The sequence below is a fragment of the Sediminibacterium goheungense genome, from assembly GCF_004361915.1.
In the GTDB taxonomy this organism is placed as follows: domain Bacteria; phylum Bacteroidota; class Bacteroidia; order Chitinophagales; family Chitinophagaceae; genus Sediminibacterium; species Sediminibacterium goheungense.
The window spans coordinates 980,857-1,038,527 of record NZ_SNWP01000010.1; the positions used below are offsets into that span (position 1 = coordinate 980,857).

The following is a 57,671-nucleotide window of genomic DNA, read 5'->3' on the forward strand; positions in this document are numbered from 1 at the left end:
CTCTATCACCGCAGGTGTAAGATTGGGGACGTTGCGGCAGAGGTTAAATTGCCAGGGTTTTTCATTTACTTTAGGTTTAAGCCATTCGTTCTCAGCAGGGTCTACCTAATCAAAAGGGTTCGTCGCAGACGTGTCCCGAGGCACGAGGGGGCTCTGCGGAGAACGAAAAGAAAATGCAGGGATAATAATTAATAAGTAACTTACCTATGCATGAGTGATCGCAGCGTTTTCTACGAGAAACGTCTGCCTGGAACATTTAAAAAAGTAAGCCCTTCTGTGAAGAAAGATTTAGAAACGCTACACTTCCGCAAAAATAAAAAAGCTATTTATGGGAACATCCTGTGGTGGTATTGCCATTAAAACCGATACAACAAAAATTGATCTGTATAAGGTAGTAAAAACCATCTTTGGTAATGAGTTTGAGAAAAGCGAGAGTTATTGTGACTCAAGGACAAATAACTGTGTATACATAGGTAAAACCAGAGATTTCTTGGTTATCATAAATAGTTATCTCATAGACACATTTTTAAAAAAAATAAAAACCAAAGACATCCAGGCATACCTGAAGCTCTTTTTCAACTCCGATTTTATTTTTGCTTTTGAAATCTACGATAGTGGCGATACTTACAGCTACACCCTACTTTATAACGGCACCGTTAAAAGGCAGTTCAAAGCTGTAATTTATGAAACCACAACCGACATTGGTGAACCAGACCCCATCGAACAAAAGTGGAGAAATGGAACCACCATAAAAGAAGACTTAGGCGGTGGTGAATCTCAACTTCTTTACAAACACCCTGTTACAGGTGAGCTGTGTCCAGAGTCAAGTCTACCAAGAACAATTTTGCTTGAATTAATGCAGGAAAAGCTTGGTTTTACCAGTGAAAACATGGATAAAGTGCTTGTGGAAAAGGGTTACTACAAAAAGAATGCAACAACACTTACCGAACAAGCGCCAGACAACAATTTTACAGCAGGGCCAATAAAAATAAGTTGGTGGAAGCAAGGGTAATCATTTAATTCTCCGCAATGTCTTCCCCACAGACGTCTCCCGAGGTACGAGGGGACTCTGCGGCAGTCTCGCAGTAGTTCACTCACTATTAGTTATTAGTTTCGGATATTCATTACCCAATGTGTGGGTCTCGAAGTAAAAGGTACACCCAAGCTGTGCGGGACGCAGAGTAACTCGTGGCCTCGGAGACGCTGCGTAGAACGAATCAATAAAACAGCAAGAGCATTGGGGAAATAAATAATTATATTGAGGATTTCATTTTCCGCAGGGTGTTCCCCGCGACGTCTCCCTCTATCACCGCAGGTTGTCTAGTCCTGAAATAGGTTTACACCTAAAGTAAACCCAAAACAGGATTATATGGAACACAAAGTAGAGATTCGTCAGATGTTTGATGAGTCATTCAAACGAAAAGTTATTGAGGAGTATTTGTCAACAAGACAATCCAAGATGTCAATTCAGTGCAAGTACAATATCCATTTTAAGAGTGCTATTTGTACCTGGATGAAGCGTTTAGGCTACACAGAGAAAGTTGAACAAAAGTGTAACTTAGCTTTAATTCTCCGCAGCGTCTTCCCCGCAGACGTCTCCCGAGGAACGAGGGGACTCTGCGGCAGTCTAGCATTAGTTCGTCTTCAATTAGTTATTAGTTGCGAGTATTCATTACCAAATGTGTAGGTCTCGAAGTAAAAGGTACACCCAAGCTATACAGCATACAGAGTTATGCATGGCTTCGGATGTAATGCGGCAAACTAGCCACTTAAGAATTACTTCATTTCACATGTCTACTTAATTATTATAATTTCATCACTAATATTTTCAATATATAAACTAAGTTAGCAGAATGCGAATAACATTTTTTAAATACAGTTTAATACTGTTGGTATTATTTATATTAGAATGGTGGCTTCTAAATTATTCTCCACTACTACCAGAAAATATTCCCGGCACTACAGTTTCAGTAACCGGTTTTTTGCTGGCAGTAACGATTATCATTATTTTTATAGTAGCACAAAAAGAATTTCTTAAAAAGAATACAAGGGTAGGCGTTTTAAAGTTAACATTATTGTGTTCAGGAATTTGTCTAGTTGCAGAGCTTGTATTTCAATCATTACGACTATTCTTTGTAGTTGACGCTACCGAATACGACTATATTAAATATTTTATACTCGGAACTTTTGGAGTAACATTGTTTTATTCACTTTTAGCTCTAGTGATTGCTTTCATAATAAAAAAAAGAGAGATGCTTTCATAATAAAGTCTTCAGAATTATAAAAACTGACACAAGAGTTTACCAACAACGAGATGATTCAGCAAAAAAGTAAAAAATAAAATGAGATTCTTAAAAAGAATATTTGGAAAACTTATTCCTAAAGAAAATATTTCATTTACAGATACTGAATCTGAACATGCAGTAATTATATATTTTCAATACGGTATTGAAGGACTTGAATCCTTATATGAATTGGAAGACAAACTAGAATATATCATTACCCAAAATAAAGTTGGAGAGTATGATGGTCATGAAATTGCAACTGACTTAAGGGATGGTTTCCTTTACATGTATGGCCCAAATGCCGAACAATTATTCAAGACTGTTGAACCAACATTAATGGAAACCAACTTTCTCAAAGGTGCGACTATTACACTTCGCTTTGGGCCATCAGGAGTTGGGGCAAAAGAAATAGAAATTACACTCTAAGCAAAAATCAAAGTAATGGTAGTGATTCATTCATTCTCCGCGGGGTCTTCCCCGCAAACGTCTCCCGAGGCACGAGGGGACGCTGCGGAGAACGAAAAATATTCTGGCTAGCGCTTTTAGCGTGTCCATAAATTTCGAGTTTCTGTTGATAAGGGCTAAAGCGCTACTGATGATTTTGCATCTAAAGGTGTAATTCTGCTGAACAGCAATCAGGGGCTCGACGAATAAGGCCCAAATTTAGTTCTTAATATTTAACTTTGCCAAATTTGCAAAAAAATACAGCAGTTCGGTGCGAACGAATACAGAATTACCCACCATCGGCTATACCTGTTCGTTGATGCAATTCTAAACCAAACTCACTAGAAGAAATAGAAGACTTTATGACAAACAAAATTATTGCACTCTCTTTTTTATTGATTTTATTCAATTCTTGCACAGTTTCAAAAAATATCAACACCAATCAAACAGATAATTCCTGGAATGCTGAATTTGAAGAATTGAATGGAAATGAAAAGTTGAAATTTAATAAACAACCCAATTCATTGGTTTATCTGAGTTCAAAATTGACTGCAAATAAAGGAAGTTTGAAACTTTTAACCAATCAGGAAGTAATATCAAATACTCGAAAAGTTAACCATACAAAACTTGACCTGAATAATAATTTGAAAATTCAAATTGAAGGAAAAAAAGCAAATGGTTCGTTTGTTGTAAAGTATCCTATCTACGAAAACAAAAATATCAATATTCAATACAATAAGAATATTGAACTTTTAGCGTTGGCTAGTTTTCTGGTCTCTTATGAAGATTTTGCTACAATTCCGGAAGAACAATCTTTTACTATAGAAGGAAAAGATATTAAAGTAAGAGATTTGTATGCACTTAATTTGAAAATTGCTAACGAATTTATATCGTATCGAAATTCAAAAAATTTAGCAGTCATAAAATCCTTTTTTGATAAAAAATTCTACGCTCAATATTCAAATTTTCTCCTGAACATAGATAGTTTCCCAAATGCTACAATAAAGCAAGGAAATAAGTATATACATGAATTTTCTTCAACACAAGAAGCCGAAAACTTTATTAATGCATTTAATAAGTTTTATGTAGAAATCAAGTTTGATGAATTTTTAGAAAAATACAAACCATATTATGAAAAGATGATTGTAGAAGTTACTCAAAATATTCCAAAAGATAATTTTATAACTGAAATGGAGCATTTTTATGGAAAAAAAATAACTCATTATAATTTATATCCCAGTTTAACGCTCGGCTTCAGTCAGGGTTTTGCAGTTGGAGGAGAAAATATGATAGGAAATATTTTTGCTTGTTTTAGCAAACCGGAAAAAATCAGCAACCCGAAAGATCTGGAATTAGGCTTTAATAATGAAAAGTCTCTTCGCACAGTTTGTATTCACGAATTTGGCCACTCATTTATAAATCCGGCAATTGATAAAGTTGACTCAAAAATTATTGATGCTAAAAAACACCTGTTTGAATCAATCAAAGATAAAATGAGCCAACAGGCATACAATGATTGGAAAATTTGTCTTTACGAACATTTTGTAAGAGCGAATGAAGTAATAGTGGCAAGGCTACTAAATGACCAACAAAAAGCTGACGGGATATTGAAGGATAATTATCAAAATCGTTCATTTATATATCTTCCTCAAATTATAGAAAAATTAGAATTTTGGTATTACAACGAATATTTTGACAAAACTTATGAAGAAAAAGTAAGCGAGATCATCCAGCAACTGAAATGAAAAACTGCCACCAACAAGGGATTCTTAAAAGCGGTGTACAAATTCATTCTCCGCAGCGTCTTCCCTGCAAACGTCTCTCGAGGCACGAGGGGACCTCTGCGGCAGTCTCGCATTAGTTCATCCCATATTGGTTGTTAGTTGCGTGCATTCATCACCCAATGGGTTGGTTTCTAAGTAAAAGACGCCCCCAGGCTGTGTAGCATACAGAGTTACGCATGGCTCGGAGGTTATGCGACAGACGAACAAAAACCACCCATTTTTTACCAAAAAATGCAAAACTCTAACTTGTACATTATCAAGGTTTTACCCGCACCAACAACACACCAACAACACAGCAACAACACAGCATAACACTAAATTTGTGTTTTGTAGTGTTTAGGGAGTGTTTTTACCCTGTAGATGTATGGAACCAGAGCAGACCCGAACCCATACTAAATAATTGGTACAGAGATAATTAGAGGTGCTTCTTTTGCGGCAGAGTGCATATGTCTAAAGAAGTTCCACACAGCAGATCCAGGGCAGAGGTTTACATGCAATGCTCTTCATGCTCCACAGCATATTCTCCGCGACGTCTCCCTCTATAACCCCAGGTGAATGATGGGAGATATTCACTCTTTCGGCATCTTTAGAAACAGTATGATTCAGTCAAAAACATTTTAATATTTAATTATCAACATAATCGAATTGCATTAGCTTAGTTATGACTTTTGTCATTTAATGAACGAATTGAAATTTTGAATCCGACATGAAACAAATCTGTTTACTAATATTCATTTTCCTGAGCTCATTTATGTGCTTTTCTCAAAACATTCCTATCCCCTCTCAATATGCTATTATAGATAGTGCTTATGGTGATTTAGATAAAGACGGAGTGGATGAACTTGTTGTAGCTTATAATACCAAAAGTAATGAGGATGAAATTGATGATGGAGTACCTCGTGAGCTTATTATTTATAAAAAAGAAAATGCCAGGTGGATCATCTGGCAAAGGTCTATGCAGGCTTTATACGGTAGCCGCGACGGTGGAATGATGGGAGATCCATTCGGAGAAATTGTAATTAAAAATGGTATCTTAACTATTTCGCATGAAGGTGGTAGCAGTTGGAAATGGGCTCACACAGATAAGTACAGGTATGATGGTAAAGTATTTAAACTAATTGGATATAAAGACTATAGCGGTAAGCCTTGCGAGTATTGGGAAGATATCGATTTCAATTTGAGTACAGGTAAGTTGGTTGTAACAAAAGAATATGAAACCTGTGAAGATGAGGACCAAAAGATTTACAAACAACAAAATGAAGTTTTTTTCAAAAAGGGCATAAATATTACATTACAGAATCGTAATGAGAAAGAGGTCAAAATCATCAGTCCAAAATATCGGCATGAAATCTATATTGCGATCAAACTAGACTAATAAGTTAAAAATCGGCTTTTCTTTACTTCTCCACAGCGTCTTCCCCACAGACGTCTCCCAAGGCACGAGGAAACTCCTCGGCAGTCTCGCATGTGTTTAGTCATGAAATAGGTCTACATATAAAGTAACCCTATTTCATGACTAAACAAATTTCAGAAATTAAAATTAATGAGTAACTTACTTATGAGATAGTTAGAAGTTTCTTTTCATAGAGATATTTATGAAAACTGAAGCTTCGAAATTGAAAAATAACAAGCTTGCAAAAAATTAAAACTGATGCAGCTTTATAAGCTTCTCATTATGCAAATAGATTTTCACTATTAAATTATATTTACACATGAAACTTTTTAAAGCAAGAGAACCGCAAATAGTTCAGGTAAAGGGTCATATTTTATCTTGCCCAGTATGTTCGAATAAATATTTCTGGACAAGAAGGGCACAATTAAATACTTCCGTTGCGTCGTTCTTTGGCCTGGATTGGGCAAACAGAAGCGCTACCTGCTTTGTATGTTCAGAGTGCACTTATATTTATTGGTTTCTGGGATAAACAGTATCATTAAGGTGCGGAGCCCCAGCGTCTTTCATAATGCTGGAGCTAGAAGTTGAATAACATAAATGCGAATAGAATGCGCAAAGAAATCTATATCATTTGTTCGCTACTTATCTCCCTTACTTATAGTTTGGAATCGAAGAGTCAGCAAATTCAATCTGAGAGAAAGTTAATCACAGGCACATGGGTTTCTACAGAGGGGGATTGGACTTTTACTTTTGAAAATGATTCAATATGCAAAGAATTTCTTGTTAAAAAACTACAAGGCAAATATTTATACAAGATAACTTCTGCCAATTCATATTGCGGAAAATTATCTCAGGTTGATGTTAACGATAAAACAATCAGTTATTTACAACTCAACAACGTAGAAACCAAAGAAATTACCTGCTATGAAAATAATGGTGTAAGCAAAACCACTTTAAGCATTACAGAATATATGATGCCCGAAGCTGCACTTTTTAAAAGAAAACTGATTTCAAAGAAAGGTAAATAGAAAGTTTACTATATTTCAATCTCCCCGGGGTCTTCTTTATTTTCCGCATGGTTTTCCTCGCAGACGTCTCCCGAGGTATGAGGGGTCTCTGCGGCAGTCACGCATTAGTTCATTCACTATTAGTTATTAGTTGCAGGCATTGATTAACGAATAGGTGGGTGTCGAAGTAAAAGGCAAACCCAAGCTGTTCAGCTCGCAGCATCTCTAGTTATGCACCTCCTAATGCATCTGGGATAAACTCCAACGAACAGCATAATTAACCGTTCGTATAGTAAATAAGGTAGTTCATAGATGATTCGCCCCAAACTTAACTTAAGTTAATTTTTTTGTGCTTTTACATGATAACCTTTGCAGGGTTATTTATTAAATGGTTATTTCAATGAGTGAAAGCAACGATTGCTTATGATAGAAGGTCAACCTCCAATATTATGACCTTCACACATTTTCTAATTGACTTCTTTTTATTTAATAATTATCTAAGCAAGCATCTAAAACAAGCATGAACCGTATGGCATTTAGAAAAACAATGAAAGTTCTGTTTCTACTTTCATTCTTTACCACAGCAACACAAACATTCGCACAAAAAAAATTCACGATCAGCGGAACCATCACCAGCAAAAACAGTGGAGAATCCATTATTGGTACCAGTATTAAGGTACTGAATACCAATTATGGCACTACCTCCAATGAATATGGCTTCTACAGTCTTTTACTGGCAGCAGATAAGTACCGGATTGTGTACAGTGCCGTTGGCAAAACACCCGATACCTTAGAAATTAACCTCTCGGGTAATATCGAAAAAAACATCAGTCTCTCAGAAGCGAACTACGAGTTAACTGCTGTTACTGTTACCAGCAGCAAAACATCGGGCCGCTCGGTTAGCGGCTCACAAATGGGCATCGAAAAATTATCGGTACAGGAAGCCAGAAACCTGCCGGTGATTTTTGGTGAGAAAGACTTATTAAAAACCATTCAATTGTTACCGGGCATTAAATCTGCCGGCGATGGCAATAGTGGCATTTTTGTAAGAGGTGGCACCACCGACCAGAATCAGGTTATTTTAGACGAGGCCAATATTTATAACGCTTCTCACTTATTTGGCTTCTTCTCTACCTTTAACAGCGATGCCATTAAAGACATTGCTGTTTACAAAGGAGGCATGCCTGCACAATATGGCGGCCGGCTGAGCAGTGTACTCGATGTAAGAATGAATGAAGGCAATAACCAAAATACCAGTGTAAGCGGTAGCCTCGGTCTTATTAGTGCCAAACTCAATATTGAGGGGCCTATTCAGAAAGACAAATCTTCTTTTCTACTCACCGGCAGAAGAACCTATGCAGATGTGTTCCTGAAATTAGACGATGAATACAAGAACAACCAATTGTATTTCTACGACCTGAATGCCAAAATGAACTATGAGCTCGGCAAAAAAGACAAGCTTTTCCTGAGTGGCTATTTTGGTAAAGATGCCCTGGGCTTTAATGATCAGTTCGCCATTAACTGGGGCAATGGTACCGGCACTTTGCGCTGGAACCATCTTTTTAACAGTCGTTTATTCTCCAACACGTCTCTCATTTTCAGTAACTACAATTATGCATTCAGGGTTAAAAACGGCACCAACGATATCAGAATCTTTTCCCAGATCAGAGACTGGAACCTGAAGCAGGATTACCAGTACAGCATTAACCAGCAAAACAATTTTCGCTTCGGCTGGTCGAGCATATACCATATTATACGTCCGGGAGAAATTACGGGTAATGCCACATCCAGCATTAACGATAAAATACAGGATAAAAGATACTCTTTAGAAAACGCTGTATATGCCAGTAATGTATTTAAACCCAATAACAAGTTAACCATAACATTGGGTGCCAGACTGAGTGCCTTTAGTGTACTGGGGGGCGGTAATTTCTATAATATAGATGCGGCAGGTAATATTAAAGACACGCTGAAGTATGCAAGAGGAAAAGTAATTAAAACCTATTATAACCCGGAGCCAAGGGTTTCGGTGGGTTATATGCTGAATAACCATGCATCGCTGAAAGCTGCCTATACCCGCAATGCGCAGTATATGCACCAGATTACCACTTCTACCGGTTCCAACCCATTAGATAAATGGGCCAGCACCAGTAATATCATTCAACCACAAATCAGCAACCAGTACAGCATTGGTTATTACGCCAATATATTACACAATAACTACGAGTTTACCGCCGAAGCCTACTATAAGGATATGGAAAATATTCTCGATTTCAGAAACGGGGCCGATGTGTTTTTAAATGAAACCGTAGAATCGCAATTACTGTTTGGCAAAGGAAGGGCCTATGGTATAGAATTTATGCTGAAGAAAAAGACCGGCAAATTAACCGGATGGATTAGTTATACCCTTAGTAAGACGGAAAGAAAAATCAATGGCATTAATAATAACCAATGGTACAATGCCACGCAGGACAGAACACATGATATTGCCATCGTAGGAATTTACCAGGTAAATAAAAAATGGACGCTGAGCGGCAACTTTGTTTTCTATACGGGCAATGCGGTTACCTTCCCATCGGGCAAGTACCAGGTGAACGGACAAACTGCTTACTACTACAACAGCAGAAATGCCGACAGAATGCCGAACTACCACCGTCTGGATTTCGGTGCCACCATGCAACTCAAGAAAACAAAGAAGTGGACCAAGGAACTCGTCTTCAGTTTATACAATGTATACGGCAGGGAAAATGCCTTTACCATCAATTTCAAGGATAACAAAGACAATCCGAACATTACAGAAATTGTGCAAACCAGTTTATTCCGTTGGGTTCCATCTGTATCCTACAATTTCAAATTTTAACCGATCAATACGAAACAAATGAAAAGAATATATTCAGCTTTATATATCGCATTACTGGCAGCTACAGTAAGCAGTTGCGAAAAAAAGATAGACCTCGATTTAAATACAACAGCTCCCATTATTGTAGTAGATGGACAGGTTACCAATAGTGCAACAGAAGGCAGTGTTGTCAGGCTATCGTATACCAACAAAGTAAAATCAGACAACAGTGTTGTGCCCTTACCCGGTGCCACCGTTACCATTCAGGAAGACAACGGCACCGTATATACTTTACCCGAAGTATCCAATGGCGTGTATAAAAACACAGGTTTGGTAGGCTCCAGCGGTAAAACCTACAACCTGAAAGTGGTAACCAATGGCACTACACTTACTGCCAGTTCTAAAATGCCGGTGATGGTAAACTTTGATTCGCTGGTGGTAGAAGATTTTCCAAATTTTGGTAAAACCGTAAAACTGGTTACACCTTTTTACAACGACCCCAAAGGATATGGCAATAACTATAATTTTTTCCTGTTTAAAAACGGAAGACTGATCAAAGATGCTTTTGCCTATGATGATTTATTTATTGATGGCAAGAAAATCACTTTCCCCCTGGTGTATTCAAGAGAAAGCGATGAGTTTAAGAAAGGCGATAAAGTGGATGTAGTGATGAATTGTATAGACTATGCCAATTATAAATACTGGTTTAGTTTTTCCCAATCATCAACAGGTAGTCCGCTGGCTGTACCGGATAATCCGATCACCAATATTCAGGGTAATGCCATTGGTATTTTCAGTGCGCATACTTATCAGAAAAAGAGTGTGGTGATACCTTAGGGGTTAATCATTGAATATCTTTTACTAAAAAAGGGCTTATCGAAACGGTAAGCTCTTTTTTTGATTGCACTATTTATTAGCTATAAACTGTTCTTTCAAAAACTGAAATTTGGGCAAATTCACCGCAGAGTCTCCGAAGGATGAGGGACTCTGCGACAGTCTCGCATTAGTTCATTGCCTATTAGTTATTAGCTAAGAATATTCATTACCGAATTGATGGGTTCCTAAGTAAATGGTACACCTAAGCTGTGCAGCACGCAGAGTATCTCGTGACCTCGGAGACTCTGCGGAAGATATAATCTTCTTCTTGCCTTTCATCTCAAATCTATATCCTGCAGCTCCATATAGGTAATAACAGGATACACACCTTGTATATTGGTATAATAATATTTTGCAGAGCTGTGTAAATAATCTTCCGGAAATTGCACACCTGTCATTTTAGCTTTACAGGGATTGTTATGTATGTAGTCAATTTTCTGCTTTATAAATGGTATTGAATAACATTCTTTTCGATCGAAAGAGGGTTCAAAAACCTCATGCTTTTTATTTCGCAAGCGTTCGGTTGTATTAACCCAGTCAGCTAGTTGCATTAGTATATCTTCTTTATTTATTTGTTTCAGTCTTTTTACCAATTCATAAGCTATAAATCTTTTACCATTTGCAATAATAGTATTGATTGATTGATCTGTTTTAGAAAAAGCTATCACAGCGTGTACATGATTTGGCATAATTACATAACCTACGATATAATGTCCTTTTGCTTTTAAGTAATCAAACCATTTATATACGGTATCATAGCCTTGAGTGAGACTAAATAATGGCAACCACCTTGTACAGGTAAATGTGATAAAGTACACACCATTTATAGCAGTGATTTTTTTGCGTACAGACATCCAACAAAAGTATAGTACCTCACTACGAACCATTCGGAGCACTTTAGGCTTGTTCACAACAGTTTCGTCCATTGTCGAGGTATTTGTTCCCTGTAGGTCTCCGAGAGGAGAAGAACTCTGCAGCAATCTCGAATTAGTTCATTGTCTATTAGTTATTAGCTAAGAATATTCATTACCGAATTGATGGGTTCCGAAGTAAATGGTACACCTGAGCTGTGCAGCACGCAGAGTCCCTCGTGACCTCGGAGACTCTGCGGAGAACCTCACTATTCACTCACCAGCCAATTACCTATTAGTTGCACCAATTCCCCGCAGACGTCTCCCGAGGCACGAGGGGACTCTGCGGCAGTCTCGCATTAGTTCATTGCCTATTAGTTATTAGCTAAGAATATTCATTACCGAATTGATGGGTTCTGAAGTAAATGGTACACCTAAGCTGTGCAGCACGCAGAGTCCCTCGTGACCTCGGAGACTCTGCGGAGAATAAACTCTGCGGAGAACCTCACTATTCACTCACCAGCCAATTACCTATTAGTTGCACCAATTCCCCGCAGATGTCTCCCGAGGTACGAGGGGACTCTGCGGAAGTCTCGCATTAATTCATTGCCTATTAGTTATTAGCTAAGAATATTCATTACCGAATTGATGGGTTCTGAAGTAAATGGTACACCTAAGCTGTGCAGCACGCAGAGTCCCTCGTGACCTCGGAGACTCTGCGGAGAATAAACTCTGCGGAGAACCTCACTATTCACTCACCAGCCAATTACCTATTAGTTGCACCAATTCCCCGCAGATGTCTCCCGAGGTACGAGGGGACTCTGCGGAAGTCTCGAATTAGTTCATTGTCTATTAGTTATTAGCTAAGAATATTCATTACCGAATTGATGGGTTCCGAAGTAAATGGTACACCTGAGCTGTGCAGCACGCAGAGTCCCTCGTGACCTCGGAGACTCTGCGGAGAACCTCACTATTCACTCACCAGCCAATTACCTATTAGTTGCACCAATTCCCCGCAGACGTCTCCCGAGGCACGAGGGGACTCTGCGGCAGTCTCGCATTAGTTCATTGCCTATCAGTTATTAGCTAAGAATATTCATTACCGAATTGATGGGTTCCGAAGTAAATGGTACACCTGAGCTGTGCAGCACGCAGAGTCCCTCGTGACCTCGGAGACGCTGCGGAGAACCTCACTATTCACTCACCAGCCAATTACCTATTAGTTGCACCAATTCCCCGCAGACGTCTCCCGAGGCACGAGGGGACTCTGCGGAAGTCTCGAATTAGTTCATTGTCTATTAGTTATTAGCTAAGAATATTCATTACCGAATTGATGGGTTCCGAAGTAAATGGTACACCTGAGCTGTGCAGCACGCAGAGTCCCTCGTGACCTCGGAGACTCTGCGGAGAATAAAAAGATACACCTAAGATGTGCTGTCCGCAGAGGCCCTCGTGCCTCGGAGACGCTGCTGTTAACATAATAGGCTTACCACTTGGGTAAGCCTATTATGTTAACAGCATATACGCTACATACTACTGCCTTGGAGCCGGAGCAGCTGCAGGCCTCAACTGATAATCCAATGGCGGCTCAACACCTAATAGATGACGCACAAAATAATCCCAGCGGCGACGCATCATATAGGGGCCATACTGTCCGTATCCATGCGCACTATTCGGAAATAGAATGAGATCGAAACTCTTGTTGGCTTTTTGCAATGCTTCTACTACCAATAAGGTATTATAAGGTGGTACATTATTATCCATCATACCATGCGCCAGCATTAATTTTCCTTTCAGGTTCTTCGCATAGTTCTGGTTGGCCTGTGCCTCATAATCTGAATTTTGTACCAGCCCATTGTAACGCTCGCCCCAGTCGTCTTCATAATTTCTGTTATCATGGTTACCTGATTCAGAAATACCTACTTTGAAAAAATCAGGATAACGGAACATTGCTGCAGCAGTTGCAAAACCACCACCTGAATGTCCCCAGATGCCTACACGGTTCGTATCAATCGGATATCGCTGTGACAGCTGACGTATAGTGGTGATCTGATCAGGCAATGTATTCTCACCCATATTACCATAATTCATATCATGGTAACTTTTGGAACGGTTAGGGTTACTGGTACCTTCTACCATCACTACAATAAAACCCAGCTCTGCCAAAGCCTGGTGATCGCCACGCGATGCCGTAAAGCCCCAGCTACCTACACTGCCACCCTGCGGACCAGGATAGATATAATCGATAACCGGATATTTTTTATTGGGTTCCATTTTGGTAGGTGTAAATGCCAGGCCATAAATATCTGTTTTGCCATCATGTGCTTTTACGGTAAAAGGTATGGGAGGTTTCCATCCGGTAGCTACCAGTCTGGATACATCTGTTTTTTCAAGTGTAGTGATCACTTTACCATTCAGGTCGCACAGCTGTGTAACTGCTGGCACATCGGGCTGTGAATAGGTATCGATGATATAATTACCTGAAGGAGAAAACACAGCCTGATGTGTACCTGCACCCGGTGTAAGCAGGGTGAGGTTTTTGCCATCGAAACCGATTTTATACAATTCAGAAAAATAAGGATTCGACTGATGACCGGTAGAGGTAAAATACAATACACGGTTTTTCTCATCCACTTTCACTACCCTGCTTACTACCCAATTGCCTTTGGTGATCTGGTTTTTCAGTTTACCGGTGGTAGCATCGTATAAATACAGATGCCCCCAGTCGTCGCGTTCTGAGTACCAGATAATTTCGTTGGAGCCGGCCAGGTAGCGCCAGTTGATTTCCCCTCTTCCCGATTCGAATTGTGTGGCCACGGTTTCTTCAAACACTTCACGAACAGCCCCTGTTGCAGCATCTGCAATACGGAGCTTCTCCTGTTTGTGATCGCGTGAAGTGGAAAGAAAAGCAAGTTGTGTAGCATCGGCACTCCAATCTACATCACCCAATGAACCACCACTGGTAATATCATCACCCAGTGATGATCTGTGCGGATCGGGTGCTACCTGTAACTTAATAACTTTTGCAGCATCAATATCTATGATCACACGATGCAGCATGGCAATTTCTTTATCGCCGGGTAAAGGGTATTTCCATGCACGCAAAGTAGGTTTACCTACATTGGTAGTAACCAGGTACATATCGCTCACATTACGCTGATCCTGTTTAAAAGTGGCGATCTTTTTTGAGTCGGGCGACCAGCGAACAATGGCCCTGTCGCTCGATTTCCATCCTGCATTATCGGTAGCATAGCCAAAATCTTTTATGCCGTCGGTGGTGAGTTGTGTTTGTTGATTGGTAGTCAGATCACGCAACCATAAGTTCCAGTCTTTAATAAACACTGCTTTTTTACCATCTGGCGAAATGGCTTCGTTACCGGCACCCGGGCCACGGTTGGCAGCCCCACCCCTTCCCTGAGTTTCTGGTGTAGGGGTTGCACTGTCGTCTGTACCAAGGGTTCCACCCTGCAGATCGTATTTCCACTTTTTGCCGGCTGCAGAAAAAGAAACCGATTTACCATCTGCCGCAAACTGAAGGGTTTGAAAGGGAAGTTTTGTTGCTTCGTATTTATTACCGGTAGCACCTGATAATGCATCGGCCAGTTTCTGGTGATCAAAAGCCGGTGTACGTGTTTTCTTCACCGGGTCTACCAGCATAAACGTGTTTTGCTGCGCTGTGGCAGACAGGTACCAGAACCGATCGTTGGGTAGCCAGTTGGGGCGTACCGTACCGGCATCAATAAAAGGCTCTGTGTGATAACTCATAAACTTTTCTGCCCGTTCATAATCTTTGGCAGTAAGTGCAGCACTTTGCGCATGGGCAGCCATGCTAAAAGCAATGGCGACTGCAGTATATACATACTTTCTCATGTGATAAAAAATGTGGTTGTAGAATATGGAATGAAAATACCAATATAAACCAAATAGCGGTAGCATATTCCATCGTCGGTGAAAAGCGTTTCCGGAGGCTTGAAGATAAAGACCTATGAATAGAACACAGATTCGTATGATTTTAAAGATATATCATGACAGATCCTCATGATCATGAAAATCCTTGTTCCATATTTCCTGTATGTCTCTGCGGCTAATTCATCCATTGAAAATATCAGGGTAACCGTAGATTGATGAATCTATTTTATTGAATACAATCTCTTAGTTCAGGAGAGATAAGCGTATTTTTAAGAAAGGTTTTAGGGCGATAGCTGAAAAATGATACCCATTCAATCTTCTTACAATAACACGATCATGCATTTTACCAAATTAGTACCCAGTGTATTTTATACAGATCTTTCAGACGGAATTAAACTATTTGTAGACTGTTTGCAGTTTACCATTGTACATAAGGATATACACTGTGCGCAACCCTATTGCGTATTGCGAAAAGGAGAGATTGGCCTGATGGTTTTTCAGGATGAACAATTGGCCAGAGAGCATAACCCTGAGCTAAGATTGGTAACAGATAATATTGAGGAAGTGTATACACAAATAGCATCATCACATCCTCATCTTCTCCATCCTAATCTCAATAAAGTTACCCTCAGACCCTGGGGTGCCAGGGAATTTGCCATTACAGATCATCAGTTAGGGATTCGTTTTCAACAATGGTAGGTATAGAATAAAAACTTCATTCAGTTACAATCCACAGTTTGGCACAATCAACCTCTTTTTTGTCGTGATACTACCTCTCATATAGCGTTCTTAAGCAGTAGGTTTGGACACTGAAAATCAATGGCTACTACCACCCTACACAACGTATTACTGATAAGGGGATATAGAAAGCCTGAAATACAGGGCAGATCATTAGAAATATCGCTAAACAAAAAGTACATTAGAAAACCTAAAATAACCAACTATGGCTTGCATTAACCCTTACCTGCATTTTAATGGCAATGCAGAAGAAGCATTTACCTTTTATAAATCTGTTTTTGGGGGCGAATTTGTTACACTCATGCGTTTTGAAGGCGCACCCAACAATGAAAAAGAAGCCGATAAAATTATGCATGTGGCCCTACCCATCGGCAAACACAATGTATTGATGGGAAGCGATACACCTGAACAACTAGGTACGCATAATGAAAGAGAAACCCGCAGTAAAATTTCGATTGGTACTGAAAGCAAAGAAGAAGCTGATCAACTTTTCAACGGGCTCTCACAGGGTGGCGAGGTAGAAATGCCGATAGCCGACAGTCCCTGGGGTTCTTATTTTGGCATGTTCAGGGATAAATTTGGTATAGAATGGATGGTGGATTTTGATCCCAGACATAAGGGGCAACCATAAATACAATTAAACGGCCCATTTGGTAAACCATATGGGCCGTTCATTTTTAATCCCGCTAAAAAACAGAAAATGTATAAACTTATTTTTCTCACCGCTATAGTGATCGGCTTAGGCAGTGCCTGCACAAATCCGAAACAGACAGATAAAGTAGATACTACTAAACAAGATACCATGACAGTAAGCAAGAACCCGATAACACAAAAAATTTCGCCTTACCTATGGGTGGAGAAAGATGCCAAAGCAGTAGCAGATTATTACCTGTCTATTTTTAAAGATGGTAAGTTGAAAGATTTCCGTCGCTTCGATAGCACAGAAAGTGGCAATACTGCAGGCATTGAAACCGCTGTGATTGAAATAGCAGGTATGGAATTTACCATACTGGCTGCGGGACCCTTATTTAAATTTAATGAAGCCGTTTCTTTTGTCATCAATACAAAAGATCAGGCCGAAACAGATTATTACTGGGATGCACTCACGAAAAACGGTGGTGAAGAAGGTTCCTGTGGATGGTGTAAAGATAAATACGGTTTATCATGGCAGGTAGTACCCACTGAATATTTCGACCTCATACACAGTGATGACCCAGCCGTAAGAGAAAAAGCGATGAAGAACACATTGAAGCAGAAAAAACTGATACTGGCTGAATTGAAATGATCGCAGATCGCAGATGTCAGATCTGAGATTTGTTCCTTATATAGTGTATCCTACCCTGAAGATGCTGTGAGGAAAGTAAAGCTAAGCCCAAACAAAGGTATAGACCGGGTACCGACAAGTCACCGACAGGGTAAATAGAGACAAGAGAAATACAGTGAAACATTTCATACACTGATACTGAATACCTTAAGATAAAAAGTATCCATATCAATTGTATTTTAGCGCAATACTGAACAAAAGCATAATGAGCAGGTGATTCAAAAAAATAGTGTAAATTTAGTAGTACGCTGTATAATTACTTAACCACTATCGGAAAATGAAATCCCTGATCTTCCTACTCTTTTGTTTAATATCCTTAAATACGTATTCACAGAGCGCAAAATTTGATGGTCATACCTGGACACCTCCTTATCGTCTACCGATTCCGGATAAATGGACCATTGAGCGGTTTGAGATACCCATTAGTTTTGCGCCTAAGATCGCATATAAAGGCGTAGAGGATATTCGATTTACGCCCGGTTGGAGTAAAGCAGAAAGCGAAGAATACTGGACCTATGCGTTTCTATGGTACCTGGAAGGCAACCCCGAAATAAACTCCGGCACCATCTCTACCAACCTGAATGCATACTATACGGGTCTGATTGAAGTTAATACCGGCAACTCCCGAACTGAAGCAGAAAAGAATATGACTGTAACTACTACATTCAAAAAAACAACTTCTGAATTAAGTGATCTGGCAACCTATACTGGCACTGTTGTCATGATGGATTATATGCAGCGAAAACCGATTACGCTGTACAGTAAAGTGCATATCAGAAAATGCGCCGCCAATAATAAAACCGTAGTATTTCATGAATTATCTCCCAAGCCATTTTCACATAAGAACTGGAAGCTATTAGATCAACTATGGATAGATTTTAGTTGCGAAAACAAGAAAGCTTCGATTCAATAAAATTCAACAAACCTATAATCATTAAGTTATTTGCGAATGAAGTACATGTGCATTTTAGCCTTGCTTTGTATCACAGAGTTAAAAGCACAAATAAATCTCACATTCAATAAACGTTTTGTCGAAAGTGAAGATAAATGGGTGGCTTTTAAGCCAGATAAAGACAGCTCATACCCCTTTGGATTTATTTATATTGATGCGCAAGCGGGTTTGACACTAAATTTTGAAGGCAGTTTTAAAATTTTATCTGACGGAAGGTTTGTAGCTAAAAAATCAGACAATACAAACACAAAAATCAGATTAGAACCCAATAATGTTTTAGTAGCATTTATTCCCGAAAATAAGTTTCAGGAACTTCAGATTTCTTTGATTCCGGATTGGCTTACATACTATAAGACAGATACCAATTCTGTAGAACGTTTATATCGTTGGGGTTATATGTATAATGGCTGGGGGGAATGTGCAAAAGCTTTATCTTTTTTAGAGAAGGCCAAAACAATAAATTCAAAGCATAAAGGCCTTATGGTTGAACTATCTTATTCCTATAACTGCCTGGAACAATACGATAAGGCCGAAATGCTTCTGGATGAAGAAATAAAAATCAATCCGGGAGACTCCTATACCAATAAAGAGTTCATTTATACTCTTACAAAAAATAATAAGATAGCCAAAGCAACAATCCAATTTGAAGCATTACTGACTACAGTCAAAGACAAACAATACCATGCAGAAAACTGCTATAATATTTTACAATACTATTACAAGCAAAAGGACAAAGAAAATTTTGCAAAGTGGTATAAAATACTCCAGCTACAGCCCAATCTAAGTAAGATGATCATACAGTATTCGGATAATATGAAACGAGAACTGGAAAAATAGTATTACTGAAGTAGAAATATTCATTTTGAAAGCTTTTCGAATGTTATTTTTATAGTTTCACCCCTATAATACTATAATCTATTATTGTTTATTACAGTCCAGCTGTGTAAATAAAAAATCTGAGATCTGCGATCTGACATCCAACATTTGCTCCGCAAACGTTTTCGAAAAAAATATCTGCATTTACGTGTGGCTTCGCACCCGGAAAGCTGTTATATTACAGTATAACGCTTATCCACCCAATTGCTTGCCATGTCGTTAACCAAACCCAAACTGAGTTTCTGGCAGATCATAAATATGAATGTGGGCTTCTTTGGTATACAGTACAGCTTCGGTTTACAACAAACCGCAGTGAACCCGCTGTACAGTTTTTTAGATGCCCGGCCGGAAGATCTTCCCTTACTAAATCTTGCAGGCCCTATGACGGGTTTACTCATTCAACCCATCATCGGTGCATTGAGCGATAAAACCTGGCATCCACGCTGGGGACGTCGCAAACCTTATTTTTTAATTGGTGCCATTTTCTGCAGCCTCTGTTTATTTGCCTTCCCCTTTAGCAGGGCACTATGGATGGCTGTAGGTTTATTATGGATACTGGATGCGGCTAATAATACGGCCATGGAACCCTATCGCGCGTTTATTGCCGATAAGTTGCCGGCAAGCCAGCGGGCCATGGGTTTTCTAACGCAGAGTTTTTTTACCGGACTTGGTATCACACTCGCCAATCTTTCTCTCTTCTTTTTTCAGAAAGTAATTACTGGTCAGTCTACTACTTCTACCGGTGAGCCTGGTATTCCCTACTGGGTATATGGTTCCTTCTTTGTAGGTGCCGTTTGCTCGATTGTGTCTGTTGCATGGTCGGTCATCAAAACACTGGAGATACCGCCTACCGAAGCTGAGCTGGCAGCACTGCGGGCTGAGCATAAAGGTTTTCTGACGCCCTTTAAAGAAATATTCAGCTCTATTGTACATATGCCGAAAACCTTATGGCAACTGGGTTTGGTTTACCTCTTTCAATGGTACGCTATGTTCTGTTACTGGCAGTTTATTTCGCATAGCATTGCGCAATCGGTATGGCATACCACCGCAGAAACCAATCAGCATTTATATGAAGAAGCCGTTGGCTGGACAGGTCTGGTAAATGGTTTCTACAATATCATCACCTTCCTCTCTGCTTTCGGACTGGTATGGATGGCGAAAAAATTCGGTGCCAAACAGGTACATATTATCTGTCTGTTGCTCGCTTCTTTATCCTTGTTTATTTTACCCCATATTGAAAACAAATACTATCTCTTTGCTCCCATGATTGGTTTTGGTATTGCCTGGGCCAGTATGATGGGTGTTCCCTATATAATGGTAGTTGGAAGTATACCCAAAGAAAAATATGGTGTATACATGGGCATCATCAATATGATGATTGTGGTACCGATGATTATTCAAACACTATCCTTCGGCTATATCTACAAAACCTTCCTCAACAATAACCCTGCCAATGCCATCACATTCGCCGGTGCATTACTATTGGTAGCAGCATTGGCAACCATGAGAATGCGTGTTGCAAAAAATGAGGAAGAGGTTGAGATGCCGATTGCTAGCGGGCATTGATCATTATTGAATTTGAAAATTTGATCCGCCTAAGGCGGATTGGAAATGCAGGCTGTTTTTATAACAAGTAGTATTTACAAGAATAAATCTACCCACATTCACCATTGACCATTGACCATTGACCATTCACGAAAACTGACTACTCACTACTGACTACTCACTATATGAAAATATTATGCATAGGAGAAGCACTCATTGATATGATCTGCACCGATAAGGGGAGCAGTCTTTCTGATGGGCAGCATTTTTTAAAGAAACCAGGAGGCGCACCTACCAATGTAGCGGCAGCCATTGCAGCATTGGGTGCCGAGGTAGAACTGGCAGCCAAGGTTGGTAACGACCCATTTGGCAAACACCTGATTGAAGTAATGCAGGACTTCGGTGTATCGACCCGCTGGATGCTGCAGGATACTAAAACATTCACCACATTTGCCTTTGTATCACTGATGCTGGATGGTGAACGTGATTTTGTTTTTAACCGTGGGGCCGATGGAGAGTTGAGCAGGGAAGAAACCGATGAAATACCCCTGAATGATGTAGGTATTATTCATTTTGGTTCTGCTACCGGTTTTTTACCCGGTCCCTTACAGGCTGCCTATCAGGGTATGCTGCAGAAAGCATTGTTACAGAATAATATCTTCATCAGCTTTGATCCGAACTACCGTCACCTCTTGTTTCAAAACAATACACAGACTTTTATTGATCAGTCCTGGAACTTTTTACAGTCCTGCCATTTCTTTAAACTGAGCGATGAAGAAGCCATGCTCATAACCGGTGCCCATTCTGTTGCCGATGCTGCAGCTATACTGCTTGAAAAAACAAATGCGGTATTCACCATTACCCTTGGCAAGGAAGGTACTTTACTTGGTTATAAAGGGCAAACCTATACCATTGCCAGTATACCCGTTACACCTGTAGATACCACCGGTGCCGGTGATGCATTTGTAGGGGCGGTACTTTATCAGCTGCACCAGAAAGCCTTAGCAGAGATACAGGCACTCAACATAGAACAATGGCAACAGATTATACACAACGCTAATAAAGCCGGTGCCCGTACCTGCGAGTACATGGGCGCTATGGAAGCATTTAAACACCTGAGCAGCGCAATCTTCGATTGAAAGCACAGCTATGAGCCTTGAGCTCTGAGCTGTGAGCAGGCATTTGATTTATAATTTATTAACCATACTAAAGAGCTCGTGGCTCATCGCTCACAGCTCGAAGCTAAATATGTACCACTACACGCTCCACCAACGAATCACCCGCATCTGTGAGCAGCAGGGTTTATTGCTGAACGGCGATGACCTGGGTTTTTATACAAGGTTATGTGCCAATGCAACGGCTATTGACAGTTTATACCGTTCATTGTATAACCATCATCTGGCATCGGATGCATTGTTTGAGCGATTATTACTTACACTGATACAAGGCCATCAGCAAAGAAATAGAGAATTGCGTAAACGTGATACAGAGAAAGCCGCAAAAGGGCAATGGTTCCTGAGCAATGAAATATGCGGCATGAGTTTATATGTTGACCGCTTCTGCGGTAAGCTGAACGATTTACCTACACGATTACCCTATCTCGAATCGCTTGGTGTAAACTTCCTCCACATCATGCCCATTTTTGAAAGTCCGGCAGGGGAAAGTGATGGTGGTTATGCAGTATCCGATTTCAGAAAAGTAGATACCCGCTTTGGTACCATTGACGACCTGCGAGCAGTACAAAAACTGATGCAGGAAAAAGAGATGTACCTCATGCTCGACATTGTACTCAACCACACTTCTCACCACCATGAATGGGCAGTGAAAGCGAAAAAGGGTGATCCGGTGTACCAGGATTATTTCTACATGTATGATGACCGCACCCTTCCCGATCAGTTTGATGCTACCATGCCCGAAATATTTCCGGAGAGCGCACCGGGTAGTTTTACCTGGAACAAGGAAGCAGGCAAATGGGTAATGACCGTGTTCCATAATTATCAGTGGGATCTGAACTATACCAATCCTGCCGTGCTGGTAGATATGCTGGATAATATTTTATTCTATGCTAACCTAGGTGTTGATATTTTACGGATAGATGCACCCGCATTTATCTGGAAGCAACTGGGTACTACCTGCCAGAACCTACCTGAAGCACATACGATTTTACGATTGATACGTCAGTGTGTGGAAGTAGCTGCACCGGGCATGGCATTACTCGGCGAAGCCATTGTGGCACCCAAGGAAATCATGAAATATTTTGGTACCGATCTGTACACAGCCAAAGAATGCGATGTGGCTTATAATGCCACACAGATGGCCTTACAATGGGATGCGCTGGCCACAGGCGATACCCGTGTTATGCTGGCCGCACAACAGGATCTTTTACAAAAACCTTTTGGCTGTACCTGGATCAGTTATACCCGTTGCCATGACGATATTGGTTTGGGTTATGATGACAGTATGATTACCGCAGCAGGTTTTAATGCCTATGAGCACCGTAAGTTTCTGAAAGAATACTATTCAGGCACACATCCTGCATCAACCGCATCGGGTGCTTTATTCTCCGTAAACCCGAAAACACAGGATGCGCGTATCAGTGGTTCGCTGGCATCGCTCTGCGGATTAGAGAGAGCCATCGCAGCCAATGATGAGCAAGCCATAAATATAGCTATCAGAAAAATATTACTGATGCAGGCGCAAAGTATTTTTCTGGGTGGCATACCCATGTTATTCTATGGTGATGAAGCTGCTTATACCAATGACTACAGCTACCTGAATGATGAGGGCAAAAGTTATGATAACAGGTGGATGCACAGACCCGTAATTGACTGGCAGAAAAATGAAAAAACAAAAGAAGCCGGTACTATTGAACACCGCATCTTCAGTGGCACACAGCGCCTCTTAAAACTCCGCAAACAATTACCTGTTGTAGGCGATTACAAGAACATTCGTTGGATAACGCCTCACAATATTCATGTAGCAGGTTTTATACGATCCATGGACGAGTCACATCTGTATTGTTTATTCAACTTCAGTAATAAAGCGGCTTACCTTACCTGGTATGCTTTTAAGGAGCAGGGCTATGGTATCAGCAACTTGTACGATCACTGGAATGAACAACGCCTAACCGTAGGCTCAGATCATGAATACCTCATCATAGAGCCGTATTCTTTCTGCCTTTTGGAAAGCGGGAGCTATTAGCTTTTAGCCATTAGGTGTTAGCCATTAAAAAAAGGGGGAAGAAAATGCTTCCATTTTCTTCCCCCCACAACATAGCTAATGGCTAAAAGCTAACAGCTAATAGCTCACCCTAATCAGCTCCATCGGTTTGTGCACGTGCAACTGCATAGGCACCTACCTTCTTACCCGTTTCCAATCCTTTTTCACAGTCACTTCTATAATGTATGCCCCCATACATACGTGATACAGAAGCTTCTTTAGCCATTTCATCATAGGCTTTGGCCCTTGATGGTACAATATGACTCAGAATGGTTGCTGCTGCAGCACTAAATGTAGAGTGACCGGAAATATAGGATGGGAAATTGGGTAAGCCGGTAAGGGTTTTGATAGCAGGATTTAACTGCGATGGTCGTGGATTAAAATAGAAATATTTGGTATCCCAACAAACAATCGCCGCATCCATCAAAGACATATTCAGTAATGCCATATTTCTTGCCCAACGCACTTCACTGAATTTCTGTTGAATGAAATCTGCATCGGCAATAGCACCCCAGTGACCCGGAGGTGTAGCAGTTGCAACACCATCGGCCCAGAAATGGGTGATGCGAATACGCTCTGCATTGGTATTGTTCACAAGATCTAATATCTCTGCTGTTTCTTTTTTCATCTGCTCACTGGAAGTAGATGGTGGCGGGCCCGGACGCAGTGTTGGTGTTACCGTTTCATCAAACAGGAAGGGTCTTACTTTTCCAAACAATGGTAACATGGGTGGACGCTTGGGTGTTTCCAGACTGATCCATGGTATTTCGCCGCGTGCAATGGTTTGTGTTTCGAATAGGGCCCAGTCAGTAGCATTACCTGCTGCCGCACCTGCCCTGTCGGCCCTGCCGCGTGTAATGAATTTTTGTGCCACCAATCTACCCAAAGCCTCACCTGCTTCAATATCGCTTCTGGTAGCAGTACCTGCCATCAGTTTTGATAACATCTGTTCCTCTGCTTTTTTCTGTATAAAGGCAATCTCACCAGGGAAAAATAATTTCATCATCTCCGCCGTTACACCTGCCAGTACTGCATCTTCAGATGGATAAGAAGGGAGGTCTGACTGTGGTAATTTAGGTTTTATATTGGCATCTGTTTTATAAGGTGCCGGTCTGTTATAGAGTTTCTTATAATGCCAGGCCGCAACCAATGCATCATATTGTGCAGCACTGATATAGGCATAGGCCCTTGCTGCATAAGGCGGGTTCGCAAAAGGAAACAAAGGATAGGCAAATGGATTATTGGCACTCGGAAATGGATAGGTACCATCAGCATTCTGATAAGGAGGTAAATTATATTTCGCTACCAGTTCACGCATGAGTTCATTCCATCTCAGTACACCTCCCGCACCCCAGTATTTAATAGCCGCTTCCTGGTCGGCAGTAAGATCGCGCTGGTATCCTTTTACTTCGTTGAGCTCAGCAATATAACCTACAGAACTAACGGCCGCAGGTGCTGCTACCGGAAACTCTGTAGGTCCGGTTAATAAAATAGGTTTCCAGATGCCAGCATCAATATCTGTTTTGGTAGGTGCCAGCATGGGCGCATCATCAGTGGCATTCGGAACATGTTTGGAGCAAGACATCTGCACCAATACAAGGGCTGCCAATACACATATGGTAAGTATTTTCTTCATGGCTTTATTTTTTATCGTTGGTGGATGTTTTTTCTTTTTTCTTTTTGGGTGAGAAGTCCATGATATAAAATGCACCACCACCAATGGTAGATGCCTGCCCCATGTTTCTTCCGCTTAAAGTAATATTACCGTTGGCTATCAGCGATAAACCATCCACTGCTTTGAGGTTATACTTAAGATTAATACCGAGCATACTGGCATTCATCCTGTTGCTTACAAAAGGCATATTGTTACGTGTAATATCAAAACCACCGAGTGTAGTCCATTTATTCCATACCGCTTCGGCAATCATTCTACCTGTTCGGTATCCGGCCCTTACATTGATGGATGATGCATCGGGCATAGCTACCTGATTGGTATTGTGTAATTGCGTGGTATAATAAGACTCCCTGTCGAGTGTAACCTTATCGCGAATAACATAAGTTGCAGAAGCAGTAGTAAACCAACTGCCATACTGGTAATCTACCATACCACGTAAGGAAATGGTTTTACTTCTCAACCCAATTGATAAGGGTAACAGATCGGGGGTATAATCAGATACAGGTAAAGAGATCCCGCCAATAGTGTAAAAGGAAAGTGTACTCTTGCCGAATTCTTTTTCATAAGGCATCCACTTTACCCATAGCGACAGATCCTGAAAGCCTTTCATACCATGCAGTGTTCCGGCAGAAGCTTTTGTTTTAATATAAGGTAAGCCAAATAATACGTTTAGTTTATCGGATACACCATAGTTACCCATATAGGCAATCATACTGGTTGATACGGTTCCGAGGTTCAGGTTATTTCTTTTCAGTGTTCCTTCCCAGTATTGATCCCAACTACTGTAGTTATACATGATACCGGAACAATAATTATGCTTAGCCATCATAATACCATCTATCTCCGTTTGTGCCTGAGAAGGCAGGTATGATAAGGCAGTCATTGCAATCAGGCCGGTTATACGCAATAAGCCTGTTTTTATTTTTTGCATAGTTGATTGGTTTAGTAAATGATTCATATGACAGCCGTTAGCCTTTAGCCATTAGCTTTTAGCAGATAAGAGAGAATCGTTCTTGTAAAATATATTCATGGCTAAAAGCTAATGGCTAAAGGCTAATAGCTAAAATCTCACACTCATTCCGATATTCACAGCCAGATCAGCAAAAGCTGCATCGCCCTGGGCGTAAACACCTGTTATTTTTGTTCTTTCTTTATCAGCATAACTTTGTGTACGGCTTCTTACAATCGCCACTGGAACATACGCATAGAGGTTTATTTTTTTCATGGAATAAGTAACACCGGGCTCGATTGAATTCACATAACCAGGCCGGCGAAAGCCATAGTCACCACCTATTAAATCAGAAGAAGGTACGCACTCATGTCGGTAACCTGCAGAAACGGTAAACCTGTTAAAGGTGAAATTGGCACCGAAGCGAATCATGTACTGATCGGGTACACTCATTACATCACTGCCATATTGTAAAGCAGTAGCCGATGTAGCTCCGCCTCTTGCTGTTGATACGCCATTGTGCTCACGGGGATTGAGCAGGTAAAAGAAATTACCGTACAGGCTCACTTTTCTTGAAATAACCTGATTGGCATTCAGTTCCATCGTAAACCCTGTACCACCATCTCCCAGTTGAATAGACTGATCTACAGGACCCAGCACTTTTGTACCGGTACTGGTATAAAAATGATCCATTACCCGGAAATCGCCTGTTGGAAGTTTAATGCCCAGTCCTGCCTGTAAGCTGAATTTTCTGCCTTTGGCAGGATCTGTTAACCAATGGTAGGCAGTAATACGTGCGTCACCCAAACCAAATGAACTGGTAGAATGGCGGGCAGCACCTCCATGCTCATAAAGAGACGAACGTGTATTGGAAATAACAGGGATTCCAAATGTGATAGACCAACGATTATTAAGGATTCTTGTTAAGCTGAGGTCTATCGAAGCATTGTGATTAATAACCTGTGTATTGTTAGCAATTCTTTGTTTCTGTTCTTCTGTTCCCACAAAATGACGGAACGAATTGAAATAACGTGTGTTGAGATTAAAGCTCCATTTACTGGATACTGTGTCTGCACCAAACAAATGGTCAACCGTACACATTCCCCCTACACTTCTGATAGCCACACAACCCTGTGCGCCAGACTCAGTTTGAATGAATAAAAAAGCAGCTAGTATGATGATAATTGGTTTCATGTTAGATTAAGGTTAGATTTCTAAGCAATTGCGTGTTGTTTGTTAAACGACAATGAGTGATATGGCAAGCCATACCCTTACATACCATAAGTTGTGAGATTGTTCTGGTCAACACTGGTTCGTTTGTTGACTGTATTGTACAGCATCGAAGATGGATTCAACGATCCATCTTAGCCCTTGTTGGTCGCCTGACCAACAAATATGAGGCTTGTCTATTTTTTCATCTTCAAACGGTCAACGATCATTTTACCTACGCGCTGACCATAATCGGTGCTGATAATACATGAATTGTGGAAGTGGATACCACCATAAAATCTTGCCCAGTTATTTTCTTCAGCAGCAGCCCTGAATGAGCTGAAACTCCTGTTGGGTATACCAAATTCCATTTCAGTAGAATCGGTATAAGAAAAATTGTCGCCGAATACACTGGTAAGTGCCTCGGCAGCGGCAGATGAAATGGTTGAGTGTCCGCAGGTATATTCAGGAAAAGCAGGTGTTTGCAGATAAGGTCTCCAGCTAGGATCTATGTATTCATTGATCACTGTTTCAGGGCGGGCTGTATTGTATTTATATTTTACATACCACGACTGAATAAAGGAATCAAAAAGAGCAATGGATGTTTTGGCTACGGCATATACATGGGTAGCAAAATCAACTTTTGCTTTCTGTGCTGCAATACCCACAATACTCATCCAGTGACCCGGAGGTGAGAATTTTTTACTCCCATACATCACATGCCCGGTTACATTCATTTTAAAGGGATTATCATCCCAGAATTCTGCAATATGTTTCTGCTCAGGTGTTAAACTGTCAACAGCATTTTTAATGGCTATCACTTCCTGATAATACTTGCTCTTTTTATCTGTAATATTAAATACCGGCGGCGGCGGCGGATCAAACACCCCTGCACTGTCTATCACCAATGGCCTTATTTCATGCCAGTGTGGTTCTGCGGCAGCTGCATACATAGGCGGCGTTGGTACCCAACGACCGGGTATTTTTTTCACTGCATACTTTTCGGCTCCTCTGGTTTCGAGGTAATTGTCTTTTTTGCTCCAGCGAATAATGTGCATACTGATACTGTCTGCCAGCATACGGGAAGCCGTTTCTACCTTACTGCTCAGCCCTTTATCTCTGGCAATCTGTAAAATACTGTCTTCATATACTTTCATACTGCCTTCGGGGAAGGTTACCGACTCGCCTACTTTCATATACGCCAGCAGGGTGGCCAGTTCAATGTCCATATCGGCTGTAATCGTGGGCACCACAGGTTTTTTCAGCCCTTTTAATTGTCCGCCAAGCGACTCATACTCATTGGGATAAGCAGCAGCCACTACTTCATAAGCAGCAACAGCAGCATACACATAATTACGCGATGCCACCATGGGAGGAAAATTATTTCCCATCACCACCGTATTCAGTTCATATACGGTACGACTAAACAATGCAGGATCGTGTAAAAATGTTTTATACTCAGTAGATTGTTTACATGAAGAAATACATGTAAGCAATACGAGCCCCAACAAGAGCTTTCTCATATACAGTAATATGTTTCAGATAAAAAGATAATGCTTAATGAACCAGCATTATGCTTGCGGGGGACGCTCTAAACGATTTATATAATCAGACAGATACGCGGTTTCCTGATTCACGTGATGAACCTGTTGCGGGTCTGCATTCCTAAACTGCCAGGAAAAAGAATGATCCCCGGTAAAGTCCAGAACAGAGAATTTGAGAACCGTATGCTGATTGGAAGATTTTTGTGAGGAATTACCGGCATTATAATCACCCGCTAAACGGAAGAAATCATCCCGCGCATTGCGGATACCAATCTTCTCGATATTGGGTACGCACCATAATTCTAAAGAGTCTTTATAGAAACGTCTTTTTACAAAATGATAGGTTACGCCATTGATGTCTACCTCACCTGTAGCATTTTCGTACTGCTCGGTATTGGAGCCATAAGGTGTACTGGCGGGAACTTTAAGGTGAAGCAGCATGGCTTCATCATAAACATCGTCATAAAGACTGGCCTGAAACGCTTTATCAGAAGCTGTTTCCATATAACCCAGCAACATTCTGTAGCCGCCAAGGCTAAACAGCAGTAGTCCGAGAGATACTATCGTGGCAAGTCGTTTCAACCCAATAAAAATAATTGTTTTTATTGAACTACCAAGGTTTTTTTATCGGGTCCGATACCTGTAAGTGTTAGTTTTTTCCAGTGTCTGGGCAGTACCGATTTAATCTGTGTAATGCCTTTTGGTGTGATGTCTATACCTCCAAAACCCATCAGCACACTCTGTAAAATACCACCTGCACCGGTAGCAAAATACGGGTTGGTGCCACCCTTGGTTTCAGCAATAACCCGGAATGGAGGGTTGAGGTTAGGCTCATAAGATTCTTTGAAGAATTTGAGGGCCTTATCGGCATTGCCCAGTCTTGCATATAGAAGCGTAAAAATAGCATGGGTCATGGCAGGCGTTCCCTCATTGGGTACACGGGTTTCATAATACTCCAGGTCTTTCAGTACCTGTTTGGGATCACTCACTTCTTTCAATGGATATGCCAACAGGTTTACATCACCCTGTTTAATACCTTCTCCGTTATAAGTAGCGTGTTCGCGGGTTACCCCATTCTCCATTTTCAGGATGGGAATATTTTGCGCAACATGCAGCCAGTCGGCATCGGCTTTGGCTCCTACCAGTGCAGCGGCTTCGGTTGCATAATTTAATACAGCTTTGGCAGCGGCATTCGTCCAGGCATTGTTGTCTACATTCTCCGCCCACTCATCGGCAGCTACCACATTCTTAATATCATATTTACCCGGGCCATTTCTTTCTACCCTGCTGGCCCAGAAATCGGCTGTTTCTTTTAGTATGGGCCATCCTCTTTCTTTCAACCATTCTTTATCCTGTGTTACACAATAATAGTTCCAGGCCGCAATACCCACGCAAGCCGTAATATGGTGCTCAAACGGACCGCTCAGTGCCCATACCGGTGTTTCTTCTACCCCCGTTGCTGCACTCTCCCATGGAAACATAGCGCCTTTATAACCATGACTGAATGCATTTTTCTTAGCAGCAGCCAAACGGTTATAACGATACTCTACCATACTTTTTGCCATGCCGGGCTGTAATACCAGTAAAGCCGGATACATCCACAGTTCTGTGTCCCAGAATACATGGCCATTATAACCCAGACCGCTAAGGCCCATTGGCGATGGACTATAATCAGTGCCCTCTCTAACGAAAGAATAGAGATGATACATCATACTATGTACATCCTGCTGAGCCTGTGCATCACCTTCTATCTGAATATCACTCTTCCATAACTCACTCCATGCTTTGGTATGAAAAGACATCAGCCTTTCCCTTCCTTCCAGTTTGGCAAATATGGTCATGCGTTCTGCTTCATTCAAAGGATCATCATGATGGGCACTGGTGATAGAAGAACCCGCAATAGAAAAACGATAACTGGTGCCTGCCTTTACCGTTTTATTGAATTTCATGAGGTGCATATTATTATCCCACATTTCATGAATCACACGGGGCTCTTCACCATGGTGCTCGGAAAACAAAAAAGTATTCGAGGCACACATCAATAATTTACCTGTAGGGCTTTTGGCTGAGGAGGTAAGCAGGCTGATGGTTACATGCGGACGGTCTATTTCATTGTAATAGTTCTGCACATCTTTCAGCGCATCGGGTGCTTCCATTACACTGGCTGCATTTACCAGTATATCTTTTTTGGCTGTAACCGTTACATCCATCAGCACCGTAAAAGGCAGGTGGCGCAAGGAATAGTAGGTATAGGTTACGGTAGCTTTATCGCCATAATCGAAAGAGCAGGTAAAAGAGGCTTTTTGCATATCCAGTTCCTGCTTTATATTTTTTACATCGGCACCGCTGATGTTTCTGCCATCAATACCCAGTTGCATATTCAGCAGATTGAAACTGCGAAGGAAATTACTTACCCTTCCACGACCATACTGATCGTAGGCTCCCGCCAATACCACTTCCTTTACTTTAAATGGTTCGGGGGAAGAAACAATACCAATCATACCATTTGCCACCGTAACACCATAGTAGTTGGAGGAACTAACAGCAGGTACGGTTAGCTTCCAGGGGTCCTGGGCTTGAACCCATCCGATACTTAATAAAAAAAATAGCTGGCAAAGCTGGCACAATCGTTTCATAATTTGTACTTTAGAAATACTTGAGGTAACTCAAATTTATTCTAAAACCCTGTATGAAGCACATTTTTCTTGCCATGCTTGGCTGCATGATGTTATATGCATGCGGCCATAAGTCTGTACTTTTTCATGAAGTAGACCCCAACAAATCCGGCTTACTATTTACCAACCAAATTACTGAGAACGAAAACCTCAATGTATTAAACTACGAATACATTTATAATGGTGGTGGTGTAGGTATTGGTGACTTTAACAACGACAGCCTGCCCGATATTTATTTCACGGGCAACCAAACCCCCAACAAACTTTTTCTGAACAAAGGCAATTTGCAATTTGAAGATGTCACAGAAAAAGCAGGTGTAAACGGCAATGGTAAATGGAGCAAAGGCGCCAGTATTGTAGACATCAATAACGATGGCTTACCAGATATTTATGTATGTACTGCCGTTCTTGCCGACAGCAATGCAAAAAAGAATTTACTGTACGTAAACCAGGGCATTAACAAAACAAACGGCATACCCATATTTAAAGAAATGGCTGCTGAATATGGATTGGCCGATGTTTCGAACACGCATATGGCTGCTTTCTTTGATTATGATAATGATGGTGATCTTGATGTATACCTTTTACTCAATGACCTCGATGGTACTTATCCAAATGAATTCCGTCCTATCAGAAAAGATGGCAGCTGGCCCAATACCGATAAACTACTCGAAAATAATTTTGATTCTGCATTACAACATCCTGTGTATAAGGATGTATCAAAAAAAGCCGGTATTCTTATTGAAGGACATGGGCTTGGTGTAAGTATAGCTGATATTAACCGTGATGGCTGGAAAGATATTTATATAAGCAATGATTATCTCTCCAACAATATACTCTATATCAACAACCGTAACGGCACATTTACCGATCGTTGTGCCAGTTACTTTAAACATACCAGCAGAAATGCCATGGGTAATGATATTGCCGATATTAACAACGACGGACTGGCCGATATTATAGAAACTGATATGATGCCTGCCGATAATTACAGGCAGAAGATGATGCATTCTGATATCAGTTACCAGACATTTCAGAACAGCGACAGGTATGGTTATATGTACCAGTATCCACGCAATACTTTACAACTGAATCAGGGTGCTTTACCGGCAGGATATGACTCTATACAAAAAAATGCTTTCAGCGAGATCGCTTATTTCAGTGGCGTAGCCAATACCGATTGGAGCTGGGCACCGCTTTTATTGGACGTGAACAATGATGGATGGAGAGATTTGTTTGTGAGCAATGGCTTACCCAAAGACATGTCTGATAAAGACTTTATGGCTTACCGCGACAATGCTGTTGCCAATTCTTCACTGGAAACCGTATTGAAACAATTGCCTGAAGTAAAAATCAGCAACTATGTATTTGAAAACAATGGCGACCTACACTTTACAGATCGTACCCAGGAATGGGGCATTGATTTTCCTACTTTTTCTGCAGGTATGGCTTATGCAGATCTTGACAGAGACGGTGATCTTGATCTGGTCATTAACAATACCAATATGGCTGCAACTTTATTGGAGAATACAGCACAACAACAAAAAGAAGCTGCACATTATATACGGATAGTCCTGAATGGCACATCGCAAAACAAATCGGGTATGGGTGCATGGGTATATGTGTTTACAAAAGAAGGGCAACAGGTAATGGAACATTCACCCTACAGAGGTTATCTTTCAACAGTTGAACAGACCATTCATTTTGGCGTAGGCAAACAAACATTGATCGATTCAGTACGTGTGGTATGGCCCGATGGCAAAACAGAAACCAAAAAAAATATCAGTAGCAACCAGACGCTTATTTTTTCTGCAGATAAAGCAAGCTCACCAACTGACACAACGGGTTATACCATATCTTCTTTATTCACCGATATCAGTTCAAAAGCTGGCATCAATTATGGTTTTTCTGAGGTAGATTTTATTGATTTTGATATCCAGCGTTTACTCTTACATAAGCTTACACAATATGGCCCTTCGCTGGCTGCAGGTGATGTAAATGGTGATGGACTTGATGATCTTGTTGTTGGTGGCGGATCCCCTTTTCATGCTTCTGTTTTTATGCAGGCCGCCAATGGACGTTTTAACCGAAAATATTTACCGGGTTATAAAGAACCACAGTTACAGGATGATGCGGGTTTGAGTTTACTGGATGCAGACGCAGACGGCGATCTGGATTTGTTTATTGTTTCCGGTGGAGCCGAGAACCGTCCGCAGGAAAAAGCATATACAGATCATCTTTACATCAATGATGGTAAGGGTAATTTCTCGGAACTAACTGCCGAGTTTACCAATAACAGGTTTACCAAAAGTTGTGTGGTTGCCAACGACTACGATCAGGATGGAGATCTCGATCTGTTTATCGGCGGAAGGGTAATTCCTGGCAGATACCCCATGCCTACCAGCAGTTTTATTTACAGGAATGATTCAAAAAAAGATAAGATTCTTTTTACAGATGTTACTGCAAAAATTTCACCTGATTTACAAAACATAGGCATGGTTACGGCAGCCGTTTGGTCGGATGCAGATGCAGATGGTAAAACAGACTTACTGGTTACCACCGACTGGGGCAGTATTGTAGTAATGAAGAATAATGGAGCCGGTTTCACCAGAACCAAAACCGCACTTGATAGTTTTCATGGATGGTGGAACAGCATTGTTTCTGTTGATATGGATAATGATGGAGATATGGATTATGTAGCAGGAAATTATGGGACCAATAGTTTTTTACAGGCTTCTGAAAAACATCCCTTAAACGCCTATGCAAAAGACTTTGATAACAATGGAAGTTTCGATGCCTTATTTACACATTGGTATCCCGCCACCATAAGAGGCGAGAAAAAAGAATTTCCTATTGCAGGTCGTGATGTACTACTGCGTGAAATGAGTATTATGAAAGAACGTTTTCCCAACTATACATCCTATGCAAAAACAGACATGAGCCAGTTATTTCCACCCGGTATATTACAGGATGTTACGCAATTAAAAGTGAATCACCTCCAGAATAGCTGGATAGAAAACAAGGGGAAACTGAATTTTGCATTACATGCACTACCACCCATTGCACAGATGGCACCCATATATGGTATTACAGCAAGAGATATAGATGGCAATGGCTTTATGGACCTGGTATTAACCGGTAATGAATTTTCAATGGCTGCTTATCTCGGTCGTACAGATGCCTTCAACGGATTGGTTCTATTGAACAATGGCAAAAAAGGATTTCAGCCTTTATCCATCATCCAATCTGGCTTCTATACACCTGCCAATGGAAGAGCCCTTGTTGAAATGGTGATACAAAATAAACCTGCTATCGCGGCAGGACAAAACAGAGACATGCTGAAACTCTTTCAGGCAAATCAGGTTCATGAAAGGGTAGTAACATTACAAGCAGCCGAAACACATGCAATGGTTTCCCTGAAAAATGGCAGTAAACGAAAAGAAGAGTTTCCTTTCGGGCAGGGATTTCTTTCTCAGTCGTCGCGGTTTGTTTCACTGAATCCATCCATTGTATCTGTTGATTTTTTTGCCGGTAATCAGAAAACCAGAACCCTCCAACCCTGAGCCTTATGAAGCAGTATAAAAAATGGTTTACGGTTATATGCATTTTTATAACCCTTATAGCATGTAATGAAAAAAAGAAAAACAATATTCCGAAAGGAGCTGAATTACAACACCAATGTGTGCAGGCATTAACTGAAGTAGTTGTATACGATATCATTAACCCTCCTGTAGCCAGCAGGATGTATGCCTATAGCAACCTTGCTTATTATGAGGCGCTATGTCCTTCCAGTAAAAAATGTACCAGCCTGCTCCCGGTTTTAAAAGATTTCGCCACACCGGGAACACCCGATAAAAACAAAAAGTACGACTTCAGGCTATCTGCTACCGTGGCATTTATGAAGGTTGCGGAAGCACTTGTTTTTTCGAAAGACAGTATCAGAAAAAGCAGGGATAATATACTAGCCGATTTTGCAGACATAGATGAAGATGTATTTAACAACAGTATTGCCTGGGGTGAGAAAGTGGCTTCTGTTGTTTTAGAAAGAGCTGGTAAAGATGGTTACAAACTTACCCGCGGTATGCCCAAATTCAGCGTATTGAAAGAAACCGGTATCTGGCAGCAAACGCCTCCCGATTATGAAGAAGCCGTAGAACCCAACTGGCGGTACCTGAAGCCCCTGCTCATGGATTCTGCATCGCAGTTTAAACCCATAAGGCCTCCGGTATTTAACATGACAAAAGGAAGCCCATACTATAAAGAAGTGATGGAAGTATATGAAATGAGTACCTCATTAACCGATGAACAAAAAATGATAGCCCGTTTCTGGGACGATAATCCTTTTGTATCTGAACATAAAGGGCACCTTACTTATGCCAATAAAAAAACAACCCCTGTAGGCCACTGGATGGGCATTACAGGTATTCTGGGAAGGCAATCCAATAAAAACGAGTTCGAAATCGCAAAAGCTTATGCATTAACTGCTGCTGCTATTTTTGATGGCTTTATTGCTACCTGGGAAGAAAAATATACCAGCAAAACAGTAAGACCGGTTACAGTTATCAGAGAGTATATTTCTTCGGAGTGGAACCCACTGTTACAAACACCTCCTTTTCCTGAATATACCAGCGGTCATAGTGTAATATCAGCTGCCGCAGCCACAGTCTTATCTGAGGTTTTTGGTAACAACACCGCTTTCCATGATACCACTGAAGTGAAATACCTGGGTCTGGAAAGAAGCTTTTCTTCACTGGGGGCTGCTTCCGATGAAGTAAGCATGAGTAGGATGTATGGAGGTATTCATTACCGTTCAGCAGTTATGAATGGACAAAAGCAGGGGCAGGAAATCGGTAGCTACTACAATAAAATTTTTTTACCTGAATAACCCCTGCGTAAACGCTGCGTTCTCTGTTCTCTGCGGTGGGATTACTGAAATCATCCTGACGGAGGAAGGAACCGCAGAGAATAAGAGATAACGGAGTTTACGCAGAGAAGGAATGAGTGATTGTATAGTATTGTATGCTTACATTTGGATAATAAAATATAGTCGGGATTATGAAGCGTTTTTTGTTGATTGTTTTGGTCATTATAATAGCTGTTTTTACAACAGGTTTTTTCCTCCCAAAAGAAAAAACAGTTACCCAAACCCTGAACGCTACCATACCCTTTGATGGCATTTCAAGGGCCATCGTAAATAAAAACCAGTGGCAGAACTGGTGGCCGGGTAAAGTGGTGAATGATAGTACCGTTTCTTATCAGGAAAAAGACATCACCATTAACCTGCTGCTACTGAATGGCTTTAAAGCAACCGTAAAAGATGGCAGCAATTGGGTATTTCTTGATTTTCAGTCGGCTGCTACTTATAATGCAGAAACAGCACTCACGCTTACTACTACCATTTCTCTTTCGTCTAATCCCTTCCTGAAAGTATTTCAATACATGACTGTTGGTAGTAGTCTGAAAAAATGGGAAAGTCTGCTTCAGTCACTCAAAACAAATTTTTCAGATATCCAAAAAATATATGGCTTCGACATTCAGTTAGGTAAAGTACCCAACTCATCCTATATCTCTGCACAGCAGAACTATGACCATGCACCTACGAATGAGGAGCTGTATAGGCTGATTGATGAAGTAAAAAATTATATCGCCGGCGAAAACGCAAAGGTGATGAACGATCCGATTTTAAATATTGTAAAAGAAAGCGACAAAGCTTATACTGCAATGGTAGCAGTGGCTACCGATAGAGACCTGCCCGGCAAAGGCAGGTTTATGCTAAAACAAATGATGCTGGGTAATCTGGTGGTGGCGAAAGTTACCGGCGGACCTGCTATCATTGAAAAATGCAGACAGGCAGTTCAGTTTTATGTAAGCGACTATAGAAAGGTTTCACCAGCCATTGCCTTCGAAAGATTAATCAGCAACCGTTTAACCACAGACAGCACCCAATGGGTTACCACTATTAATTATCCTGTATTTCAATAGCTCTCTGCGGTTCCTTCCTTCGCCAGGATGACGTTAGTAATGCAACCGCAGAGAACATGAGGACGCAGCGTTTACACAGGGTATATATTAGTTTTTACCCAGAACAATAACAGTTGCATTATTCCGGGCGAGGACATACGCTTTCTTATTATTGATCATAATAGGTTTTGCATTGCGTACCTGCCCGGTGATGGGTGGTATTGCAGATGAGGATATTTTCAACCCCTTCCCTTTTTCATACGATAACAGGTTTCCAAAATCTGCATCCTGTCTGCCGATTTCAACATTATTGGCGAAGAAGTTTCCCATAGTTAGCCATTGCGGTTGCGTGCCGTTATCAATTTTCACCACAGATCTTAACTGGCTAAACTGTGTTTCATATGGAAGTGCCGATGCCGTAAACTTCATATTACCCTCATTCAGTAATAAGAGATGATCAAAACAATTGGCTTCTAACTGATAGGCTTTTTCAAATTTCTGCGGTGCAAACAATTGTTTAAGCTCTGCTTTTGCAAAATCAGCAGCATATAAATATTTTTTCTTCAGGAGCGGAATCGATTTTTCCAACTGCAGTTTACTTGACAATGGCATTTCTGTACCATTTACATAATAAGTCATAATCTGCTCCACTCTCGAGTTATCATCAAAATCGTTCATGTACATCCTTACAGGATATTTTTCTGATGCTTTTACCCGACTGTTGGCTCCGAAATTACCAGCTATAAGGTCAACATCACCATCGCCATCTATATCATCCGCATACACTGTTTGCCACCATCCTTTTTTGGCTGTAATCGTTTGCTGTACATATTGATTACCCTGTTTTACCAATGCCTCTATACCACCCCATACATAAGATAGCAACAGATCTTTTTGTCCGTCTTTATTCAGGTCAACCCATTGTGCTGAACTGATAAAACCTCCCGGCTGTATCAATGAACTGGCAAATTCAGTTGTAACATCTTTGAAATTACCATATCCATCGTTGAGGAATAAATAAGAACGCGCGGGCATTCCATAAGCATAGGTAACCGATCGACCGGCAAAGAATAAATCAATATTACCGTCGCCATTGATATCATGGGCAATTACTTTACTCTGTGTATTCATACCCGGCGGAAAAGCAAAATCTTTTTTACGCAGATTACCTCTGCCATCATTCATGTATAGAAGGGGTTGCAGGTGCTCATCTTCTCCATAGTATTCATTACCACCACTGGCAATCACGAGGTCCATGGCCTGATCATTGTTCACATCAACCCAGATAGCATCTACATTTTCCCACATGGAATCCTTATCCATAGCAGGTTGCACTGAACGAATAAAAGTTCCATTTTTATTTTGGATATACAAGGCATTTCTATACCCTTTCGAAGAACCCACAAATACATCTTCCAAACCATCGTGGTTAATATCTGCCACAGCCAGTGCAGGCCCCTCTGTTGAAATCATATGCGGAATCAATGGCTCTCTGTCAAATTCATTGAACAGGTTTTCTTCGTGACGATAGTTGATACCAGTTGATGCTGTTATATCCTGTAGCACTGTTTGCGGAGACGTTAGCTGCTGATTCAACCTGTTGAAATTAAATGCAGGCAATCCTTTTTTATACGCTATTTCTCCAACACTACCTTTCGTCAACTGTACCGACTGATAAGTTCTGTCGGGCCATATCAGCAACGCAGAGTCTACGGTTATATTTTTGAGTCCGGCCTGCAATGGCAGCTGCATACTGGATAAAAAACCATGTACCGGAAAATTTTCATAACTATATACCTGCCCTTCACCGTAGACCAGTAATTTGGTGCCAATGGCCATTGTATTAGTACTATCGCCTTTTAATATCAGCTTTGCGAAATCCTTCTGCTCCTTCTTTGTATTGGTTTTGTTTTCATACACCAGTACCGGATCGTTAATATTGTTGACCACCAGATCGAGATCGCCATCATTATCTAAATCGGCATATACAGAACCATTTGAAAAAGTAGGCAGGTTATTATCAATACTATCAGTAAGATTATCAAACGACAAATTCCCTTTGTTACGGTAAAACTGATTGGGAATTTTAATTTCCGGAAACTTGTTGATGAGTGCTATGTCTTTATCCTGAAGGGTATTGTTTTTTAATTTCTCCTGCAGTTCCCCACCCGATACATAATTGATGTAATCGATATCATTCATGCGTTTGGGAATACCATTCGATACAAAGAGATCTTTTAATCCGTCATTATCAAAATCCATCCATAAAGAAGCCCAGCTCCAGTCGGTAGCATGAATACCTGCATACTGACCTATTTCACTAAAATGCCCATTTTTTCTGTTGTACTGAAGATTATTTCTCGCATACTGATGGGTATAGCCATATTGTAATTTCTGCTGGTAGATATTATAATCATCTTCTGCCATTGAGCGCTTCAGCATATAAGGATCGTATGGCAACATGTCCATAGAAATAATTTCAGGATAGGCATCGTTATTGATATCGGCAACATCTACTCCCATACTGAACTGACTGGTATGCATTAACTGTTCGGCTCCCTTTTCTGCAAAAGTTCCGTTCTGCTGGTTGATATAGAGGTAATCATTTTCATGGAAATCATTTCCCACATAAATATCCGGCCACCCATCCAGGTTAATATCTGCTACGGTTACACCCAGTCCATACCCTATTTTACTACCATTGATACCAGCTTTTTGGGTAACATTGGTAAATACTGTTTTTTGTTTCCCATCTGCTCCCTGCTGCTGGTCGTTTCTGTATAAACGCTGACCCGCCAGTGAGTCGTAGGTATTGATAAAAAGATCTCTGGGTGCATAATTACCATCATGGTTTACAGAATGGTTCAGTAAAAACATATCCAGGTCTCCATCACCATCATAATCCAGAAAAGCGGCCTGTGTACTGAAGCCTGAAAAATCCAGGCCATATTCAGCGGCTCTGTCTTCGTAGACCGGAATCTTATTGGCTCCAATACCCGTACAAACCAATAACTGATTCTTTCCTTTCAGCGTTTTGTATTTACCTACCCTGCAGACATAAATATCCAACAGACCATCGTTATTAATATCCACTACCGATACACCCGTGCTCCATGCACCGTCAGCAGGTATATGGGCTTCTTTGGTAACATCGGTAAACTTCATGTTTCCTGCATTCAGGTATAAGGCATTATTCTGTTGATTGGCTGCAAAAAAAAGATCAACAAGACCGTCATTATTAAAATCACCTGCACCTACACCGGCTCCATTATAGAAATACATGTAGGAAAAAAGATTAAATTCCGGTGTGGGTTGTAATGTATTACTGAAGTGAAGGCCTGTTGCTTCATGATTCAGTGGTGTAAATACCGATAATGTTTTCTTTTGCGAACATCCTGCCAGTAAAAATATCAACAGGCCCACAATGCTATACAATGATTTCTTTTCCATGATTTCTTTTACCTGTTGTCATTTTTTTGATTCGTACCTGCATTGATACGATAATAAAGCGGCACATCATTGTTTCTGAGAAACAGCAATCCCTTTGTATTCTTTTGTTTTACCTGTGCAATATCTCTTACCTGTCCTTTCACAGAAAGGCCTGCATTCAAAGAAGGCACCAGTGAAAATTGCCGATTACCCTGATTCAGTAAAATCTGTCCGTATGAAGCATCTACGCTACAGAACTGAGGCAGAAGATCAAAGAAATTTCCCGCCAATACAATATCATTCCTGCCATCCTGGTCTACATCAGTAATCACGGAAGCCTGCACGGAAGATAGCTGTGTCATGAAAGACAGTTGCTCCAGTTTGAAATTTCCCTTACCATCATTATACGCTACACAGTTCGCTGCATTGTTTACGGTAAGAACAGTGGCATCTTTCAAGCCGTCTTTAAATACCTGCTGAATGCTTTTGTCGGCATAGTCAGCATGTTTGAGATTCGATTTTTTCAATGAGGGTATCTGTTCCGTAATATCTTTCTTCAGAAATACGGGTACTTCTTTACCGTTAAGTGTGTGACTGAAAATTTTATCAATGGTACCATTCTGGTCAAAATCCTTGATCCATACTTTCACCGGATTATTGGCATCAGGTTTCATATAAAAATTCTGTCCCAGATTGCCCAATACCAGATCAGGATAACCGTCTCCGTTCAGGTCACCTACGCTTACAGACTGCCACCAACCCATTTCATTTTCCAGTCCGGTTTTTTGTTCAGTGAATTTTCCGTTTTTACAGGCATATACTTTAGGCGACATCCACTCACCTACCAGGAGTAGTTCTTTCTGGTTATCTCCATTCAGGTCTGTCCAAACCGCAGCTGTTAGCATACCTGCTGTTTGTAAAAAAGGGGCTGCTTTCTCTGTAACATCGGTAAAGACCGCCGCACCCTCATTATGAAAAAGGAAGCTTTTGGGGGCAATCCCGTAATTCTGCGGCTCACTTCTGCTGCCGATAAAAAGATCCATCTTTCCATCACCATCATAATCTAAGGGAAGGGCCACTGCTGTATTCGTATGACTGAGCGGAAATTTACCAGGCTGTAAGGTGAAGTTGGCCTTACCATCATTCAGGTACAGCTGGTGCTGGTACTTTTCAGAAGATGCCGGTGCAAAATTGCCACCACCACCGATAAAAAGATCCATATCACCATCCTGATCGGCATCAAAAAAAGTGGCTGCTGTTACATCATTGAAAGTAAATTTTCCAAAATCGGGTATATTCTTTTTTGTAAAACCACTGGCGGTTTGCAGATACAGTTGTGATGGCTGGCCTACTGCACCACCAATAAAGATATCCTCCTGTCCATCACCATTTACATCTGCCACTGCCGTTTTAGGCCCCTGCTTTGAAAGCATAAAAGGAATATTACGCTCTACATAAAAATCTACATGCTCATCTTCTTTATGTGTATCAAATGGCATAGTTACCTGCGTAACCAATGTTGTTTGCGGCAACTCATGTTGGAATAAATTGATCCGTGTTTTACTGCTATCATACTGCACTTTCAGTACCTGATTGATGGCGGGCTTCAGAATAGTAGTGATTTTTTTATTGGGCCAGAGCACCTGAACAGAATCGGGCTGATATTTACCCAATCCAATGGTTTGTTTGTATTCTACAGATGACTGGAACCCTTTACTCGGAATCAACTCTCGCGTAATTACCTGATCTTTTGCATACACTCTAATAGTACTACCTACTGCAAATGGATTTTGTTTTTCATATTGCAACTGAACAGCCAGGTAGCTGGATGCTGAATCATCACGACTATTGTTTCTGTATACCAGGGCTTCCTGGTTTACATTATTGATGATCAGATCCAGGTCACCATCATTATCCAGATCAGCATAAGATGCACCGTTTGAGAAAGTAGGTTTATCGAGGCCCCAGGCTTTTCCTGCATCACTAAAACGCAGATTACCCATATTCTGAAAAGCTTTATTGGGTATCGGAACAGAAGGCATTTTATCGATGATCGTATTCACTTCTTCTTTCTTTCCTTTTAATACCATCTGGTTCACTACATCGTTGGCAAAGAAGTCTATAAAATCCTGATCGGTTACATCGCGGAAAATACCATTACATACGATGATATCGGAAAGACCATCATTATTGGCATCAAACATCAAAGCACCCCAACTCCAGTCGCTGGCAGCAACACCGCTGTAAAAACCGGTTTCCAGAAACTTACCATCGCCATTGTTTACCTGTAATGCATTCTGGGTAAACTGGTTATAGAAACCCTGGTTCTGTTTTAGTTTATAGGTATCGTAACCTTCAAAAGAAGTATTGGTTTTTAATCGATAGTCGTCTCCCGGCAGCATATCTGTAGTGAAGATATCAGGCTTACCATCGTTATTAATATCCTGCAGGTCTGCTCCCATAGAAGAGAAACTGATATGTTGGGTACGATCTTCGATTTCATCTTTAAAAGTGCCATTGCGCTGATTGATGTACAGGTAATCTTTCTCAAAGAAATCATTAGACACATATACATCCGGATAGCCATCGAGGTTAATATCACCAACAGTTACACCTAACCCAAAGCTGATGATACTTCCATAGATACCCGCTTCTTTGGTTACATCTGTATATTTTCCATTATCATTTCTGTATAAATGATCCCCACCACCTTTCAGGAACTCAGCATAAGGTGCTTCCGCATCAGGTATGCTGCGCATATTGGCGTAGTTGAGAGAGTTAACAGGTATGGGGCTGTTATTTACCAGAAAACAATCCAGATCACCGTCCAGGTCATAATCAAAGAAGGATGCATGCGTAGAGTAACCATCATTATCCAATCCGTATTCAGCGGCTTTCTCGGTGAATGTGAGATTTTTATTATTGATATAAAGTTTGTTTTTACGAAGCGACTTATTGAGCATATTGCCCGCATTACAAACATAAATATCCAGCCATCCATCGGCATTGATATCTACAAAAACAACACCTGTACTCCATTCATTATTATAAACGATACCCGCTTTCGCAGTAATATCTTCAAATTGTAAGCCTCCTTTATTAAGGTATAGTTTATTACTGCTTTGGTTGGCGGTAAAAAATATTTCAGGCAGTCCGTCATTGTTCAGATCACCGGTTGCTACACCACCACCGTTATAAAAATTTCTATACTTGAATACATTGAAAGATTCCGATTCAGTGAGTGTATTGGTAAAATTGATGTTGGTATTGGTTACCAGAGAGAATACTGTTTTTTCTTTGGTATTGGTACAGGCTATCATACCCGATACACAGGCCATGAGCAACCCTATTCTTTTCGTCAGCGTCATATGCTAAAATAATACAAATAGTGGGTGTTAGTCCATTCAAGTTCATATAAAAAGCAACTCTGTTCTTCGTATCCCACATCTTCCTTTCTCTCCTTCTCCCTGAAAAAGAATGCTTACCAATAATGAAGTCCGAATAATCGAATTTTTTTTGCAGGGAGAAGGGTAGAAAGGGAGGGAAAAAAAGAGCCGGTCAGAAAACTGACCGGCTCTTACTACTATTCAATCACATCTATTAATAACCGAAATTCTGCTTCAGGTTAGGGTTTGATGCCAATGCTGTAGTTGGTATAGGATATACCACTTTATAAGCATCAGATGCGTTAGGTCTTTCTTCAACAGGAGCGTTGAAGGCACCGAAACGGATCATATCTGTTCTTCTGTGACCTTCGAGGTAAAGTTCACGACCTCTTTCAGCCAGTAATACAGGAAGTGTTACGGCTGTCAGAGCTGAAGCTCCTCTTATGGTACGAATACTGTTTACGATTGTTAATGGAGTTTCACCATTCGCACCTGTAGTTCCACCTCTTAACAAAGCTTCTGCTTTCATGAGACGAACATCAGAGAAACGTAAGAAAGGAAACTCATTGGAACTGCTCCATCCACCATCATTGATCGTAGAAGGATCGAGAGGGAACTTGTTTACACGGATACCGCTTGCTTCACCATTGAAGAAGATAGAAGCGTTACGGGTAAAGACCAGTGGGTTACCACTTCTGTCGTAAAGGTTACCGATCGGGTCTCCGATAGCACCTGGTTCTTTAGGGTTATTGGCCTTAACAGGACCACGTGCCTGACCTACGATGAAACCGGCATTAGAACCTACACGGTTTGTATAACCAGCCAATGGTGTTGACTTACGAACGTCAACATCTTCAAAGCTATCGTAGAACTGAGACAGGGTTACGAAACCATTCCAGCTTGATGGACGCTGGTTATAGTGCCAGCTCTGGCAGGTTTGCCATACGAGGTTAGCACCGTTACCCGCTCTCGCATCACCACCTGGTTTACGTACGAAGATGTTTTCAGTTGATGCTGTACCATTATCCCACTTGAAATTATCCCAATAGTTAGGATCAAGTGAGAAGCTCGCATTAGCTGCAACCAGGTTACAATATTCAATCACTTTATTCATATCAGCAGCCGCAAAACTGTATGGGCCGGCTGGTGAAGTAGGTGCTTGTTTATAAACGGCTTTGTTCAGGTAGGCTTTAGCCAGTAAAGCATAAGCTGCTTCTTTGGTTACCTGACCACGGAGAGCTGGTGTAAATGTAGGCAGTGATGGTACCGCTGCTTCCAGTTCTGTGATGATCGCATCGATCGCTTCTGATCTTGTCATAACAGTAGGTACTACATTCGCTGCTGCTGTTGCAGGACGGGTTTGTACCTGACCATAAATATCACATACCAGGAAGCGGAAGAAAGCACGCAGGAACTGACCTTCTGCTTTGGTTAAACCGGTTGCTGTTTCAGCAATCAGTGTTGTCTGGAACAATGCACCATTCAAACCATTCCAGGTATCGTTGATCTGGTTATGATCAGGACCCCAGGTATGGAGGTGCAGACGGCGCCATGTACCGAAGTCATCCCAGTCGGTACCACGTGTTGGGCCCATGATTTCGTCGGTAGAGTGTTCCTGTAAACCGAACCAGTTACCCTGGCCACCGGTTAATTGGTTGAGTTGCTCATACACCGCAGCAATAGATGGCGGCGTTGGCGCACCACTGCCCGTATTAGGAGCAATGGAATTAGGTGCTTCCAGTTTTGGATCAAGCTTAGAGCATGATACGCTAAGTACAGTTACAGCGGTAAGCACCGGTATAAATCTACTTTTGATTATATTTTTCATTACTTCAGTTTTTATTGATTAAAATCCAACATTCAAACCTACAGTGATAATCCTTGGTCTTGGATATTGCGTATAGTCAAATCCACGTGAAGGAATACCATTGATGTTCTTATCTACGTTCACCTCAGGATCGATACCAGAGTAACCTGTAATCAGTGCCAGATTCTGACCTGATGCAAATACTGACAATGATTTGAAGAGGCTGCTCTTTCTCAGGTTAAATGCATAACTCAGGTTTACGTTAGCCAGACGGATGAAATCTCCTTTCTCCAGGAAGCGTGTTGAAACAGAACCTGGGTTGAATGGATTTTCAGGACCGTTACCTATTGCATTGGTTACGTTACGTGCATTACGCAAGCTACCTTTCAGGAACAGGGCATTGGCAGTGTTGTTATACACTTTGAAACCAGTGATCGCATTCAGGAACACACTCAGGTTCCATCTTCCATAAGAGAAATTGTTGGTTAAACCGGCAAAGAAAGTAGGTAAAGCACTTCCTACCAGTTGGTTAGAAGCACCATTTCCGTAACGGGCATTACCATTACCATCGAAGCCATTAAACACTGGCATTGACCAGGTAAAGATGGGCGATCCATTGGTAAGGGTTTGCGCAAACGCACCTGTAAGACCCTGACCACTTACCGAACCAGTGTTGATCGGTGTAGGCAGACCTTCGATGTTATTGCTTACAGTTGTCATGTTATAGTTGATATCCCAGCTGAATTTCTTGCCCTGGATAGCTCTATAGTTAACACTTGCTTCCCATCCTTTGTTGATTACTTTACCATCTAAATTAATCCACCAGTTAGCAGTGGGTGCAAAACCACCCGGTGTTGGTGCGAAGAACAGCATGTTCTTACGGTTGTTATTATAGTAGTCAACAGTTACAGATAATCTTTTGTCTTTGGTAGTGAAGTCAACCCCTATACCAGTCGTAGCAACTTCTTCCCATTTCAGGTTAGGGTTACCCTGCTGAATAAAGCGGGTTACAGGACCGGCACCTACATCAAATGTTTGCTGCAGGTTCAGGGCCGCATAAGAACCTAAGTTATCCTGGCTACCCAGTTTACCATAGTTGGCACGGAAGCTCAGGTCGCTGAGGAATCCACCAAATACTTTCTGAGCCCATGCTTCTTCCAGTACTCTCCACTTAAAGGCAAAAGCCGGGAAAGTAGCATAACGGTTGTTAGAACCGAATTTAGAAGAACCATCAGATCTTACGGTTACAGTAAGGAAGTATTTGTCGTTATAAGTGTAGTTCAAACGACCAAACACAGACTGTAATTCGTTTCTATCGAAGTTAGGAACGAAGTTGGCGTAGTTGTTAAACGCTGCAAAGTCTTTCACAAACACATCTTTCGGACCTACCACAGGTGTTTTTACACCCCAGCCAAATGAACCGTTGTAACGATTCTGGAAGCTCTGGTATGAATAACCTGCAATGGCATTGATCGCATGCTTGTCGTTGAAAGTTTTGTCGTAAGTCAGATAGTGTTCAACCAGTTGAGATTTGGTCTCCAGATTTTGTCTGGTGGTACGACCATTACCCTGGATCTGGTTACCATAATCCTTACCGAAAATATTTACAGTACCACCATATGCACCTGTACCCAAACGTGGGTCAGCAAATGAAGTACGCTGTGATTTAGAGTTATCCAGACCTAATACTACTTTATAGCTCAGGTCTTTGGTGATCTGATAACTTGCAGAGAAGTTACCCAGGAAACGATTGATGTAATCGTTGTCAGTGAAGTAAGCCAGCATTTGTGTTGGGTTACGCTGATCACCTGGCTGATAGAATGAGCCATCTGCATTGTAAACAGGGTTGGTTGGGTTAAACTGCAAAGCAGCACCTAACAAACTACCCTGATAACCTGCGTTGTTAGAAAGTGGAGCATAAGAGTTCTCTGTACGAGACATGGTAACATTTGCTTCCAGTTTCACTTTGTCATTGAATAATTTCTGACTGAGGTTTGCGCGACCGGTTAATCTTTTCAGACCCGTATTCTTAACAATACCCTGTTGGTTATCGTATGAACCACTCAAACGGGCAGTTGTACCCTTGTTGCTCATAGACCAGCTCAGGTTATGGTTCTGAGAAATGGCTGTTCTGAAAATTTCATCCTGCCAGTCAGTGTTAGCACCTTTATCGATACTTGCTACCGCCGCAGCTGCAGCAATGGGATCTGCACCACCATCAATATTGGCTTTTTTAGCAGCCAATAAGAAATCCTGTGCATTCATTAGATCGTAACGACGTGCAATTTTTGCGATGGTAGTAGATGCACCATAAGAAAGTACGCCACGCTTACCACCCTTACCTTGTTTGGTAGTGATAAGGATTACACCATTCGCACCTCTTGAACCATAGATCGCAGCAGCAGATGCATCTTTCAGCACTGTGATGCTCTCGATATCTGTTGGGTTCAAAAAGATCAAAGGGTTTTTGGCAGAAGTACCACCTTCAACACCACTGTTGTTGGTACCCAGTGTACCACCCTGAATCAGGGGCACACCATCAATTACATACAAAGGTTCCTGTGCACCACTGATAGAACCGGTACCCCTGATATTAATGGTAGCAGCAGCACCCGGCTCACCGGTTGAAGGTGTAACGAGTACACCCGCTGTACGACCCTGCAGTAATTGCTCAGGAGAAGCGATCTGACCTTTGTTAAAGTCTTTTTCAGTTACACGGGAAACAGAACCAGTTACGTCTTTCGACTTTCTGGTACCGTAACCAATTACCACCACATCAGCCAGCGCATCTGCAGTAGCAGTGAGCGAGGCATTGGCAGTATTGGAAGAAGAAATGTTCACATCGGCAGAGCTATATCCTGAAAAGGAAATAGTTAAGGTTCTTGCTGATGATGGAACGGAAAGTTTAAAAGTACCATCGGCACCGGTTTGTGTACCAGTCGTTGATCCTTTTACTAGAACAGATGCACCAGCCAATGGCGATCCGTCTTTGGAGTCGGTTACTTTACCAGTAACCGTTTTCGTTTGTGCCTGCGCGAATAGGGTAAATACGCAAGCGAGTAAACCCACAAGCGTGGGCCTGACAAGCTTCGAAAGGTTCATAAATGGCAGTTTATTGGTTATTAAGCGTGTACAAAGTACACATTTTTTTCAGAAACAAAATTTTTTCTTAAAATTTTCTATTGTTTCAGGAAAAATGATACAAGTACCCATTATAAGACCAAGTTACAGGGAAAAAAGATGCACAGAAACTAACATAATGACGCTTTTTTACGTCTGAATTTTATATAAGTAATTGATTATAAATACTTTAAAGATAATTGAAAACATTTTCGCAAAGGTTTGCGGAAATGTTTGTTGTGGAAATTTTATTACATTCAACTTTAGAAACTACGCCTGCATGCACAATACCACACTTAAAAAGATCTCAGAAATACTGGGAATCAGCATCTCTACCGTTTCAAGAGCCCTGAAGCACCATCCGGATATTTCACTTAAAACAAGACAAAAAGTTATTGATCTGGCCGAAGCCCTCGATTATGAGCCCAATGCCAGCGCCGTTCAGTTGAGAACCAGAAACAGTAAGCTGCTGGGACTGATGGTACCCACCATTTCTAATTATTTCTATGAAACATTTATTGCAGCCGTAGAAGAAGATGCCAGAAAACAAGGCTACTCTGTAATGATCTTACAATCCGGCAACGACCCTGTTATTGAACTGGAGAATCTGAAACTTTTCCGCCAGAACCGTGTATCGGGCGTATTCGCATGCCTGAGTTTGTCTACCACTGATATGAAGGGCTTTGAACGTATGCGGGAATTAGATATACCAGTAGTGTTTTTTGATAATGTACCGGAAGAAGACGGCCTGCATAAAATATGTATGGCCGATGAAAAAAGTGCCCAACTGGCAGCAGAATTGATTCTGCAACAGCCCTATCAATCCGTGCTCGCCTTGTTTGGCAACCCACAATTGTCGATCACCAAAAAAAGAGAAGAAGCGCTGAAGCTTGCTTTTCAATCGCACCCCAAAATTGAATTACTCGTTGAACATGCAGGCAATTCTGAAGAAGCGCAAAACATTACGCATGCTATGCTTGATAAGCACCAACCCGATATTATCTTTTGCATGAGCGATGAAATACTGATAGGTGTATTAAAAACCATTCAGCAAAGAGGATTACACTACCCTGATAATATTGCGCTGCTCACCATCAGCAATGGCACCATTCCAAAACTGTTCCATCCTCAGATTACTTATATCGAAACCAGCGGAGAAAAACTGGGTCGCCTCGCCTTTTCACACATGCTCAACTGCATCAACGGCAACAGCGAAGCGAAAGAGCTATTGGTAGATGCAGTATTGGTGAAAGGAGGATCGGTGTGAGCAGAAAGTGAGTAGTCAGTAGTGAGTAGTGAGTAGTGAGTAAAAAGCTATATCTTTATTGATACCCTACTGACTACTGACTACTGACTACTGACTACTGACTACTGACTACTCACTACTCACTCTCTGCTAATATTTAAAAATCTTCCCCCCTGCCATCACTTCCTGTTTCGCTTCATCAAATGTGGCTTTCATGCCGTTACGGGAGGCGGCGGTGGTCATAATATTGGCTATTGAATGATAGTAGCCCGCTTCTACAGGTGCGTTGGGTTGTTTACGGCTTCTTACACATTCCATCCAGTTACGCATATGCGCAGAAGTGAGTACATCGCCACCTGTATTCGCCGATGCAACTACCTTGGGTGCATTATCGGTAAGGTTCAGCTCCGGTAACAAGTTCGGTTGCATCTGCATAGCATCTGCATGGTTCTTACGCAATCCTCCTTTGGGAGAAATTTTATTGGTATTGAGGTTCATTTCTCCGCCATTGGAATAATAGATCTCTGTCGGATTTTCATCCCCATTGTGCATACGTGAAGTGAATATTACCTGGAAGCCATCTTTATCATTCGATCCATAATCGAATACAGCAGTAGTGGTATCCCAGTTTCTTCTTCCATCGTTCCACATATAAATACCTCCATTGGCTACCACACTTCTCGGATGTTTCAATCCGGTGAACCAATGCACCGTATCAATCTGGTGCGACATCCACTGACCCGGCATACCTGAAGAATAAGGCCAGAACAAACGGTACTCCAGGTATTTCCTGGGATCCCATTGTTCAAAGGGACGGTTCATCAGAAACCGTTTCCAATCTGTATCAGCTTCTTTTAATTGATCTACAAGTCCCGGACGGCGCCAGCGACCGGGTTGATTTACGTTCCAGCTAAGCTCAACCATCGTAATTTTTCCGAACTTACCTGCTTTGATAAATTCATCAGCCGCCTTGTAGTTTACACCGCTTCTCCGCTGCGAACCGATCTGTACAATTTTATCGGATGCTTTTACGGCTTTCAGTGCCGCCTTATTATCTTCCATGGTTTCTGCAAAAGGTTTTTCTACATAAGCATCACACCCTGCTTTTACAGCTTCTATACAATGAAGGGCATGCTGAAAATCGGCCGTACTGATGATAACAGCATCTACCGATTTGGACGCATAGAGTTCTTCATTGTTTCTAAAAGCCATGATATCATGACCCATTTTTTCTTTGAGATAAGCCTGCCCTTCTTCTCTTCTGATCTTCCATAAATCAGAAACCCCTACAATATCAAAATTGAGCTCTTTGAAATGATGTTGAAAACAGGGCAGCAATGAAAACTTAAACCGTTCCGAGTAACCCACCACACCTACACGCACGCGATCATTGGCACCGATAATTCTGGCATAACTGGCAGCACTCATACCCATCGATGCTGCATACACAGCAGCAGATGCTTTCAACGACTGCTGAATAAATTTTCTTCTGTTGCTTGACATATTGCTTGTTTTAACCTTGTTACTTGATTTCTTGAATCTTGATACTTCTAAACCACACTTCGTTTCCATGATCCTGCAACAGCAATTTACCTTTTGCTGCCATTCCGAAATTGGGCCACTGTGCATATTTGCTTTTTGCTACCAATGCGTAATAATATTGTGCCCCACGCTGGTACTCCAGCATTTTCCATCCATTCAAGTAATGGGTTACCCAACCATTGGGCTGCACAACAATCATACACCTGTTCCATTCACCAATTTTTCTTCTGGCCCTTGGCTCTCTTAGCGATGGAATGAGGTCATACAATGAGGCAAGTGTTCTGTTATGAATAGAACCCATTTTCGCATCCGGATGTCTTTCATCATCCAGTAACTGGTATTCGAGTCCGATAGCAGAACCGGGATTCTTCTCATTCTCCGTTACAAAATATTTCACACCACTGTTGGCACCTTCTGTGAGCTTGCTCTCAAACTGAAGAATAAAGGCACCATATTCTTTTTCAGAAACAATATCACCTCCATTTATCGATTCGCCACCGGTTGATGCCAATACACGCAGCGTACCATCTTTTACCTGCCAGCCTTTTTCAGGAAACGTACTTTTATAAGCACCTCTCCATCCTTTTGTACTGGTACCATCAAATAATAACTGAACCCCATTTTGTTTTTCCTGTTCAGATAAAGTGTTGGGAATAAAATTGGCCACAAAAACCTTATCAGCCGGGGTAGCTTGCAGGTTATTGGTTTTGATGAAGATATTACGCCAGCGTATTTGTTTGCCCGACTCCTCCGGTTTACCCACAGAATGTACCTGTAAAGCAATCAGCCCTTCCGTCGTCATATCATCCACAATATGTGCAGCGGGTATACCATTTACAAATGTGCGGATGGTATTGCCAATACATTCAATGCGACATTTGTTCCATTCACCTGCTTTATATGTTGTTTTGGCGGTTGGATTGTAATCCAGTGTATACAACCAGTCTCTCCTGGCTTCATCATAAATGCCACCTGTCCATGCACGCGGCGAGGGATCTATTTCAAACTGATAACCATGTACACGACCGTTCTGGTATTCAGGTTTGCTTTCGCTACGGAACTGTATACCTGAGTTCATTTCGGCATCCAGCTTAAATTCAAGTTCGAGAATAAAATCTTTGTAATTTTTTTCAGTGGCCAGAAAAGAGTTGGGCTCTCCATAAACCGTAGTACCGGTAATTTCACCATTTACCACGGCATATTTTGCCTTACCATTTAGTTGCTTCCATCCTGAAAGGTCACGACCATTGAATAAAGACGTCCAGCCGGGTAATTTTTTTTGTGCAAACAGTTGAAAGGGTGTTATCAATACCAGTAACCAGCATACCAATTTCATTCGTAAAATTTTGATTGAAAAGGTACATATTTTCTTATACAGAAAACACTACTTACTTCAACATTTGAATAGCAGTAGCAAAGATGGTACTCAACGAGTCGTCGGCCCTTCCGGCAACCTCAATGATCTCAGCAATATTAACAGGTGTTAGGTTATCAGGGTCGCATTCATCGGTGATTACACTTACAGCAGCACAACGCAATTCAATATGATTGGCTACAATAACTTCAGGTACTGTACTCATGCCTACCATATCGGCACCCGATGCCCTTAGATAACGGTATTCGGCCCTTGTTTCCAGATTAGGGCCCTGTACCGAAACATATACACCATGCAATAATTCTTTCTGTACTGTATGTGCTGCTTTTATCAGTACCTGTGCCATAGCTTCATCATAAGGCCGGCACATGTCTACAAAACGATTTCCAAACCCCGGATCATTCAATCCTCTCAATGGGTTTTCAGGCAACATATTGATATGATCATTAATCAATACCATGTCTCCCTTTTTATACAATGGGTTCATACCACCTGCGGCATTACTCAAGAGAAGGTATTTTACACCCATTTCTTTCATAACACGAATAGGGAAAGTAATCTGCTGCATGCTATATCCCTCATAATAATGAAAACGTCCCTGCATGGCTATTACTTTCACTCCATGAACATTTCCATATAAAAGCTGCCCTTTATGAAATTCGACCGTGGCTACCGGGAAATGAGGTATCTCATGATAAGGAATGGTAAACTCAATATCCATTTTTTGCACAAATGCACCCAGTCCTGTTCCAAGCACCACGCCTGTCTCAGGTGCCTGAAAGCCTTTTGAAAGGAGGAAAGCAGCTGTTTCTTTAATTTTTTGTAGCATATTCTCCATAATAACAGGTAATTTTTCGTTCTGTAAAATAAAACTATCTGCGTTCAATGAACGTATTTATATCATGCAAAAAGTATTTCTTTTTTTATTTCTTTTTTTGCTTCAGATCATTGCTCTTGAAAAAGCAAGCGCAGGTACTGTTGTAGATGCTGATGAAAACAGGCTCACAAAAGCATCACAATCTTTTTTACTGGCCGTTAAAAAAAGAGAGCCGGTTGATTCCTTCCTCCTGTTTTTCCAAAAAATCACACCTGCTGAACTGATGGCAGAATTAAATACAGATAACAGAAAAAAAACATTCTGGTTAAATATCTACAACGCTTATACTCAATTATGGCTGTCTGAAAACCCTGCGCAATACAAAAAAAGAAGCCAGTTCTTCGGAAATAAACGCATTGCTATTGCCGGTGAACGGTTAAGTCTCGATAGAATAGAACATGGACTGCTTCGCAGATCAAAAACCAAATGGAGCATGGGTTATGTGAATCGGTTGTTCCCCTCCGGCTTTGAAAAAAACAATCGGGTAGATACTGTAGATTACCGCATTCATTTTGCCTTGAATTGTGGTGCAAAAAGTTGCCCGCCGATTGCTTTTTACCGGGCCGAGCAATTAGACAAACAATTAGACCTTGCCACCAGGGTATACCTGAAGAGTGAAGCAGATTATGATACCACAAAAAACCAGATTGCACTACCAGCCATTATGGGTTGGTTCAGGGCTGATTTTGGCGGCAAAAAAAATATGAAACAACTATTAAAGAAAACGGGTGTTATCCCTATGGAAGCCGCACCTTCTATCTCGTTTAAAAAATATGACTGGAATCTATATTTAGATAACTACAAAACCGAATAATATGGCTAACCATTATTACAACGCAGAAGATTTGGGAAAATTTGCCGCTGTTGGCGAATACCAGAAAGAAATGGCAGATAAATTTTTTGCCTGGTATGGTGAAGTATTCAAAGACAGTGCGCTCAGCGCCCGTGAAAAATCATTGATTGCACTGGCTGTATCACATGCCGTACAATGCCCTTATTGCATTGACGCCTATAGTGGAGATGCTTTTGAAAAAGGATGGAGTGAAGCACAGATGATGGAAGCCGTTCATGTAGCTTCTGCCATTAAAGGAGGTGCTGCATTGGTACATGGTGTTCAAATGATGAATAAAGTGAAAGCTATATCCATGTAAAAGATTGCTCAAACCTATAAGGCCCAAAGATGAAATCATTAAAAGCATTACAACATGCACTCGCCGATGCGGGTCATCAGATTGATATCCTGGAACAGGAAAAAAATCTGCCCGCATTTTCAGCTAGCATGAAAACGGCAGGTTTGTTCCCTTTACTACCTACAGAACCTACCATCTTTCAGGTGAATATCGGGAAAATGTGTAACCAGGTTTGTAAGCATTGCCATGTAGATGCCGGTCCCGACAGGAAAGAGATCATGACCCCCGCAACCATGCAGCTCTGTTTAGATGTACTGAAACAGCAAGCTTCATTTACCACAGTTGATATTACCGGAGGAGCTCCGGAAATGAACCCTGATTTCAGATGGTTTGTTCAGGAAATTAAAAAGCTGCATAAACATATCATTGTTCGCTGTAACCTTACCATTATTCTGGCCAATAAAAAATACCATGACCTGCCACAATTTTTTAAGGATAACAGTATTGAAGTGGTTTCATCACTTCCTTTTTACACACAGGATCGTACAGACAGACAAAGAGGCAATGGCGTTTTTGAAGATTCTATCAAGGCCTTACAAATGCTCAATGAAGTCGGTTATGGAATAGATGGTAGTGGGTTATTATTGAACCTTGTATACAACCCTGCAGGTGCTTTTCTGCCCCCTGCACAAACAGCACTGGAAAAAGAATACAAGGAAGCTTTACTAAACAGGTATAATATACAGTTCAATAATCTGTATGTAATAACGAATATGCCCATCAGCCGCTACCTTGACTATTTACTGGTGAGTGGCAACTATGAAACCTATATGCAAAAACTCGTACAGGCATTTAACCCATCTGCTGCTGCCAATGTTATGTGCCGGAATACATTATCAGTGGGATGGGATGGCTACCTCTACGACTGCGACTTCAATCAGATGTTGGACCTTAAAGTAGCCTGTAAAGAATCGAACCATCTCTCAAACTATGTACATGAGGCCATTCGAAGCCGTGAAATCATTTTAAATCAACATTGCTATGGCTGTACTGCCGGCTCAGGATCGAGTTGTGGTGGAGCTGTAGCCTAAATCCTTTGTTTGGAAAAAGCACTCATCATATTTGCGAGAAATCCTGTTTTAGGAAAAGTAAAGACCAGACTTGCCGCTACAATCGGCAATGAAAAAGCATTAGCTATTTACAAAACCTTACTCGCTTATACAGCTGATATATGCAGCAAACTTGCTTGCAACAGGTTTGTATTTTATGTAGACGGTGTTTCAAAAAAAGATAGCTGGAATGATGATTTGTTTGTAAAGTATCAACAGCAAGGTGAAGATCTCGGTGAAAGAATGCAGCAGGCTTTTGAACTACTCTTCCAACAGGGCTATAAAAAAGTATTGATCATTGGCACTGACTGTTTTGAACTCAATACCGCTATCATTGAACAGGCTTTTGAATCGCTGGAGCATTACAATGCCGTAATCGGACCTTCTGCAGATGGCGGCTATTATTTACTGGGCACAACGATGTTTTACCCTTTTTTATTCGATAATAAACCCTGGAGCACTGATGAAGTTTTCGTTGCAACAACAAATGATTTATCAGCAAATCATATCTCCTATTTTACGCTTCCGGTTTTACATGATATAGATACCGAAGCAGACTGGAACCAATACAAGAGCAAAACCCATTAAAAGATTC

At 41.2% G+C, this 57,671-nt stretch carries 39 protein-coding genes; 24 read left to right on the forward strand and 15 right to left on the reverse strand.

Annotated elements, in window-relative coordinates; genetic code table 11:
- Positions 1–328 precede the first annotated feature (328 nt).
- The 8 genes from BC659_RS04235 (at position 329) to BC659_RS04275 (ending at position 10,589) form a co-directional block, all read left to right on the forward strand.
- A complete protein-coding gene (locus BC659_RS04235) occupies positions 329–1,012 on the forward strand; it encodes a hypothetical protein (protein WP_133473424.1) in 684 nt (227 codons plus the stop codon).
- A gap of 841 nt (positions 1,013–1,853) precedes the next feature.
- Positions 1,854–2,264, forward strand: coding sequence for a hypothetical protein (locus BC659_RS04240; protein ID WP_133473425.1), 411 nt, complete (start codon positions 1,854–1,856; stop codon positions 2,262–2,264).
- A gap of 78 nt (positions 2,265–2,342) precedes the next feature.
- Positions 2,343–2,711, forward strand: coding sequence for a hypothetical protein (locus BC659_RS04245; protein ID WP_133473426.1), 369 nt, complete (start codon positions 2,343–2,345; stop codon positions 2,709–2,711).
- A gap of 380 nt (positions 2,712–3,091) precedes the next feature.
- The gene (locus BC659_RS04250) at positions 3,092–4,474 is read left to right on the forward strand and encodes a DUF4932 domain-containing protein (RefSeq protein WP_133473427.1); all 1,383 of its coding nucleotides are present in this window, start codon (positions 3,092–3,094) and stop codon (positions 4,472–4,474) included.
- Between the two features lie 745 nt (positions 4,475–5,219).
- A complete protein-coding gene (locus BC659_RS04255; protein WP_133473428.1) occupies positions 5,220–5,888 on the forward strand; it encodes a hypothetical protein in 669 nt (222 codons plus the stop codon).
- A gap of 626 nt (positions 5,889–6,514) precedes the next feature.
- Positions 6,515–6,934, forward strand: coding sequence for a hypothetical protein (locus tag BC659_RS04265; RefSeq protein WP_133473430.1), 420 nt, complete (start codon positions 6,515–6,517; stop codon positions 6,932–6,934).
- 526 nt (positions 6,935–7,460) lie between these two features.
- Positions 7,461–9,773 (forward strand): TonB-dependent receptor, encoded by a 2,313-nt coding sequence (locus BC659_RS04270; RefSeq protein ID WP_133473431.1) that lies wholly within the window; start codon positions 7,461–7,463, stop codon positions 9,771–9,773.
- Positions 9,774–9,791: 18 nt separating this feature from the next.
- On the forward strand, positions 9,792–10,589 hold the full coding sequence (locus BC659_RS04275) for a DUF4249 family protein (protein ID WP_133473432.1): 798 nt from the start codon (positions 9,792–9,794) through the stop codon (positions 10,587–10,589).
- Positions 10,590–10,903: 314 nt separating this feature from the next.
- On the opposite strand, the gene BC659_RS04280 is transcribed toward BC659_RS04275, so the two are convergent.
- Positions 10,904–11,554, reverse strand: coding sequence for a transposase (locus BC659_RS04280; protein WP_133473433.1), 651 nt, complete (start codon positions 11,552–11,554; stop codon positions 10,904–10,906).
- Positions 11,555–13,012: 1,458 nt separating this feature from the next.
- On the reverse strand, positions 13,013–15,349 hold the full coding sequence (locus tag BC659_RS04285) for a S9 family peptidase (protein WP_133473434.1): 2,337 nt from the start codon (positions 15,347–15,349) through the stop codon (positions 13,013–13,015).
- A gap of 375 nt (positions 15,350–15,724) precedes the next feature.
- On the opposite strand from BC659_RS04285, the gene BC659_RS04290 reads away from it, so the two are divergent.
- The 8 genes from BC659_RS04290 to BC659_RS04325 all read left to right on the forward strand — a co-directional run bounded on the left by BC659_RS04290 (position 15,725) and on the right by BC659_RS04325 (position 24,024).
- Positions 15,725–16,087 carry a VOC family protein gene (locus tag BC659_RS04290; RefSeq protein ID WP_162847348.1) on the forward strand — a complete coding sequence of 121 codons (363 nt, stop codon included), beginning with the start codon at positions 15,725–15,727 and terminating at the stop codon, positions 16,085–16,087.
- 244 nt (positions 16,088–16,331) lie between these two features.
- Positions 16,332–16,757 (forward strand): VOC family protein, encoded by a 426-nt coding sequence (locus tag BC659_RS04295; RefSeq protein WP_133473436.1) that lies wholly within the window; start codon positions 16,332–16,334, stop codon positions 16,755–16,757.
- Positions 16,758–16,826: 69 nt separating this feature from the next.
- On the forward strand, positions 16,827–17,411 hold the full coding sequence (locus tag BC659_RS04300; RefSeq protein ID WP_211340695.1) for a VOC family protein: 585 nt from the start codon (positions 16,827–16,829) through the stop codon (positions 17,409–17,411).
- 316 nt (positions 17,412–17,727) lie between these two features.
- A complete protein-coding gene (locus BC659_RS04305; RefSeq protein WP_133473437.1) occupies positions 17,728–18,363 on the forward strand; it encodes a hypothetical protein in 636 nt (211 codons plus the stop codon).
- A 45-nt stretch (positions 18,364–18,408) separates the two neighbouring features.
- The gene (locus BC659_RS04310; protein WP_211340696.1) at positions 18,409–19,239 is read left to right on the forward strand and encodes a tetratricopeptide repeat protein; all 831 of its coding nucleotides are present in this window, start codon (positions 18,409–18,411) and stop codon (positions 19,237–19,239) included.
- Between the two features lie 252 nt (positions 19,240–19,491).
- Positions 19,492–20,844 (forward strand): MFS transporter, encoded by a 1,353-nt coding sequence (locus tag BC659_RS04315; RefSeq protein WP_133473439.1) that lies wholly within the window; start codon positions 19,492–19,494, stop codon positions 20,842–20,844.
- 164 nt (positions 20,845–21,008) lie between these two features.
- On the forward strand, positions 21,009–21,962 hold the full coding sequence (locus BC659_RS04320) for a carbohydrate kinase family protein (protein ID WP_133473440.1): 954 nt from the start codon (positions 21,009–21,011) through the stop codon (positions 21,960–21,962).
- A gap of 109 nt (positions 21,963–22,071) precedes the next feature.
- Positions 22,072–24,024: an amylosucrase gene (locus tag BC659_RS04325; protein WP_133473441.1), complete on the forward strand. Its 1,953-nt coding sequence runs from the start codon at positions 22,072–22,074 to the stop codon at positions 24,022–24,024.
- Positions 24,025–24,133: 109 nt separating this feature from the next.
- Here BC659_RS04325 and BC659_RS04330 read toward each other — a convergent pair whose 3' ends face one another.
- The 6 genes from BC659_RS04330 to BC659_RS04355 all read right to left on the reverse strand — a co-directional run bounded on the left by BC659_RS04330 (position 24,134) and on the right by BC659_RS04355 (position 32,055).
- A complete protein-coding gene (locus BC659_RS04330) occupies positions 24,134–25,678 on the reverse strand; it encodes a phosphatase PAP2 family protein (RefSeq protein ID WP_133473442.1) in 1,545 nt (514 codons plus the stop codon).
- Between the two features lie 4 nt (positions 25,679–25,682).
- Positions 25,683–26,648, reverse strand: a complete 966-nt coding sequence (locus BC659_RS04335; protein WP_211340697.1) for a hypothetical protein — start codon at positions 26,646–26,648, stop codon at positions 25,683–25,685.
- A 129-nt stretch (positions 26,649–26,777) separates the two neighbouring features.
- Positions 26,778–27,860, reverse strand: a complete 1,083-nt coding sequence (locus BC659_RS04340; protein ID WP_133473443.1) for a transporter family protein — start codon at positions 27,858–27,860, stop codon at positions 26,778–26,780.
- A gap of 212 nt (positions 27,861–28,072) precedes the next feature.
- Entirely contained in the window at positions 28,073–29,398 is a 1,326-nt protein-coding gene (locus BC659_RS04345) for a vanadium-dependent haloperoxidase (protein ID WP_133473444.1), read from the reverse strand.
- A 48-nt stretch (positions 29,399–29,446) separates the two neighbouring features.
- Positions 29,447–30,001 carry a hypothetical protein gene (locus BC659_RS04350; protein WP_133473445.1) on the reverse strand — a complete coding sequence of 185 codons (555 nt, stop codon included), beginning with the start codon at positions 29,999–30,001 and terminating at the stop codon, positions 29,447–29,449.
- A 20-nt stretch (positions 30,002–30,021) separates the two neighbouring features.
- Positions 30,022–32,055, reverse strand: coding sequence for a kojibiose hydrolase (locus BC659_RS04355; protein ID WP_133473446.1), 2,034 nt, complete (start codon positions 32,053–32,055; stop codon positions 30,022–30,024).
- Between the two features lie 53 nt (positions 32,056–32,108).
- Here BC659_RS04355 and BC659_RS04360 point away from each other — a divergent pair, with 53 nt between their 5' ends.
- The 3 genes from BC659_RS04360 to BC659_RS04370 all read left to right on the forward strand — a co-directional run bounded on the left by BC659_RS04360 (position 32,109) and on the right by BC659_RS04370 (position 38,076).
- Positions 32,109–35,657 carry a CRTAC1 family protein gene (locus tag BC659_RS04360; RefSeq protein WP_133473447.1) on the forward strand — a complete coding sequence of 1,183 codons (3,549 nt, stop codon included), beginning with the start codon at positions 32,109–32,111 and terminating at the stop codon, positions 35,655–35,657.
- A 5-nt stretch (positions 35,658–35,662) separates the two neighbouring features.
- On the forward strand, positions 35,663–36,979 hold the full coding sequence (locus tag BC659_RS04365) for a vanadium-dependent haloperoxidase (protein WP_133473448.1): 1,317 nt from the start codon (positions 35,663–35,665) through the stop codon (positions 36,977–36,979).
- Positions 36,980–37,149: 170 nt separating this feature from the next.
- Positions 37,150–38,076, forward strand: a complete 927-nt coding sequence (locus BC659_RS04370; RefSeq protein WP_133473449.1) for a hypothetical protein — start codon at positions 37,150–37,152, stop codon at positions 38,074–38,076.
- Between the two features lie 87 nt (positions 38,077–38,163).
- Here BC659_RS04370 and BC659_RS04375 read toward each other — a convergent pair whose 3' ends face one another.
- The 4 genes from BC659_RS04375 to BC659_RS04390 form a co-directional block, all read right to left on the reverse strand.
- Positions 38,164–41,505 (reverse strand): VCBS repeat-containing protein, encoded by a 3,342-nt coding sequence (locus tag BC659_RS04375; RefSeq protein ID WP_133473450.1) that lies wholly within the window; start codon positions 41,503–41,505, stop codon positions 38,164–38,166.
- A gap of 8 nt (positions 41,506–41,513) precedes the next feature.
- Positions 41,514–44,852, reverse strand: coding sequence for a VCBS repeat-containing protein (locus BC659_RS04380; protein ID WP_246027077.1), 3,339 nt, complete (start codon positions 44,850–44,852; stop codon positions 41,514–41,516).
- A 232-nt stretch (positions 44,853–45,084) separates the two neighbouring features.
- A complete protein-coding gene (locus BC659_RS04385) occupies positions 45,085–46,698 on the reverse strand; it encodes a RagB/SusD family nutrient uptake outer membrane protein (RefSeq protein WP_133473451.1) in 1,614 nt (537 codons plus the stop codon).
- A gap of 18 nt (positions 46,699–46,716) precedes the next feature.
- Complete coding sequence (locus BC659_RS04390) at positions 46,717–49,779, reverse strand: SusC/RagA family TonB-linked outer membrane protein (protein WP_133473452.1); 3,063 nt, start codon at positions 49,777–49,779, stop codon at positions 46,717–46,719.
- A gap of 298 nt (positions 49,780–50,077) precedes the next feature.
- Between BC659_RS04390 and BC659_RS04395 the strand changes: the two genes are divergently transcribed.
- Positions 50,078–51,064, forward strand: coding sequence for a LacI family DNA-binding transcriptional regulator (locus tag BC659_RS04395; RefSeq protein WP_133473453.1), 987 nt, complete (start codon positions 50,078–50,080; stop codon positions 51,062–51,064).
- Positions 51,065–51,193: 129 nt separating this feature from the next.
- Here the strand turns inward: BC659_RS04395 and BC659_RS04400 are convergent, their stop codons facing one another.
- The 3 genes from BC659_RS04400 to BC659_RS04410 are packed head-to-tail and all read right to left on the reverse strand — an operon-like array spanning position 51,194 to position 54,846.
- On the reverse strand, positions 51,194–52,546 hold the full coding sequence (locus tag BC659_RS04400; RefSeq protein WP_133473454.1) for a Gfo/Idh/MocA family protein: 1,353 nt from the start codon (positions 52,544–52,546) through the stop codon (positions 51,194–51,196).
- Positions 52,547–52,565: 19 nt separating this feature from the next.
- Entirely contained in the window at positions 52,566–53,921 is a 1,356-nt protein-coding gene (locus BC659_RS04405) for a 3-keto-disaccharide hydrolase (RefSeq protein WP_133473455.1), read from the reverse strand.
- Positions 53,922–53,973: 52 nt separating this feature from the next.
- Positions 53,974–54,846, reverse strand: a complete 873-nt coding sequence (locus BC659_RS04410) for a purine-nucleoside phosphorylase (RefSeq protein WP_246027078.1) — start codon at positions 54,844–54,846, stop codon at positions 53,974–53,976.
- Positions 54,847–54,862: 16 nt separating this feature from the next.
- On the opposite strand from BC659_RS04410, the gene BC659_RS04415 reads away from it, so the two are divergent.
- The 4 genes from BC659_RS04415 to BC659_RS04430 are packed head-to-tail and all read left to right on the forward strand — an operon-like array spanning position 54,863 to position 57,664.
- Positions 54,863–55,651, forward strand: a complete 789-nt coding sequence (locus tag BC659_RS04415) for a DUF547 domain-containing protein (RefSeq protein ID WP_133473456.1) — start codon at positions 54,863–54,865, stop codon at positions 55,649–55,651.
- Between the two features lies 1 nt (position 55,652).
- Positions 55,653–55,988: an arsenosugar biosynthesis-associated peroxidase-like protein gene (locus tag BC659_RS04420; RefSeq protein WP_133473457.1), complete on the forward strand. Its 336-nt coding sequence runs from the start codon at positions 55,653–55,655 to the stop codon at positions 55,986–55,988.
- 29 nt (positions 55,989–56,017) lie between these two features.
- Entirely contained in the window at positions 56,018–57,058 is a 1,041-nt protein-coding gene (gene arsS / locus BC659_RS04425; RefSeq protein ID WP_133473458.1) for an arsenosugar biosynthesis radical SAM (seleno)protein ArsS, read from the forward strand.
- 9 nt (positions 57,059–57,067) lie between these two features.
- Positions 57,068–57,664 carry a TIGR04282 family arsenosugar biosynthesis glycosyltransferase gene (locus BC659_RS04430; RefSeq protein WP_162847349.1) on the forward strand — a complete coding sequence of 199 codons (597 nt, stop codon included), beginning with the start codon at positions 57,068–57,070 and terminating at the stop codon, positions 57,662–57,664.
- Positions 57,665–57,671 lie beyond the last annotated feature (7 nt).

Excerpts from the sequence above, each read along its gene's own strand:
- BC659_RS04235 (WP_133473424.1), top strand. The coding sequence starts at position 329 with ATGGGAACATCCTGTGGTGGTATTGCCATTAAAACCGATACAACAAAA.
- BC659_RS04240 (WP_133473425.1), top strand. The coding sequence starts at position 1,854 with ATGCGAATAACATTTTTTAAATACAGTTTAATACTGTTGGTATTATTT.
- BC659_RS04245 (WP_133473426.1), top strand. The coding sequence starts at position 2,343 with ATGAGATTCTTAAAAAGAATATTTGGAAAACTTATTCCTAAAGAAAAT.
- BC659_RS04250 (WP_133473427.1), top strand. The coding sequence starts at position 3,092 with ATGACAAACAAAATTATTGCACTCTCTTTTTTATTGATTTTATTCAAT.
- BC659_RS04255 (WP_133473428.1), top strand. The coding sequence starts at position 5,220 with ATGAAACAAATCTGTTTACTAATATTCATTTTCCTGAGCTCATTTATG.
- BC659_RS04265 (WP_133473430.1), top strand. The coding sequence starts at position 6,515 with ATGCGCAAAGAAATCTATATCATTTGTTCGCTACTTATCTCCCTTACT.
- BC659_RS04270 (WP_133473431.1), top strand. The coding sequence starts at position 7,461 with ATGAAAGTTCTGTTTCTACTTTCATTCTTTACCACAGCAACACAAACA.
- BC659_RS04275 (WP_133473432.1), top strand. The coding sequence starts at position 9,792 with ATGAAAAGAATATATTCAGCTTTATATATCGCATTACTGGCAGCTACA.
- BC659_RS04280 (WP_133473433.1), bottom strand. The coding sequence starts at position 11,554 with ATGGACGAAACTGTTGTGAACAAGCCTAAAGTGCTCCGAATGGTTCGT.
- BC659_RS04285 (WP_133473434.1), bottom strand. The coding sequence starts at position 15,349 with ATGAGAAAGTATGTATATACTGCAGTCGCCATTGCTTTTAGCATGGCT.
- BC659_RS04290 (WP_162847348.1), top strand. The coding sequence starts at position 15,725 with ATGCATTTTACCAAATTAGTACCCAGTGTATTTTATACAGATCTTTCA.
- BC659_RS04295 (WP_133473436.1), top strand. The coding sequence starts at position 16,332 with ATGGCTTGCATTAACCCTTACCTGCATTTTAATGGCAATGCAGAAGAA.
- BC659_RS04300 (WP_211340695.1), top strand. The coding sequence starts at position 16,827 with ATGTATAAACTTATTTTTCTCACCGCTATAGTGATCGGCTTAGGCAGT.
- BC659_RS04305 (WP_133473437.1), top strand. The coding sequence starts at position 17,728 with ATGAAATCCCTGATCTTCCTACTCTTTTGTTTAATATCCTTAAATACG.
- BC659_RS04310 (WP_211340696.1), top strand. The coding sequence starts at position 18,409 with ATGTGCATTTTAGCCTTGCTTTGTATCACAGAGTTAAAAGCACAAATA.
- BC659_RS04315 (WP_133473439.1), top strand. The coding sequence starts at position 19,492 with ATGTCGTTAACCAAACCCAAACTGAGTTTCTGGCAGATCATAAATATG.
- BC659_RS04320 (WP_133473440.1), top strand. The coding sequence starts at position 21,009 with ATGAAAATATTATGCATAGGAGAAGCACTCATTGATATGATCTGCACC.
- BC659_RS04325 (WP_133473441.1), top strand. The coding sequence starts at position 22,072 with ATGTACCACTACACGCTCCACCAACGAATCACCCGCATCTGTGAGCAG.
- BC659_RS04330 (WP_133473442.1), bottom strand. The coding sequence starts at position 25,678 with ATGAAGAAAATACTTACCATATGTGTATTGGCAGCCCTTGTATTGGTG.
- BC659_RS04335 (WP_211340697.1), bottom strand. The coding sequence starts at position 26,648 with ATGCAAAAAATAAAAACAGGCTTATTGCGTATAACCGGCCTGATTGCA.
- BC659_RS04340 (WP_133473443.1), bottom strand. The coding sequence starts at position 27,860 with ATGAAACCAATTATCATCATACTAGCTGCTTTTTTATTCATTCAAACT.
- BC659_RS04345 (WP_133473444.1), bottom strand. The coding sequence starts at position 29,398 with ATGAGAAAGCTCTTGTTGGGGCTCGTATTGCTTACATGTATTTCTTCA.
- BC659_RS04355 (WP_133473446.1), bottom strand. The coding sequence starts at position 32,055 with ATGAAACGATTGTGCCAGCTTTGCCAGCTATTTTTTTTATTAAGTATC.
- BC659_RS04360 (WP_133473447.1), top strand. The coding sequence starts at position 32,109 with ATGAAGCACATTTTTCTTGCCATGCTTGGCTGCATGATGTTATATGCA.
- BC659_RS04365 (WP_133473448.1), top strand. The coding sequence starts at position 35,663 with ATGAAGCAGTATAAAAAATGGTTTACGGTTATATGCATTTTTATAACC.
- BC659_RS04370 (WP_133473449.1), top strand. The coding sequence starts at position 37,150 with ATGAAGCGTTTTTTGTTGATTGTTTTGGTCATTATAATAGCTGTTTTT.
- BC659_RS04375 (WP_133473450.1), bottom strand. The coding sequence starts at position 41,505 with ATGGAAAAGAAATCATTGTATAGCATTGTGGGCCTGTTGATATTTTTA.
- BC659_RS04380 (WP_246027077.1), bottom strand. The coding sequence starts at position 44,852 with ATGACGCTGACGAAAAGAATAGGGTTGCTCATGGCCTGTGTATCGGGT.
- BC659_RS04385 (WP_133473451.1), bottom strand. The coding sequence starts at position 46,698 with ATGAAAAATATAATCAAAAGTAGATTTATACCGGTGCTTACCGCTGTA.
- BC659_RS04390 (WP_133473452.1), bottom strand. The coding sequence starts at position 49,779 with ATGAACCTTTCGAAGCTTGTCAGGCCCACGCTTGTGGGTTTACTCGCT.
- BC659_RS04395 (WP_133473453.1), top strand. The coding sequence starts at position 50,078 with ATGCACAATACCACACTTAAAAAGATCTCAGAAATACTGGGAATCAGC.
- BC659_RS04400 (WP_133473454.1), bottom strand. The coding sequence starts at position 52,546 with ATGTCAAGCAACAGAAGAAAATTTATTCAGCAGTCGTTGAAAGCATCT.
- BC659_RS04405 (WP_133473455.1), bottom strand. The coding sequence starts at position 53,921 with ATGAAATTGGTATGCTGGTTACTGGTATTGATAACACCCTTTCAACTG.
- BC659_RS04415 (WP_133473456.1), top strand. The coding sequence starts at position 54,863 with ATGCAAAAAGTATTTCTTTTTTTATTTCTTTTTTTGCTTCAGATCATT.
- BC659_RS04420 (WP_133473457.1), top strand. The coding sequence starts at position 55,653 with ATGGCTAACCATTATTACAACGCAGAAGATTTGGGAAAATTTGCCGCT.
- arsS (WP_133473458.1), top strand. The coding sequence starts at position 56,018 with ATGAAATCATTAAAAGCATTACAACATGCACTCGCCGATGCGGGTCAT.